The sequence below is a fragment of the Mesorhizobium sp. M0768 genome, assembly GCF_040320195.1.
Classification (GTDB): domain Bacteria; phylum Pseudomonadota; class Alphaproteobacteria; order Rhizobiales; family Rhizobiaceae; genus Mesorhizobium.
This window is the reverse complement of record NZ_JAMYPD010000003.1, coordinates 283442-338312: the sequence shown is the minus strand read 5'-3', so window position 1 is coordinate 338312 and position 54871 is coordinate 283442. Positions and strand designations below refer to the sequence as shown.

Genomic DNA, 54871 nt, shown 5'->3' with positions numbered 1-54871 from the left:
AAGGAACAGGAATATGAACAGCGGCAAGGTCAGCGTCAGCGCCGGGTTGCCCGGATTGAACGGGTCGAGCGTGAAGGCGACCGGTTCGCGGTTGGCAACGGCCAGCGCGATCAGGATGATGGCCAGCGGCACGAAGACCACGATGAGGATTAAGCGATTGAACATGTTTTTCCGTAGGCACTGCTGTCGGAGCGGGACGGCGGGCGCCGCGCCTATTTGCCTCCGTTCAGCCTTTCACGCAATTCCTTGCCGGTCTTGAAGAACGGTACCCATTTCTCCTCGACCTCTACGGATTCGCCAGTGCGCGGGTTGCGGCCGGTGCGGGCAGGGCGATTTTTCACCGAAAACGCGCCGAAGCCGCGCAACTCGACCCGGTTGCCCTCGGCAAGCGCGTCGGTGATTTCATCGAAGATGGCGCTGACAATGTTTTCGACGTCGCGCAGGAAAAGATGCGGATTACGCGTGGCGATGATCTGCACAAGTTCGGATTTGATCATGAAAAGGCTCCCCGTAAAAGCAGTGCCGCCGAAATTATCAGAATGATTTTATTTGGTTTTTCACTCGTCCCAAGCGGTTCCTCAAGGGTGCCAGACGGAAACGAGACCGTCAAGAAACAAGCGGTCCGCTCCAATTTCGTGAAGGACGTCGCCGTCATGGCCGGCCAGGCCAAGCGCAGCACCGACGGTCTGCGCCATCGCTTTGGAGAACAGGAAACCGCCGCGTTTTTCCGTGTCCTTCCATTCCACCACCTTGAGCTTGGCATCGACACCCTTGCCTGCAAGCCAGTCGATTGCTTCGGCCTCGCCGCCGACCGCGTCGATCAATCTGTTGGTGACCGCCTGCCGGCCGGTGAAGATCGACCCGTCTGCGAGCGCCAGCACCTCCGGCTTGGTCATGTTGCGGCGCTCGGCGACGATGCCGACGAACCAGTCGTAGCTGTCGAGGATGAGCTTGCGGACCATGGCGCGCTCATCGTCATTGGTCGGCTTGAAGGGAGAAGGCGAGGCCTTCAAGGGCGAGGATTTCACCTCCTCCAGCTTGACGCCGAGCTTGTCCATGAGGCCGCTGACGTCCGGGTACTGAATCAGCACGCCGATCGAGCCGACGATCGAGGATTTGCGTGCGACAATATGGTCGGCCGCGGTGGCGATCATATAGCCCGCCGAAGCCGCGAGCGTGCCGACCTCGGCCACCACCGGCTTTTCGGCGGCAAGCTTGCGCACTGCCTCATAGATCGATTCGCCACCGACGGTGGTGCCGCCGGGTGAATCGATCGACAGGATCACAGCCTTGACGCGCGGCGACTGACGGATTGCCTCCAGCCGCTTGATCAGTTCTTCGTCTTCGGTGATGGTACCTTCGATCTTGACCTTGGCGATGTGGTCGACAGCCGCGCCGGTGAAGTCGTCACCATAGATCCATGCCGAGAAGGCGATCAGTCCGGCTGCCGCGACGATAATCGCCGCAACACGCCAGAATGTCAGCTTGCGGCGCAAGCGGCGGCGGTCGATCAGGTCGTCGGCTCTCAATACCATGGTCAGCCTCGTAGTCGGTGGGAGCAGATGCTTTTAAAGCAACCATTCGCGCCCGGCTACCGTTTCCTGACGGCCTTGCGCCAAAGGCCGTTAGGCATTCGCGGCAAGCCTCAACCTGTCTCGTTCCACAGGCCCTAACACTGTGCGCCCATATCTGGTATGAGGTACAGGCTGCGCTGGGGCCGTTTTCATTGTACAGGGGCGGCTGTCACATTTTTGCGGTTTTCCTCGGCTTGTGCTTGCTTGAGGGCGCCGGCACCCCACCTATAGGGCGGCCTGGCGGGCAGGGGTTTAGAAGAAGCAGTCATGTTAGCGGGACCAATCGAACCGACCAACACCGAGACGGAGTTGGCTCCCAAGGCCGCAGGCCGGGCGCGGGTCGACGCGTTTGACGTTGCGCAGCGTCATTCGCGCCGGGTCCGTATCCTCAAGCTGGCCGTGCCGCTGGTCGCTGCCGTGATTGCGGTCGCGTTTCCCGTCTATTCCTATCTCATGGCTCCCGCTGCAATCGAGGTGCAGGCCGACGGCGGCGCCTTTGCCGATGGCAAGCTGGTGATGGCCAACCCCAAGCTCAACGGCTTCACCAAACAGAACCTGCCCTATTCGATGACAGCCCTGCGCGCCATACAGGATGTCAGCAAACAAGGCATCATCGATCTGGAAGGCATCAAGGCCAAGCTGCCGATTGCGGCCGACAACACGGCCGCCATCGATGCCACGCACGGCACCTATGATCGCGACGGCAACACGCTCAGCCTGACCAGCGATGTGACCGTGTCGACCACGGATGGTGTGGTGGCAAAATTCAAATCAGTCTATCTCGACATGGGCGAAGGCACTATGAAGACAAGCGAGCCCGTCGATGTCAGCCGCGGCGGGTCGCGGATCAGGGCGGATTCGATGTCGGTCCAGGACAATGGCAAGGTCCTGGTTTTCGAGAACAAGGTGCGCGTCGACATCGATCCCGCCAGTTTGAAGGCGGCAGAGGCAAAGAGCGGAGAGACCAATGCGGTTCAGTAGTTCGGCACGGCGCCTCGCCGCGATTTCGGCGTTGACGCTCGGGTTGCCCTTGGGGCTGACCTTCGGGACGGCGCCGTCGCTGGCGCAATCCAGTGCCACCAGCCAAATGTCCGGCCTCAGGCTGTCGGGCGACAAGCCTATCCAGATCGAAAGCGACAAGCTCGAGGTGCGCCAGGCGGAAAGCGTCGCCATCTTCACCGGCAACGTCAACGTCGTCCAGGGTCCAACCGTGCTCAAGGCCGGCAAAATGACGGTCTATTACGTCAGGGATGCAGGCGCCGCTAAAGGCGCCCAGCCCGCGGGTGCCGCGGCAATGACCGGATCCGCCAACATCGACCATCTCGAGGTCGACGATAAGGTCTACATCAAATCGGACAATCAGGTTGCCACCGGCGACCGCGGCACCTTCGACATGAAGACCGAAGTGCTGGTGCTTTCGGGCAGCAAGGTCGTGCTCTCGCAAGGCGATAACGTGCTTGTCGGCTGCAAGCTTACCGTGCAGATGAAGAGCGGCCTTGCCCAGGTCGACGCTTGCGGCGGCCGCGTCATGATGTCGATCACGCCGCCGGCGAAGTCTGGAGCAGCGAAACCCTGATGACCGGCATATCGTCGCTGCTGGCGCGTCTTCCAGGGCGCGCCGCCAGCAAACTTGCGGCACCGGCCAGGGTCACCGTCGAAGCGGCAAAGTTCAAGGGAACCTTGATCGCCAAGGGGCTGACCAAAAGCTACAAGGGCCGCAAAGTCGTCAGCGGCGTGACGCTGGGCGTGCGCGCCGGCGAGGCGGTTGGGCTGCTCGGCCCCAACGGCGCCGGCAAGACGACCTGTTTCTACATGGTAACCGGCCTGGTGCCGGTCGATGAAGGCACGATCGAAATCGACGGTTTCGACGTCACGTCGATGCCGATGTATCGCCGCGCCCGTCTCGGCATCGGCTATCTGCCGCAGGAAGCGTCGATTTTTCGCGGCCTGAATGTCGAGCAAAACATCCGGGCCGTGCTCGAGGTCGTCGAAAAGAGCCGCAAGGAGCGTGAGCGCCTGCTCGACGAATTGCTCGAGGAATTTCACATCAGCCATCTGCGCAAGGCTCCGTCGCTGTCGCTCTCCGGCGGTGAGCGGCGACGCCTCGAAATTGCCCGCGCCTTGGCAACCCGCCCCGCCTATATGCTGCTCGACGAACCTTTCGCCGGCATCGATCCGATCGCCGTCGCCGACATCCAGCAACTCGTGCGCCACTTGACGGCACGTGGCATCGGCGTTCTGATCACCGACCACAATGTCCGCGAGACACTTGGCCTGATCGACCGCGCCTACATCATCCATGCCGGCCAGGTGCTGACCCATGGTCGAGCCGACGAAGTGGTCGCAAATGCCGACGTGCGGCGGCTTTATCTCGGCGAGGGATTTACACTCTAAATGCGAAATTCCGGTTCGAACGGGATTTCCGGCGTAGTCCAACAGCTTTTTCTTCAATTTTCTGCCTGAAAACGCGTCGGCAGGCGAGTTTTACCGCTCCTCGCCTTGACAAGCAAAAGCCGGGCCAGTTTCTATGCTGGCCTGGAAAATTCCTTCCAGCAGTGCGGGTGCGTAGACGGGGCGTTTGAAACCGAACCATGGCGTTGGCGGCAAAACTACAGCTACGACAGTCGCAGTCGCTGGTGATGACGCCGCAGCTGATGCAGTCGATCCGCCTGCTGCAGTTCACCCATCTCGAGTTGGAACGCTTCATCGACGACGAGATCGAACGCAATCCCTTGCTGGAACGCGCCGAACCGCAGGAGGACGCCGCCAGCGACCAGGCGCAGAAGGGCGACGCCGCATCGGAACCGGCTGCCGACGGCGACTGGTTCGAGGCGGAAACGGCATGGAGCGCCGAGGCGATCTCGGAAAAGCTCGATACGTCGCTGGAAAACCTGTTTCCTGACGATCCTGGTACGAGCGAGCGGCTCGGGCCCGACCTGACGGCACAATGGAAATCGGCGTCCGGCAATGGTTCCACCTCTTCCTCCGACGGCTTCGACGTCGCGGATATGGCGGCGGCGGCCATCACGCTGCGCGACCATGTCGGCGAGCAGGTGGCGCTCGCCTTTGCCGATCCGGCGGCGCGCCTGATCGCCGGCGAGCTTGCCGACGGCCTCGACGAGGCCGGCTACATGCGTGCCGATATGGCCGAGATCGCCGCCCGCCTCGGCGCGGACGCCACGGCGATGGCAACGGTCCTGGCGGTCTGCCAGACATTCGAGCCCGCCGGCATATTCGCCCGCGACCTCGCCGAATGCCTGTTGCTGCAGCTGGCCGTGCGCGACCGGCTCGATCCGGCGATGAAGGCGCTGATCGCCAATCTCGAACTCCTGGCACGGCGCGATTTCCAGACGCTGAAGCGGATTTGCGGCGTCGACGAAGAGGATCTGCTCGACATGCTGGCCGAGATCCGGGCGCTCGACCCACGGCCGGGAATGGCGTTTTCGCGCGGTGCCAGCGATGCGATCGTGGCCGACATCGAGGTGCGTGCAGCCAATGACGGCAGCTGGACGGTCGAGCTCAATGCCGAGACGCTGCCGCGCGTGCTGGTCGATCACATCTATTTCGCCCAGGTCACGCCACATGCGAAAAACCAGGCGGAAAAGGATTTCCTTGCCGAATGCCTGCAGAACGCCAACTGGCTCACGCGCAGCCTCGACCAGCGGGCGAAGACCATTCTCAAGGTGGCCTCTGAGATCGTGCGCCAGCAGGACGCTTTTCTCGTCCACGGCGTGCGGCACCTGAAGCCGCTCAACCTGCGCACGGTGGCGGACGCCATCGGCATGCACGAATCAACGGTCAGCCGGGTCACGGCAAACAAATACATGCTGACGCCGCGCGGCGTGTTCGAGCTGCGCTATTTCTTCACCGCCTCGATCGCTTCGTCAGGTGGCGGCGATGCGCATTCGTCGGAAGCGGTGCGCGACCGCATAAAGCAGCTGATCGACGAGGAGAAAGCCATCGATGTGCTTTCCGACGATGCCATCGTGGACATGCTGCGGGAAAGCGGCGTCGACATCGCCAGGCGCACGGTGGCCAAATACCGGGAAGGCATGAACATACCCTCTTCGGTGCAGCGGCGGCGTGAAAAACGCGCTTTGGCCAGCGCCGGCCGTTGATCTCCGGCGGAATTTCCACAGCTTTCGCCCTTCATTGACAAGCGGCGACGAAGTGGCTAGAAGCCCGCCCGCATGGGACGGGCTGGCGAGTGGATTTGAGTTCGCCGATGCCCGCACGAGAGATGGTCCGTCACGATGTAGGCCACGGGACGGCCAAGAAGGCGGCTTGTGATCAACCGGAAAGTTCGGATCTAAAATCGGCGCAAGTGACGCCGCAAAAGCTTGTGCGCGCGGACCACGAGTATAAACTCGGGACAGTTTGAAGCCTGAGCAAGGAAGGTCAGTTTTCAGATGACACTGCGCATATCGGGAAAACACATGGATATCGGCGATGCGTTCCGTACGCGCATCAACGACCGTGTCGGGGAAGTGATCGGGAAATATTTCGATCGGGGCTTTTCAGGGCAAATCGTAGTCGTCAAATCGGGGTCGCGCTACACGGCCGATTGCATGATCCGGCTGGACTCCGGTGCTTCGCTGCAGGCGACCGGCGATGCCCAGGATCCAACGCTTGCCTTCGATACCGCGGCGGACCGTCTGGAAACACGCCTCAGGCGCTACAAGCGCCGGCTGAAGTCGCACAATTCAGGCAATAGCAACGGCGAGCTCACCGACGTCGCCTATACGGTGATGGCGCCGCTTGCCGACGACGAGGAGGACATACCGGAGAATTTCGCGCCGGCCATCGTCGCCGAATCGACCATGACGCTGCGGACCATGTCGGTGGCGTCAGCGGTGATCGAACTCGACACCAAGGACAGCCCGGTCCTGGTCTTCCGCAATGCCGGAAACGACCATCTCAACATCGTCTATCGCCGGCCGGACGGGAATATTGGCTGGATCGACCCGTCCACGGCCAAGGTCGCGCAGGGGTAAAAACCAGCCGCACGCGAGCGTGGGGACTGGCGACGGCAGGCGAACAAGGGATTTCAAGCATGGATCTGAGCGATCTCGTCAGCGTTCCGGCAATCATGCCGGCGTTGAAGGCGAACTCCAAAAAGCAGCTGCTGCAATTGCTGTCCGAAAGGGCGGCGGCGATTTCCGGCATTCCGGAGCGAGAGGTGTTCGACACCATCCTGCAGCGCGAGCGGCTCGGCTCCACCGGCGTCGGCAACGGCATCGCCATTCCGCACGGCAAGCTGGCCGGGGTGAAGCGGATCGCCGGCGTTTTTGCCCGGCTGGAGACACCGGTGGACTTCGAGGCCCTCGATGATCAGCCGGTCGACCTGGTGTTTCTGCTTTTGGCTCCCGAAGGCGCCGGCGCCGACCACCTCAAGGCGCTGTCGCGCATTGCGCGGGTGCTGCGCGACGCCGACACGGTTGCCAAGATCAGGGGCACGCGCGACGCCGTAGCCATCCACGCGCTGCTGTCGGACACACAGGCCTCGCACGCCGCCTGAGGTTTTGATTAAATCCGTTGAAGGGCCGCCGTGAGCGGCCCTGTCCGTTTCCAACCAGATCGCTGCGCCGTATTTGTCAGTGGATAACGACGTCAGTGGATAGCGACCGGGGTCAGATCGTTTTCCAGCGCGCCAGCCAGTGCCCGGTCGCGAGCGTCCGAAAGCAGGATCGGCTGGCCATTGGCGGCAAACAGGGCCCACAGTTCCAGCCCGGGCGCGATTTCGGCGAGGCCCGGGAAACGGCCGCGCAGATCGTCGCTCGACACTTTCCTGAGATAGGCGACAGAACCTTCGCCGAGATGGGCGAATTCGCCGCTGGTCATGATGATATTTTCGTTAGTTCTGGTCATTTCAAGCCTCCTTGCCGCGAGATGCCGCTCAAGGCCATCCCGCATGAGAGCTATCGGCAAAAATCAGTCTTTCACCGATATGTTTATTTTTCGTACCAGCCGTTCGGATTCCGGCCGATCGAGATCGATCGACAGAAGGCCGTTCTTCAATTCCGCCGCAATCACCCGCATGCCGTCGGCCAGCACGAAACAGCGCTGAAACTGGCGCGCGGCGATGCCGCGGTGGAGGAATTCGCGCTCGGTGTCGTCGTTCTGACGGCCGCGCACGACCAACTGGTTCTCCTCCGTTGTGACATCGAGATCGCTTTCCGCGAAACCGGCGACGGCGAGCGTGATACGCAGCCTTTCGGTTTTGCCGTCGGCACCGCTGAGGCGCTCGATGTTGTAGGGAGGATAGCTGTCACCGGACTTTGCCAAGCGCTCCAGCGTCTTTTCCATGGAATCGAAACCGAGGAGAAGCGGGCTGGAAAAAGGCGTCATTCGGCTCATGTTACAGTGTCCTCTCAAGAGCGACATAAAGTGGAAAAACCCGGATGGCATTTTTCCCGATGGTCTTGATATGGTCCGCCGCCCGGCAGACTTCAAGCCGTCACACGTCCCGCCCAAAAAGACTTGCCAAAACAAGGAATTGAAATGCCCCAATCCCGCAGGATCATCATCGACACTGACCCCGGCCAGGACGATGCCGTCGCCATATTGCTGGCGCTGGGCAGCGCCGAGCTGGAGATCGTCGGCATCACCGCGGTGGCCGGCAACGTGCCGCTGAAACTTACCGAAAAAAACGCCCGCAAGATCTGCGAGCTGGCCGGCCGGCCGGACGTCAAGGTCTATGCAGGCGCCATCCGGCCGCTGGCGCGCGAACTCGTCACCGCCGAGGAAGTGCATGGCAAGACCGGCCTCAACGGGCCGCAACTGCCCGAACCAAAGATGAAACTGCAGGACGAGTATGCGGTTGATTTCATCGTTGAGACGCTGATGAACGAGGAGAGCGGCACGATCACGCTGTGCGCGCTCGGGCCGCTCACCAACGTTGCGCTGGCGCTGATCCGCGAGCCGAAAATCGCGCCGCGCATCAAGGAAATCGTGCTGATGGGCGGCGGCTTCTTCGAGGGCGGCAACGTCACGCCGACCGCCGAGTTCAACATCTATGTCGATCCGCATGCTGCCGATGTCGTGTTCAAATCCGGCATTCCGATCGTGATGATGCCGCTCGACGTCACCCACAAGGCGCTGACCACCGCCAAGCGTACGAAGGCCTTCCGCAAGCTCGGCACCAGGGTCGGCACGGCCACCGCGGACATGCTGGAATTCTTCGAACGTTTCGACGAGGAGAAATACGGTACCGACGGCGGCCCGCTGCACGATCCTTGCGTGATCGCGTATCTGCTGAAGCCGAAGCTGTTCAAGGGGCGCAACTGCAATGTCAGCGTGGAAACCGCCTCGGAGCTCACCATGGGCATGACGGTGATCGACTGGTGGGGGGTGACCAAGCGGCCGAAGAACGCCATGGTGATGCGCGACATCGACCATGATGCGTTTTTCGCGCTGTTGCTGGAACGGCTGGGGCGGCTTTAGGGCTGCTCAGTAGTTGAGCAGGCGGTAGGTGGTGGTACCGTCCTGGCGTTGTTGTTCTTCGATCGAGACTTCCGATCCAATCATGTGGGGTGTTTCCACCTCACCATCGACAAATATCCGAGCGTTGCCCTCATAGAGGCGGACTTCATATCTATAATAAAGTCCATGTCCGACGGAACCCCTCGGATTTAGAGGCATCGTCGCAACATCTTCGACGGTGCCTCCTACGAGTTGTGTGCCAGTGATCGGACTGTTCTGCCTGGTTACAATCGGCACAGCGATCGCGAGAGCGAGCGCACACAAGATTGTGATGCCAACAACTCTGTCGCGAAACTCTTCCCGAAGCAAAAGAATGCGGGTTCTAAGAGAAAGATTTGCCGGCCCCATACCTTAGAGTTGAGTAGCACAGGGGCTTTGTTCAAGAGCGATTCCCCGAAAAGCCATGTCACTCGCGTCACCTTTGAAAACAGCTTATCGATCGATCGTCGTTCAATTTGCAAACCGGTAAAAGACGAAGCCATTGTCGCGCGTGACGCGCTCGATGCCTACGCGCGAGCCGATCAGATGCGGGAGGTCGTCGTAAACGAGGACCGTCGAACCGTTCTCAAGGACCAGCAGATATTGGATATTGCGCCCTTTACCCTGTCCACTTTTGATCGTCGCATCGACCGGGTCGACCGATCGGATCGGACTTGCGTCATTCGCCCATTTGTTCAGAGCCGACGGAACCATCGCCGCGAACAAAGCGATGAACAGGATCACGCCAAACGCGTTCCTTTTCAAATCCGCGTAAGTCCACGGCATAGACATGAATCCCCAACTGTTGATCCATGTGGTGGCCTGAAGGCCGACTTTCAATCGGCTTTCCTATTCCAGGATGTTGCTGTTGGCGTCGCCGGGCTCGCGGCCGTTACTTCGCCTTGGAAAAGGCCAGCCACAGGCCGCCGCCGACCAGGAAGCTGCCGCTGATCCTCGACAAGAGCTTGACGCGGCCGGCCGACAGCAGGCGTCCGGCGCGGCCGGCGGCCAGCGCGTAGGTCGAATCCGAGACTGCGGCGAAGATCATCGCGGTGAGACCCATGACGCCGATCTGTAGTGCGTAATTGCCTTCGGGAGCGATGAACTGCGGAAAGAAGGCGCCGAAGAACACTAGCGTCTTTGGATTGCTGATCGCCACCAGCAGGCCCTGCAGGAAGAAGCCGCCACGTGGCCTTTTTGCCGTTCCGTCGGCGTTCAGCTTGCCTTTCGAGCGGAACATCTGCACGCCCATCCAGATCAGGTAGGCGGCGCCGATCAGCCGGACCCAATCGAACCAGTGGCCCATGCCCGCGATCAGCGAAGTCAATCCGATGCCGACGATGGCGATCATGATGGCTAGCCCGGCCTGGGTGCCGGCGACATTGGCGAGCCCTGCGCGCGAGCCGTGGCGGATGCTGTTGGCAATGATCAGCGTCACCGTCGGCCCCGGCACCAGGATGATGACGATGCAGGCGACGACATAGGTGGCGTAGAGTTCCAACGACATTTTTTCCCTCCACAGATGCCGCCCGTGCGGCGCGCTGTCGCGATCAATGCATGGCGATGAGTTGCGTGCAAGCCGGCGAGGCGCCGACAATGCGGAGTTGATTTCAGCAGGCGCCGGCCTGCCATGGCAGCGTTGTCTCATAGGCGGCAGCCGCCCTCAGCACGGAGAGGTCACCGCGCGGCCGCCCGATCAATTGCATGCCCATTGGCCTGCCCCTGGCGTCGAAGCCCGCCGGCACATTGATCGCCGGGCAGCCGCCCAGCGTGGCGAACGCTGAAACCTGCATCCAGCGATGATAGCTGTCCATGGCACGCCCGGCCACTTGCCTTGGCCAGTGGGTGACGACATCGAAGGGAAAGACCTGTGCGGCTGGCAGCGCAATCAGGTCGAAACGCTCGAAGAGCGATAGCAGCATTCGGTGCCAGGACGAGCGCCTCACCGTGGCGGCGTGGATCTGCGGCGCGGTGAGGCGCAGTGCATGTTCCACCTCCCACACGGCCTCCGGCTTCAGCAGGCTGCGTTTCGAGGGATCGTCGTAATGCGCCTTGAGCGCACAACCGCTGCTCGCCTGGCGAAGCGTTACAAAGGCTTGCCACAGCGCTTCGAAGTCGAATTTCGGCATCAGCGGCTCGGCCTCGAAGGATACATCCGCGAACCGGCCGAGTGCTGCCTCGCAAAGCTGTAGAATGCCTGCTTCAACCGGCAGATGGCCTTCGAGATCGCCGAGCCAGGCGATGCGCCCGCCGGCCGCCGGTGCGTCCAGCCCTTCGAGGAACGAGCCTGGCTTATCATGCGACAGCGGCGCGCGAGGATGATAGCCGGCCTGAACGTCGAGCAGCAACGCCATGTCACGCACGTTACGCCCCATCGGCCCTTCGACGCCCATTTGCGCAAGAAACACATCAAGGTCTGGGCCGGCCGGCACCAATCCCTGCGATGGACGGAAGCCATAGACATTGTTGTAGGCAGCGGGATTGCGCAGGGAACCGCCAAAATCGCTGCCATCGGCAACGGGAACCATGTCGAGCGCCAGCGCGACCGCCGCACCGCCGCTCGAGCCGCCGGCGGTCAGCGCCGGGTCAAATGCGTTGAGCGTCTGTCCGAACACGGTGTTGTAGGTGTTGGAGCCGAGCCCGAATTCGGGAACATTGGTCTTGCCGATGATGATCGCGCCGGCCTTGCGGACGCGCTCGACGAAGAAGTCGTCTTCCTCAGGCACAAAATCGGCGAAGATCGGCGAGCCGAAGGCGGTTCTCAGGCCTTTTGTCAGCGCAAGATCCTTGATCGCGATCGGCAGGCCGAACAGCGATCCGGTATCTCCACCTCGCGCCAGATGAGCGTCAGCGCTGTCGGCCTCGCGCAGGATGTCGGCACGCTCACGCAATGAAACGATAGCGTTGACCAGCGGGTTCACCGCCTCGATCCTGTCGAGGAATGCCGCGACCACTTCGCGCACCGAAAGCTGCCGGCGCCTGATCTTCCCGGCAAGCGCCACGGCAGACAGGCGGCAGATGTCGCCGGCGGGCGGCACCGCGTGCTTCGTCGTCGGGCGCATGGCTGTCATCCCGCTTTAGCCTGCAGATTTCTGCAGGGCGGCATCGACGTCCCTGGCCAGCGGGATGGCCGGCTGTGCACCGGCTTTCAGGCAGGCCAGCGAACCGGCTGCGGCAGCGCGGGCTAGCGCCTGGTCGAGCGGCAGGCCGGCTGCCAGCCCGGCTGCAAAATAGCCGCAGAACGTGTCGCCGGCACCGACCGTGTCGAGCGGGGTGATCTTCAGCGCCGGAACCATCAGGAGATCGTCCGGCGTTGCCGCCAGAACGCCGTCCGAGCCAAGCGTGACGACGATGGTGCGGCCGGTTCTCGCGGCATAGTCGCGCATCCGTGCCGGGCGGTCGCGGCCATTCAACGACAGCGCCTCGCCATAGAGGTCGAACTCGGTTTCGTTGGCGACGAGATAGTCGGCCTTGCCGAGGAAGCCGGCCGCGTCGCCATGGAAAGGTGCGGTGTTGAGCACGGTGATCGCGGCGGCCGTGCTTGCCGCGTCGAGTGCTGCCTCGACGGTCTGCAGCGGGATCTCCAGTTGCAGCAGCACGACGTCGCCGTTTTTTACGAAAGCCTTGGAAAGGTCACCCGGCACGACCGAATCATTGGCGCCCGGCACAACGGCGATCACGTTCTCGCCGTCGGCGCCGACCATGATCAACGCGGTACCGGTCGAGGCAAAGGTCTCGCCGACGCCGGACAGGTCGATCTTGCCGTCGCGCAGCAGCGCCAGAGCGTCGCTGGCGAAGCTGTCCTTGCCGACCGCGCCGACCATGCGCACCTTGGCGCCGGCGCGGGCGGCGGCCAGCGCCTGGTTGGCGCCCTTGCCGCCGGGGGCAGTAGCGAAACCGGAGCCGCGCACGGTCTCGCCGGGACCGGGCAAGCGGTCGACACTGGCGATGAGATCGAGATTGATGGAGCCGATGACGACGATCAAGTAGTGCCTCCCGCTAGCGCATACCACTCTAATTGCGCGGGAAGCTACTCCGTAAGATCGCTGCTTGTCACCCTAGCGGTCCTTGCATCGCTCCAATCGTTCCATTCGTTGGCTATTCAAGAAGAGACCTGTCCCGCCTCCCAGCCGAGGATGGCGCGTTTGCGGGTCAGACCCCAATGGTAGCCGGTGAGTGCGCCGGACTTGCCGAGAGCCCGGTGGCACGGCACGACGAAGGACATCGGATTGGCACCGACCGCGGCACCGACAGCCCGGCTGGCACTCGGTGCGCCGATGCGCGCGGCGATCGAGGAATAGGTGCAGGCCTGGCCCATCGGAATGCGCAGCAAGGCCTCCCAGACACGGACCTGGAAGTCTGTGCCGATCATGACAACGCGCAGCGGCTGGTCGGCGCGCCACAGCGACGGATCGAAGATGCGCGCGGCATAGGGTGCCGTCGCCGCCATGTCCTCGACATAGGTCGCATTCGGCCAGCGGCTGGACATGTCGGCAAAGGCCGCACGCTCGCCGCCGGGGTCGTTGAAGGCGAGGCCGGCAAGGCCGCGGTCCGTCACCATGATCAGCGCGATGCCGAAAGGCGAGATATGATAGCCGTAGCGGATGGTGAGCCCTGCGCCGCGGGTCTTGTAATCGCCCGGCGACATCGCTTCGTGGGTGACGAACAGATCGTGCAGCCGGCCTGGGCCGGACATGCCGAGTTCGAACGAGGTTTCAAGCAGCGGCATGCCGGCATCGAGCAGCTTGCGCGCATGATCGAGGGTGACGGCCTGCAGAAAAGCCTTGGGCGACAGGCCGGCCCAGCGGGTGAACAGCTTCTGCAGCCCGGTCGGCGTCTCGCCGACCTCCTCGGCCAACACTTCCAACGAAGGCTGGTCGCGATAGTCGAGGCTGATCTTTTCGATGGCACGACGGACGATTTCGTAGTCTCCACCTTCAGGCGTGATGTCTTTCTGAAGGATTGCTGTCGTTTTGAGAGGCATTTGGGCGTTCATGGCAGTATCTCCTTGAGTGCGAATATCGTCCTTCGCGGCGCCGATCACCACCCGAAACTTGCTTTCCCGCGGCATGTACCCAGATAGAGCTGGGCTTTGAATGGGGAGGACGGTCGTGGCTGGTGAAAAAGTAAACCTGACCGGGGCAAAGGAGACTTTGCTTTTGACACTTTACGGCAAGGCGCTGGAGAGCCGGCTGCCCAATTCGCTGCTCAGGGACTACTTTGCCGACGAGGCGGTGCGCAACATCGACTATGATTTTTCACGGCTCAAGGTCGACAACAATCTCGGCATCGGTCTAGCAATCAGGGCAAAGACGCTGGACGTCTGCGTTCAGGACTTTCTCGCCCGAAATCCTGACGCCATCGTACTGCATCTCGGGTGTGGGCTCGATACGCGCATATTCCGTATCGACCCGCCAGCCGGCGTGGACTGGTTCGACGTCGACTATCCCGAAGTCATCGACCTCAGGCGCAAGCTCTATCCAGTGCGGGATCACTACCACCTGATCGCTTCGTCGGTTATCGAACCGGGATGGCTGAACGAAGTACCTCGGAATCGCCCGGCCATAGTCGTGGCGGAAGGCCTGACTCCCTACCTGGGCGCCGAAGAGGGGCAGCAACTGTTTTCTCGTTTGGTGGGACATCTTTCGAGCGGCGAACTGGTGTTCGATGCCTATAGTCGCCTGGGCCTGAAGATCATTCGCCTCAATTCCTCCTTCCGCGCCACCGGTGCCGAGGTCCATTGGAGCATCGAGAACCCGCATGAATTGGAGCGAGCCGTTCCGAAGCTGCGGTTCGTCGAGGACATCCCTGCCTATAAGCCGGAACATGCCGCTCGCATGCGCTGGTTCGCGAAACTGTTTGTTCGCCTTTGGAAACACATTCCAGCATTGCGCAAGATCGGCAGGCTGTTGCGCTATCGGTTCTGAAACACTGGCTCAGCGCGCCTTGGCGGCTGCCAGAGCGCGCGAAAATGCGGTGGCAAAACTCTCGCGGTCGGCGGGGTTGAGGAAGCCGCCGATCGAGACGGTTTTTCCTTGCGCCTCGACCGCCATTCTGGTGATGCCGATCTCGGCGTGGCGGGCGATCGAAAAGCGCGCCCAGAACGGATTGAAGCGGTGTGCTTCCGATTTGCCTGACGGGGCAGTCTTGCGGATGTCGAGGCTGGTGCGCGACACCGAAACCTCCTCGCGAGCCCGGGCGGCACGATAATTGGCGCGGAAGGCGATGTAGACGGCGATCACGTCGAGGCCGAAGAAGCCGAACACCGGCCAGGCGCCGCGCGACAGAAAAAAAGCTCCGGTCACCAGCCAGCCTAACAGCAGGGCGCCCATCAGTATGGCAAAGCCGGTCTTGCCCAGCGACCGGTGCGGTGTCAGCAGCGCCTGGAAAAATGGCTCGTCGGCCTGAAATGAGGCGTTTGTGTCGCTCATTGGGGAATATTATAGGAAGGCAATGACAAGCCCCAAGCCCAAAAACTCTTCTGCGCTAAAAAAAGACCTGTTGCCCGGCCGCCGCGAGGGCTCGAACGTCAAGCCGCGTCCGCGGCCGGCGAGATCGCGGGCGCTTTACAGCGCGGCCGAGGTGCATGAGATTTTCCGGCGCTTTTCCGTTCAGCGGCCGGAACCGAGGGGCGAGCTCGAACATATCAACGCCTTCACGCTGTTGGTGGCGGTGTTGCTTTCGGCTCAGGCGACGGACGCCGGCGTCAACAAGGCGACGCGGGGGCTGTTCAAAATTGCCGACACGCCGCAAAAGATGCTGGCGCTGGGCGAGGCCAAGCTCGGCGACCATATCCGCACCATCGGGCTGTGGCGCAACAAGGCCAAGAACGTCATCGCGCTGTCGGAGGCGCTGATCCGCGACCATGGCGGCGAGGTGCCTGAGGATCGCGATCAACTGGTCGAGCTGCCGGGTGTCGGCCGCAAGACCGCCAACGTCGTGCTCAACGTGGCATTCGGCCAGCATACGATGGCGGTCGACACGCACATCTTCCGCATCGGTAACAGGCTCGGCCTGGCGCCGGGCAAGACGCCGGAACAGGTCGAGCAAGGTTTCCTGAAGATCATTCCGGATGAATATATGCGGCACGCGCATCATTGGCTGATCCTGCACGGCCGCTATGTCTGCAAGGCGCGCAAGCCGGATTGCCCGGCCTGCGTCATCGCCGATATCTGCAAGGCCAAGGAAAAGACGACCAGCGTGCCTGCACCGCTGGTCGAGATCGCGCCGCTCGGGCCAGTAGAAGCGGCTACTGAGTCAGTGCCCGCCAAGTGACTGTGAAGTTCCTCCTATGTGGCGCCGTCCACATTCAGGAACTCTCCTCGACGAACACCTCCTCGCGCCTCTTCCTGACCGCGGGGAGAAACACGATGACGAGCACGGCAAGCGCGATGAGGAGCAGGCTGGCGCTGATCGGCCGCGTCACGAAGGTACTCGGATCGCCGCGCGAGAGGATCATGGCGCGGCGTAGGTTTTCCTCGAGCAGCGGGCCGAGCACGAAGCCGAGCAGCAGCGGCGCAGGTTCGCAGCGCAGCTTGGTCAGGAGGTAGCCAAGCAAGCCAAAGAAGGCGACGGCATAGAGGTCGTAGACGTTGGTGTTGACGCTGTAAACGCCGATCGAGCAGAACGCCATGATGATCGGGAAGAGCACGTAATACGGGATCGTAAGCAGTTTCACCCAAAGCCCGATCAGCGGCAGGTTCAAGATGATCAGCATCAGATTGCCGATCCACATCGAGGTGATGATACCCCAAAACAGTGCAGGCTGTTCGATGGCGACATTGGGGCCGGGCACGATGCCCTGGATGATCATCGCGCCGATCATCAGCGCCATTACCGGGTTGGCCGGAATGCCGAGCGTCAGCATCGGGATGAAGGAGGTTTGGGCGCCGGCATTGTTGGCCGATTCCGGTCCGGCGACGCCTTCGATGGCGCCCTTGCCGAATTCCCCGGGATTTTTCGAGACACGTTTTTCGACGGTGTAGGAGGCAAAGGCGGCAAGGATCGCGCCGCCTCCCGGCAGGATGCCGAGCGCCGAACCGATGATCGTTCCGCGCACGATGGGAGCCGCCATGCGCCGAAAATCTTCGCGGGTCGGCATAAGGCCGGAGATCTTTCGGATCAGCACGGAACGCTCATGCTCGTTTTCGAGGTTGCGCAGTATCTCGGCGACGCCGAAGACACCGACCGCCACTGCGACGAAATTCAGCCCGTCGGCATATTCGCGGATGCCGAGCGTGAAACGGGGTGTACCGGTGTAGATATCGGTGCCGACAAGGCCGAGCAGCAGGCCGAGCACGACCATGGCCAGCGCCTTGACGATCGAGCCGTGGGCGAGCGCGACGGACGAGACCAGACCGACAATCATCAGCGAAAAATACTCGGCAGCACCGAATTTCAACGCTATCGCCGTCAGCGGCGGGGCAAAGATGGCGACGAGGAAGGTCGACACCGTGCCGGCAAAGAACGAGCCTATCGCCGCGGTCGCCAGTGCCGCCCCGGCGCGGCCGTTCCTGGCCATCTGGTAGCCGTCGATGGCGGTGACGGCCGACGAGGATTCGCCAGGCATGTTGATGAGAATAGCGGTAGTCGAGCCGCCATACTGCGCGCCGTAATAGATGCCGGCGAGCATGATCAGGGAGGAAACCGGATCGCCGATCTGGAAGGTGATCGGCAACAGCATGGCAATGGTTGCGGTGGCGCCGATACCGGGCAGGACACCAATCAGCGTGCCGAGAAGGACACCGATCAGGCAGAAACCGAGGTTTGCCAAAGATGTGGCCGTCGAAAAGCCGAGTGCGAGATTGTTGAGGAGTTCCATTTCATCTCCTCACAACGACAGTGGCAACCACGGGCCGAAACGCCGGAACGGCAGGCCGAGTGCGTAGCTGAAGATGGCGAACGCGAACAGCGTCAGGCCGGCCGACAGCACGAGCGCGGTCAGCGGCTTCATGCGGCCGCTGGCAAACGATGCGATCAGCGCCGCCAGGAAGATCGATGGGATGAAGCCGAGGCCGCGCACCGTCAGGCCGAAGAAGATCGGAGCAGGCAGGATGAACAGCATGCCGCGCCACGCAATGTAACCGATCGGCTCGCTCTCGAAGCGCACTGCCTCGACTAGGATGACGGCGCCGAGCAGAATGAGCACGATCGCCAGAACCAGGGGGAAATAGCCCGGCCCCATGCGAAAGGCGGTGCCGATTTCGAGGCCCAGCGACTGCAGCGCGAAAAAGACGCCAATAAAGATCAACAGCGCGGCGCATATGCCGTTGGCTCTGTCGATTGCGAAAGGTTCCATGACGTCCTCCCGGCCCGCCTCACGGGCGTGCCGATGCCGGTGTAAAAACGGGGCGCCGGCGGCGCCCCGTTAAAAACCTTTAGTCGGCGTACTGGCCGGCCGCTTCGATGATCGGCTTCCAGCGCGCAATCTCACTTTCCAGCTTGGCCTTGAGCGCGGCCGGCGTGGCATCGGCCTCGGGCGACGGCTTGGTGCCGAGTTCGGCAAATCGGGCGACGACGTTCTGGTCCTTCAGCGCCACCTGCAGAGATTTCGACAGGCGTTCGGTGATCTCGGCCGGCGTGCCCTTGGGTGCATAGATGCCGTGCCAGATGCCGACCTGCACCTGGGGAAGACCGGCCTCTATCGTCGTCGGCACGTCCGGCAGCACGTCTAGCCGTTGCGGCGAGGTTACGGCATAAGCCTTGATCGTGCCGCCCTGGATCTGCTTGGTGGTATTGGTCGTCTGGTCGCACATGATGTCGACCTGGCCGCCGAGAAGATCGGTCATGGCCGGGCCGGTGCCCTTATATGGTACGGTGACCAGCGGCGTGCCGATGGCGCTCATAAACAGCATGCCGCACAGATGCGAGGCGGCACCGATCCCGGCATTGGCAACGGTGATGCTGTCCTTGTTAGCCTTGGCGTAGTCGACCAGCCCCTTCAGATCGGTCGGCTCGAGGTCCTTGCGGCCGACGATGGTCATCGGCACCTCGGTGACGAGGCCGACATATTCGAATGCGTTCAGCGTGTCGTAGGCGAGCTTTCTGTAGAGCGTAGCACTTGTCGCCATGCCGATGTGATGGAGGAGCAGCGTGTAGCCGTCAGGCTCGGCATTTGCGACGCGGCCCGCGCCCAGTGTGCCGCCGGCGCCGCCGACATTCTCGACGATGACCTGCTGGCCGAGGTCCTTCGACATGGCTTCCGCGACAAGACGCGTGACGGTGTCAGTAGGGCCGCCGGCCGAAAACGGCACGACAATGGTGATGGTGCGTTCGGGGTAGGTCTGCGCGCCAGCGGCCGGTGGGTAAAGCATGGCGGCCGCAACGGCAGCCAGCGCGGCGACGAATTTTCTCATCGTGATTTCCTCCCAGGATACGAATTACCAACCGCTGCGCGGAGTTCCTCTCAAAACCGAATGTAGATGGAGCAATAACTAGCGCAACCCGACAAATGACAATCAGCCTCGAACGGCAAACTGCACGTTTGTCCGCGCAAATGAGTGGAAAGGTTGGGCCGCGCGATGCCCTTCCTCCGACCTATCTTAATAACCGTAGCCGCGCGCCATCGCCGCCGCGAACACCGGGATCAAGAGGAAGATGAAGGCCTCGGTGCGGACATAGCTGCGAACGGACGCTAGCTCCGCCGCAGGCACCTGGAAGCCGGGACTGGCGCTCGCCTGCCTATTCCAGGACAGGAATTGGACGGTCGGGATAATCGACAACAGGCCGACAATTGCGAAGGCGGCCATCTTTGCCCAGAACATCCAGTTGTAGACGTAGAATTCCCAGCCCTTGAGACCATAGATGACGCGGCCGATGCCGGCGACGATGATCAGCATGGCGATGATGCCGTAGTGGCGATCGATGCCGACAAGCCGCTTCAGCGTCGCGGCGGACAAGTCGCTGCGGATCAGGACGAACTCGGCGCCGATGATGCCTGCCAGCGAAAACACCAGCAGATGATGGAAGATGGCAAGCACAAGGTCGGTCGTGTCCATGCTGTTTTCCCTCTGTCGGACGGCAGCGCCGAAACCCAACGCGCCTGAACCAGTACTGGAGAAAAACTAACACCGCCTGGCAGGATTCACATCAGCCTGGAAGATGATCTACACAGCCTTGGCTCTTGTTTTTCGCAACGGATTTGGATTTCCCGTCTCGGGCGTGTCGCTGTCCCCACTTTTGGAAGACCTGCACGGGCAACAACCGAGACATGACCATGGCCAGTCCGCATACAATTGTCGCCCCAGTAATTGAGACCTCGCGCACGGTCCTGCGGCCGCACCGGCTTGACGATTTCGACGCCTATGTCGCGATGTGGGCCGATCCCGCCGTCACCCGCTTTATCGGCGGCAAGCCGCGCACGCGGGAGGAAAGCTGGATGCGCTTCCTGCGCCACGCCGGCCTGTGGTCGCTTCTGGGCTACGGCTTCTGGGCGATCGAGGAAAAAGCGACCGGCCGCTTCATCGGCGAGGCCGGCTTTCACGATCTGAAACGCGACATGACGCCGTCGATCGAGGGCATTCCGGAGGCCGGCTGGGCTCTGGTTTTGGGCGCGCATGGCCACGGGTTGGCCAGCGAAGTCGTCGCACGGGTGCTTGCCTGGGGCGACGAGACGTTCGGCGCCGCGAAGACCGTCTGCATCATCGATCCGGAAAACACCGGATCGCTGAACGTCGCGGCAAAATGTGGTTATGGCGAAGTGCTGCGAACCGTCTACCAAGGCAAGCCGACCATCCTGCTGGAGCGGCAACCCTGACGGATGTTGTTTGGCACTGCCTGCCACGTCGTCTTCGGGCGTCCGGTTCGCCAGCCTGAAAATCGCGCAGGCCGATTGTGCCGCATGCGGCGTGTTCTGTCTTTGACAGGAAGACGCAAACTCTGCATGAATTTTATCGAGCGGGTCTGAAGTCAGGCCACGTTTCTGGCAGGCACCGGAGGAGGTGTCGCGATTTGGAGGAATCCCATGCTGAACAGACGCCGATTCTTGATGAGCACCGCGGCAGCAGGTGCTGCCGGACTCGCGGCATCGCATTTTATTCCCGCCTTCGCGCAGGACGCGCCGCAGCTGCAGATTTTCGTGCCAGCGGCGCCGGGCGGCGGCTGGGACCAGACGGCGCGCGCCATGGACCAGGTGCTGCGCAGCGAAAAACTGATCTCCGGCTCGCAGATCACCAATGTCGGCGGCGCCGGCGGTACTGTCGGCCTGCCGCAATTCGTCAACCAGTGGAAGGGCAAGGCCAATGCGCTGATGGTGGCTGGCATGGTCATGGTCGGCGCGATCATCGCCAACAAGGCGGCTAACAACCTTACCGAGGTCACGCCAATCGCCCGCCTTACTGGCGAGTTCGAGGCGCTTGTGGTGCCGGCCGCCTCGCCATTCAAGACTGCGGCCGACTTTGTTGCCGCCCTCAAAGCCGACCCGACGCAGGTTCCGGTCGCCGGCGGTTCGGCTGGCGGCTCGGACCACATCTTGTTCGGCCTCATCGCCAAGACCGTCGGTGTTCCGGCCACCAATCTCTCCTATGTGCCGTTTGCCGGCGGCGGCGAGGCGCTGTCGGCGCTGCTCGGCAACCAGGTCGCGGCCGGCATCTCCGGCTATGGCGAGTTCGCCGAACAGGTCAAGGCGGGTGCGCTGCGGCTGCTGGCCATCTCCGCGGATAAACGCCAGGAGGGAATTGATGCGCCGACGATGAAGGAAGCCGGCATCGATGTCGAGCTGTTCAACTGGCGCGGCGTCTTCGCACCGCCCGGCGTCTCGGACGCCGACAAGGCAGCAATGATCAAGCTGATCGAGACCATGGCCAAGAGCGACGCCTGGGCCACCGAATGCAAGAACCGTAACTGGACGCAGATCCTGCTCACCGGTGACGATTATGCGAAATTCGTCGCCGAAGACACGGCCCGCATCGGGACGATCCTCAAGGACCTCGGCCTGGCGTGATGCTCTCGGCAAGGGGCGGCCTGCGCCAACCCTTGCCGACTTTCGCCAGCCGTATGGACATACGCGGCGCCGGAGGTGAAACTAGGCCGAGATCGGCCGAGTGAGACCGGTCCAGGGAGAACCGGCCCTCGGGGCTGGCATTGGGAGGACGATGATGAGCACCAGCGACCAGCAGGCGCCGCCGCGCCTTGCAGTGCCCGAACTGCTGATCGGCGTTGGGCTCCTCGCCTGTGCGGGTGCGGTTGCCTGGCAGACGCTGGCAATCCCGGTCTCGCCGCTCTATTCCAAGGTCGGTCCGACCGTCTTTCCCTACATCACCATGACCGGGATGATGATCCTGTCGCTGCTGCTCATCATTGCCGCCTTGCGGGGCGGATGGCAGCCGGAGGACGAAAAGGAGACGCCGACCGACTGGAAGGCGATGGGCATCGTCGCCCTCGGACTGATCGCCAATCTGGTGCTGATCCAGCCGCTCGGCTTTACCGCGGCATCTGTCATCATGTTCGTTCTCATCTGCCACGGTTTCGGCAGCCGGCGTCCGCTGCGTGACGTGCTGCTCGGGCTGATCCTGGCGCTGGCCGCCTATTTCGGCTTTGCCAGGGCGCTTGGCGTCAATATCGGTGCCGGCTTCATCGAAAACCAGCTGAATGCGACCGTCGATTCGATCGTTGCCATGCTGAGGGGCTGACGCCATGGAAACGCTTGGCCATCTCGCGCACGGATTTTCGGTCGCCTTCTCGCCGATCAATCTCATATGGTGCCTGGTCGGCACCACGCTGGGGACTGCCATCGGCGTGCTGCCCGGCCTCGGGCCGGCACTGACCATCGCGCTGCTGTTGCCGATCACCTATCAGGTGGCGCCGGAGGCATCCTTCATCCTGTTTGCCGGCATCTACTACGGCGCCATGTATGGCGGCTCGACGACATCGATCCTGCTCAACACGCCTGGCGAAAGCGCCACCATCGTCACCGCGCTGGAAGGCAACCGGATGGCCCGCTCCGGCCGTGGCGGTGCGGCCCTGGCGACCTCGGCGATCGGCTCCTTCGTCGCCGGCACGCTGGGCACGATCGGCGTTGCCTTCCTGGCGCCGATCGTCGTCAAATTCGCGCTGGCCTTCGGCCCGGCCGAATATTTCTCGCTGATGGTGCTGGCCTTCATCACGGTTTCGGCGGTGCTCGGCTCGTCTTCGGTGCGCGGCCTGACCAGTCTGTTCGTCGGCTTCGTCGTCGGCATGATTGGCGTCGACCTGCAGACGGGGCAGCCGCGCTTCACCTTCGGCATGAGCGAATTGTTGGACGGCGTCGACGTCATCGTCGTCGCCGTTGGCCTGTTCGCCGTTGGCGAGACGCTTTACATGGCCTCGCGCCGCTATGCCGGCAAGGACGATATCGTGCCGTTGAAGGGCTCGCTCTACATGACCGCGGCCGAATGGGCGCGCTCGTGGAAGCCATGGCTGCGCGGTGCCCTGATCGGCTTCCCGATCGGTGCCATGCCGGCCGGCGGCGCCGAAATCCCGACCTTCCTCTCCTATGCGATCGAGAAGAAACTCTCCAGACACAAGGAGGAGTTCGGCACCGTCGGCGCCATCGAGGGCGTTGCCGGGCCGGAGGCCGCCAACAATGCATCCGCGGCCGGCGTGCTGGTGCCGATGCTGACGCTCGGCCTGCCGACCTCGGCGACGGCCGCGATCATGCTGTCGGCGTTCCAGAGCTACGGTATCAATCCGGGGCCGCTGCTGCTGACGACGCAGGCCGACCTGGTGTGGGGGCTGATCGCCAGCCTGTTCATCGCCAATGTCATCCTCGTCGTCCTCAACCTGCCGCTGATCGGGCTCTGGGTGCGATTGCTGAAGATCCCGGCGCCGCAGCTCTATGCCGGCATCCTCGTGTTCGCCACGGTCGGCACCTACGGTATCTCGCAATCGCCGATCGACCTCGTCATCCTCTATCTGCTCGGTGCCGCCGGCTTCCTGATGAGGCGTTTCGATTTCCCGACCGCGCCGGTCATCATCGGCATGATTCTCGGGCCGCTTGCGGAAACGCAGTTCCGCCGCGCGATGACCATCTCGAACGGCGATTGGACGGTGTTCTACAAGCATCCGCTGTCGCTGACGCTGCTGACGCTGGCCTTCATCGGCCTGGTTGGACCGCATATCTGGGCCTACATCGAGCACAGGCGCTTGCGCGGGCCGGAGCACGTGCCGGGCGATGCCTGAGCTGTTCGTGACGTCATGACCGACCTGCTTTCCGGCATCCGCGTTCTCGACCTGACCAATGTGCTGGCCGGCCCCTATTGCACCTATCAGCTGGCGTTGCTCGGGGCCGACGTCATCAAGGTCGAGACGCCGCAAGGCGGCGATCTGGCGCGCCAGCTCGGCGCCTCTCCGGAGCTCAACCGGGCGGGCATGGGCGCTTCGTTCCTGGCGCAGAATGCCGGCAAACGCTCGGTGGCGCTCGATCTCAAGCAGGAGGCTGACCGCGAACGCTTCCTCGATCTGGTCGCTTCGGCCGACGCGCTGGTCGAGAATTTCCGCCCCGGCGTAATGGACCGGCTGGGGCTTGGCCACGCCAGGCTGAAAGAGGTCCGGCCAAGTCTTGTCTATTGTGCGATATCGGGCTTCGGCCAGACCGGGCCGATGCGCGACAATCCAGCCTACGACCAGATCATCCAGGGTCTTTCCGGCATTATGAGCATCACCGGTACACCGGAAACGGCGCCGCTGCGTGTCGGCTATCCCGTCGCCGATACGCTTGGCGGGCTGGTAGGGGCGTTCGCCATTACCGCCGCACTGGTCAAGCAGAAGACGACAGGCGAGGGCGCGTTCCTCGACGTGTCGATGCTCGAATGCACGCTTTCTGCGCTCGGCTGGCCGGTGTCGAACTATCTGACGGCGGATATCGAGCCGCAGCCGATGGGCAATGAAAACATGACGGCCGCACCGTCTGGCGCGTTTCGCACCGGCGACGGCTTGCTCAACATCGCCGCCAACAAGCAAGAGCAGTTCGTCACACTGTGCCGGTTGATCGGTCGGCCGGAGTTGGCGTCGGATGTCCGCTTTGCCGAGCGCGAAACGCGCAAGCAGAACCGCATTGCATTGAAAGCGCTGATCGAGGATGCCTTGGCGAGCGGCTCGGCCGCCGCCTGGGAGGAGACGTTCAATCGCGCCGGCGTGCCGGCAGGCCGGGTGCTGACAATCCCGCAGGTACTGCAAGAGAGACAAGTGATCGAGCGCGGCATGACGGTACGCTTCCAGGCCGTGTCCGGGATGGCTAGGCCGCTGACCGTGGTGCGCGGCGGCTTCATGGTCGATGGCGAGGCACCTTTGCCGAGCAGGCCGCCGCCGGAGCTGGGCGAGCATATGGACGAAGTTTTTGCCAACCTGCCGCCACGCGCCAAGAAAAGAGCGAAGGCATGAGCGGCACGGAAAAGAAGCCATGAGCGACACGGAAAACAAGGCTGGCCGCGCGCGCGGCGAGGAATGGTGGCAGACCGGCATCATCGAGATGCGCCCCGGCGTCATCCGGCTGCGCGGCTATGAAATCCAGGATCTGATCGGTCGCGTCAGCTTTCCGGCAATGATCTGGCTCATGCTGCGCGGCGAACTGCCGAGCGAGGAGCAGGCGGCGCTGCTCGGCATCGCGCTGGGTGCTGCCGTCGACCATGGGCCGCAGGCGCCGTCGATCGCCATCGCCCGCATGGCGATCACGTGCGGCGTCGGCATCAACAGCGCCATGGCATCTGCCATCAACGTGCTTGGCGATGTGCATGGCGGCGCCGGCGAACAGGCGCTTTCCTTCTACGGCGACATCGCCGCTGAGGTGGACGCCGGCGTGCCGCTTGCGGACGCCGTGTCGGCGCGGCTCGATCGTTTCCTTGCCGGGGAAAACGGCTATGTGCCCGGGCTCGGCCATCGTTTCCATCCGGTCGACCCGCGGGCGCCCCGCCTCATCGAGCTGACCCGTGACTTTGCCGCGCGCGGCGTCGTCAGCGGGCGCTTCGCCGATGTCGCCGAGGCGATCGAGGCCGAGGTGGCGCGGCGCAAGGGCAAAAAAATCCCCCTCAATATCGACGGCGCCACGGCCGTCATCTACGGCGAGCTCGGCTTTCCGCCGCCGCTGACGCGCGGCCTTTTCGTGCTGTCGCGCTCGGTCGGCATCCTCGCACATGCGTGGGAACAGTCGCAGGAAAGCGACCGCAACAAGGGGCCGCTGCCGCGCGAATGGCTGTGGGCCTATACCGGCACGCCGGCGCGGCCTCTGCCCGAGGAAGACGATGGCAGTCAGTGAGGCATCGGTTCAAGAGACGGCGGCGGCGGGCGCTGGAACCAATTCCATCCCGACACAGTCGGGGCAGGCCTCCATCTTCTATTGAGCGGGATCTTTTCCGAACGCCGGACTCTGCTTTTTGGGATTATGCTCCAGTTCGGCAATCCTGATGTTTCTCACCAGCGTCGAAAGATCCGGCTCGTCGATGAGCAACGCCGCGTCAGCTGGTGCCAGCCATGCCCGCTGCCGCCTCCTGGCTTCCTGCCAGTCGGCAAGTTCCTCGGTTACTTCCAGCAAATAGACGACGACGTCGACACGGACGAAGCGGTTTGCCAGCCGCTTCCAGTAGGAATAGGTGCCGGCCGGTTGTTTCAGTGTCTTGCCGAGAACGCCGGCTTCTTCCTGTGCTTCGATAGTGGCCGCCTTGCGGCCGCTCTTGCCCTTCATCGGCCAGCCCTTCGGCACGATGAAGCGCCTCGTCGTTCGCGATGTGACCAGCATCACCTCGACATCGCCATGCTCGTTCAGCCGAAAGGGAATCGCCGCGACCTGGCGAACCCCGTCGCCCTTCCTTGCCTTGCGTACAACCTTCTTCTTGCTGGCTGCCATTCGATAATCCAGTCGAATCGGTGCCCAGACGGCAAGGGCAGCGTTGCAAACTCGCCCGCTTTCAATGGGGCGCAGGCGGAGCGGTTTCCCCAGTGTATAAGTCGGCTAAATAAATGAAAGGGACCGGTCGTCAGCGGCAAGTGCTGACAAAGCCGCTCCCGGACGGCAGCAACTGACAAGTCGGCCTCATCTGCGGCACCTCCTGCCGTTGCGGTATTGGGATTTGGCGATCCTGGGCACGGTACTGCTGTTGCTGCTGCTGATATTGCTGCCGCCGCAGCCTGTTCTCCAACATCTGCAACTGGTCCTGCTGGATCAACACGTTGCGATCGGCGGGACTGCCGACCTGTGCCGATGCAGCAGGATTTACGCCCGACAGCATCGCCGCAGTCAGCATGGCCGACCCTAAAAACGTCAATAGACGAAGCCGTGGCATTCGTTCATTCCCGCACAAAACCAATCTTCCGTTAATATAGGGCTAATATAGGGCTTTTGTCCGGCGACGCCATGGCCGCCGCTGATTTGAAGCGGATTGGAAGAGGCATTTCGGCTTCGGATGCTCGTCCCGTCAATCGACTTCGCGCAGCCGGTATCCGACGCCGGTCTCGGTCGTGATATAGCGGGGCTGGTCGGGCGTCTTCTCAATCTTTAGCCTGAGTTGCCGGACATAGACTCTGAGATATTGAACGTCGGTGGAATCGCCCCAGACCTGCTTCAGCAGGAACTGGTGGGTGAGAACCTTGCCGGCGTGCTGCACCAAGGTGCGAAGAATGTCGTATTCCTTCGGCGAGAGCTTTATCTCCTTGTCCTCGATCTTGACGACGCGCTTCACCAGATCGACGGAGAGGTCGCCGGTCTGGAACACCGGTCTCTCACCCTGCTGCTGGAACTTGTGGCGAAGCGCGACGCGGATGCGTGCGACAAGCTCGTTCATACCGAATGGCTTGGTGACATAATCGTCGGCGCCGAGTTCGAGGGCCGAGACGATGCCGGCCTCGTCGGTGCGGCTGGAAAGAATAACCACGGGAATGTCCAGGCCATCATCCCGCCATTTGCGGAGCAGCTCATGCCCGCTCATGCCGGGCAGGCCGAGATCGAGCAGCACAAGGTCCGGCTTTTCCGTCGCGATGTGTTCAATCGCCGCCCTGGCGTTCGGCGCCTGGCTGATCGCATAGCCTTGGCTGCCAAGCCCGACGCGAAGCAGTTTCCGGATCGGCGGTTCGTCGTCGACCACCAATATCCTGACGTCCAGGCTCGTCATGCCAGATCGTCCATATTTTGATGGCCCGTCTCGGGTTCGCCGAGATTGGGCAGTTCCGCCGGCACCAGTTGCATCCTGATGGTGAAAACCGCCCCCGAGCGGTCGGACCTGTTTGCCGCCAAGAGCGTCCCGCCCATCGCTTCGATGAAGCCGCGGCAAATCGACAGGCCGAGCCCCGTGCCGGCACGCACCTGGTCACCCTTGCGCACACGGTAGAAAGTGTCGAAAACGCGCTCTAGATCCGCTGGCGGAATGCCTGGTCCCTCATCCATGATCTGCAGGATGACGAAGCCGTTGTCGGCCCAGGCTTGCAGGCGGATCGTCGAACCTGGCGGCGCGTATTTTGCAGCATTGTCGAGGAGGTTGAACAGCACCTGTTCGAACAGAACGGGGTCGACCCGCAACATCGGCAGATCCGATGGAATGTCGATCTCGGTCTTATGCTCGCCGACGATTTTGCGGGCCCGATACAGAGCTGAACCGACAATGTCGCCGAGATAGTGAAACGCATAGTTCGGCTCCATCGTGCCGGATTCGATCTTGGTCATATCGAGCAGATTGGCGATGAAGCGGTTAAGCCTCTCCGCTTCATCGAGCACGGTCGACAGCAGTTCCGCCCGGTCCTGCTCGGGAAGCGCGGCCTCGAAGTCCCTGAGTGTTCCGGCCGCGCCCATGATGGCGGCAAGCGGCGTTTTCAAATCGTGGGAAATGGAGGTGAGCAAGGCCGAGCGCAGACGGTCTGCCTCGGCCGCAAGCTTGGCCCGGTCAACATCGGCGACGAGCTGGATGCGCTCGATGGCGACCGCCGCCTGGTCGGCGAGCGCATCGAGCAGACGCTGCTGCTCGGGTGTCAGCAGCGGACCTTGCTTGTCGTTGTCGAGGCCGACAACGCCTACCGCCGTGCGTCCGGTCCGCAAGGGCAGATAGAGGCGCTTTGCTCCGGGCAGCGTGTCGGCGCCGCGCCCGGCGGCGCGGTTATGCTCCCAGGCCCAGCGGGCTGCTGCGATGTCGGCCTCGGCCAGCGTGTCGTCGGGTGGGTAGCCGGCTTTGACCGCAATCGTGCCGTTCTCCGGCAGAAGCAGCACCACGCGCAGCTTCAGCATCGAGGCGATCTGGAAGGCAGTCGCCCAGAGAACGTCATCAAGCGTCCCAGCGCCGGCGAGCTTCTTTGAGAAGAGATAAATATCTTCTGTGGCGCGTGCCCGCGAGCGCGCGGCGACCGCCTGACGCTGCACGCGCGCTGTTAGATTGCTGCCAATGACCGCAACAACCAGGAAGACAGCCAGCGCAACGATGCTCTCCGGATCCTCGATCGTCAGCGTGTAGCGTGGTTCTAGGAAGAAATAGTTGAAGGCAATGGCGCTGATGAGGCAGGCATACAAAGCCGGCCAGAGACCGCCGGTCACCGCCGACGTCAGGACCCCAATGAGAAAGATGATCGCCAGATTGCGGACGTCGAGAAACTGGTCGAGAAGGACGGCGAAGGCGAGCGAGCCAACAACATAGGCCGTGGCCCTGAGATAGGGCCAGATCTCGAACTGCCACTGCTCGTCCGCCGCCTTGACGGTCCTCGAAGTCGCCTCGGCGTTGCGTTCGTTTCCCGAAATGACATGGACGCTGATGTCGCCGGCATTGCGGATGAGATCGTAAGTGAGCGAGCCTTCGATCAATTCCCGCCAACGCGATCGGGTCGGCCTGCCGATCACGATATGGGTGAAGTTGTTCGCCGTCGCATGCCGAACGATGTCTTGCGCGACGTTCTGACCCGGAATGGTCGTCACCTCGGCACCGAGCTGCTCGGCAAGGCGCAGCTGCGTCGCCAGCCGATCCTTGTCCTCCTCGGGCATGGCCGCTGAATGAGGGGTATCGACATGAAGCGCCGTCCAAGGGGCGCGGAGCCGGTCGGCCAACCTCCGCGCATAGCGTACACGGGCCGCCCCGCCCGGACGCGCATCGACGCAGACGAGAACCCTTTCCCCCGCCGCCCAAGGCCCGGGTATCGCGTGGGCCCGCATGTGGGTCAGCAACTGCTCGTCGACCCGCTGGGCAGTGCGGCGGAGCGCCAATTCCCGGAGCGCCGTCAGATTGCCCGGCGAGAAATAGTTCTCGATGGCGCGCTGGGCGGTGCTGGGGATGTAGACCTTGCCTTCCTCAAGCCGTTTGATCAGATCGTCGGGGGTGAGGTCGATGATCTCGATGTCGTCGGCCTGGTCGATTATGGAGTCGGGGACAGTTTCCCGCACCCTGACGCGGGTGATCTGCGCCACGACATCGTTCAGGCTCTCGACGTGCTGGATATTCAGCGTCGTGTAGACATCGATGCCGTGCGTCAGGATTTCCTGGACGTCGAGATAGCGCTTGGGGTGACGGCTGCCGGCGACGTTGGTGTGGGCGAGTTCGTCGACCAGAACTAGCGCCGGGTGCCGGGCGAGGATGGCGTCGAGATTCATCTCCTCAAGGATCCGCCCCTTGTAATCGATCTCAAGGCGAGGAATGACCTCGTAGCCTTCGACCAGCGTCTGGGTTTCCTTGCGGCCGTGCGTCTCGACGATGCCGATCACCACGTCGACCCCGTCGGCCAGCCTGGCGCGGCCCGACATCAGCATCTCGTAGGTCTTGCCGACACCGGGGGCGGCGCCGAGAAATATCCTCAGGCGGCCGCGCTCCTCCCGCTCGGCATGCTCGAGCAGCGCGTCGGGAGAGGGCCTGGTTTCGGCGGTGCGTCTGTCGTCTGGCATACGGGTCAATCATGAACGGCGCCGGCTTCGGTGTCGATCCCGGCGCCGGTCCTTCACTGTTTCATGGCATCGTCCAGCGCAAGGTTGAGGGCCAGCACATTGACTACCGCCTCGCCGATGAATCCCAATTCGCGATCTTCGACATGGCTGTCGACAAGCGATTTGATCCTGGATTCATCGACGCCCCTGGCCTTGGCCACCCTGGCAACCTGAAAATAGGCCGCATCGGGGCTGATATGCGGATCGAGGCCGCTGCCGGACGTGGTGACCAGATTCATCGGTACCGGCTGGCTCGGGTTTTCGGCTCTCAGCTTTTCGGCGTCGCTCTTGATCCTGTCGATGAGCTTCGGGTTGGTCGGGCCGAGATTCGAGCCGCCCGAGGCGGCGGCATTGTAGCCGTCGCCGGCAGCCGACGGGCGGCCATGGAAGTAGCGGTCGCTTTCGAAAGCCTGGCCGATCAGTTCGGAACCGACGAGCTTGCCGTCCTTCTCGATCAGGCTGCCATTGGCCTGGCGCGAAAACAGCGCCTGGGCAATGCCGGTCATGCCGATCGGATAGACCAAACCCGTCAGAATGGTGAAGAAGACGATCATGACGATCGCGGGCCTGATTTGATTGAGCATCGACGTGGTTCCTTAGGCGAGACCGAGAGCGGTGATGGCCATGTCGATCATCTTGATGCCAACGAAGGGCACTACGACGCCGCCAAGGCCATAGACAATGAGATTGCGGCTGAGCAGCGCACCGGCGCCGACCGCGCGGTATTTGACGCCCCTCAGCGACAGCGGGATCAGCGCAATGATGATCAGCGCGTTGAAGATGATGGCCGAGAGGATAGCGCTCTGCGGCGTCGCCAGATGCATGACATTTAGCGCTTGCAGCGGCCCGGCGGTCTGGCCCGGGGCGATGTAGAAGACGGCGAATATTGCCGGGATGATGGCAAAATACTTGGCCACGTCATTGGCGATGGAGAAGGTGGTCAGCGAGCCACGCGTCATCAGCAGCGCCTTGCCGATTTCGACGATCTCGATCAGCTTGGTCGGATCGCTGTCGAGATCGACCATGTTGCCGGCCTCGCGCGCCGCGACCGTGCCGGTGTTCATGGCAACGCCGACATCGGCCTGCGCAAGGGCCGGCGCATCGTTGGTGCCATCGCCGCACATCGCGACCAGTTTGCCTTTGGCCTGCTCGTCGCGGATCAGCTTCAACTTGTCCTCGGGCGTCGCCTGGGCAAGGAAGTCGTCGACGCCGGCTTCCGCCGCGATCGCCGCCGCGGTCATCGGATTATCGCCGGTGATCATCACCGTGCGGATGCCCATGCGGCGCAATTCGGCAAAGCGTTCTGCGATGCCGCCCTTGACGATGTCCTTCAGATGGACGACGCCGAGCAGGCGCCCGTCGCGCTCGACCGCGAGTGGAGTGCCACCCGATTTGGCGATCTCGTCGGCGATCGCCTGAAGGTCGCGGACGGTGTCGCTGCCGGGGCGCATACTGCCTGTGGCAACGGTCGAGAGGTTGACGTGGGCAAGTACCGCATCGACTGCGCCCTTGCGGACCGAGGAGCCTTCCAGATCGACACCGCTCATGCGGGTTTGCGCGGTGAAGGGCACGAAAGTCGCGTGCAGGCTTGCCATGTCGCGGGCGCGGATAGCGTATTTTTCCTTCGCCAGGACGACGATCGAGCGGCCTTCCGGCGTTTCGTCGGCAAGCGAGGCAAGCTGAGCCGCGTCGGCCAGTTCCTGTTCGGTGACGCCCTTGATCGGACGAAATGCCGTCGCCTGACGGTTGCCCAGCGTGATGGTTCCGGTCTTGTCGAGCAGCAGCGTGTCGACATCGCCGGCCGCCTCGACGGCGCGGCCCGACATGGCGAGCACGTTGAAGCGCACCAAGCGGTCCATGCCGGCAATGCCGATAGCCGACAGCAGGGCGCCAATTGTGGTCGGGATCAGGGTAACGAACAGGGCGACCAGCACGGTCACCGAGATATAGCCGCCCGAATACGAGGCGAAGCTCGGGATCGTCGCCGTCGCCAGCACGAAGATCAGCGTCATGCCGACGAGCAGGATGTTGAGCGCGATCTCGTTGGGTGTCTTCTGGCGCTCGGCGCCCTCGACCAGCGAGATCATGCGGTCGAGGAACGTATGACCGGCAGCCGCAGTGATGCGCACGCGGATCCAGTCGGACAAGACCTGCGTGCCGCCGGTCACCGCCGAACGATCGCCTCCGGATTCGCGGATGACCGGTGCGGATTCGCCGGTGATGGCCGCCTCGTTGACCGACGCCACGCCTTCGACCACCTCGCCGTCCGAGGGGATGATGTCGCCGGCTTCGACAAGCACGATGTCGCCGACCTTCAGGCTGGTGCCGGGCACCAGTTTGAACTTGCTGCGGTCGCCACCGTTCAACAGCTTGGCCTGCGTCTCGGTTCGCGCCCGACGCAGCGAGTCAGCTTGCGCCTTGCCGCGGCCTTCGGCCACCGCTTCGGCGAAATTGGCGAAGAGCACGGTGAACCACAGCCAGATGATGATCTGCAGCATGAAGCCAAGATCGCCGCCGCTGGTAACGAGATCCTTGACGAACAGCACGGTGGTGAGCGCCGAGACGACGGCGACGACAAACATCACCGGGTTTCGCATCAAGGTGCGCGGGTTCAGTTTTCTGAAGGAACCGCCGATAGCGGGCCACAGAATGCGGGTATCCATGATGCTCACGGATTTCGACGGGCTCATTTGGTAGCTCCAGTGTCGATGTTGTTGACCGGTCGATCGTGTGCCGAACGAAGGTGCGGCGGCCCGTAAGCCAGCAGCCAGATCATGATCAAGGCTGCCGCAATAGCGAGGAATGTGGACAGCGTCGGGAAAGGAGGGGGCGTTTTCTCCCCCTCCGGCTCGGGGCGATGCCGGACCTTTCGAGGTATGATCTTGAACCAGGGCATCGCCGTTTCAGAATGTCTGACCGTGAATCATCGCCAGGTGCTCGACGATCGGTCCGACCGCCAGGGCCGGGAAGAAGGTCAGGCCGCCGACGATCAGGATGACACCGGCCAGCAGCCCGACGAACAGCGGACCGTCGGTCGGGAAGGTGCCGGCGGAGGCAGGGACGGTCTTCTTCGCAACCAGCGAGCCAGCAATCGCCAACGCCGGAATAATGACCAGGAACCGGCCCATCAGCATGCCGATGCCGAGCGTTACGTTGTACCAGGGCGTGTTGCCGCTGAGGCCGCCAAAGGCGGAGCCATTGTTCGCCGCGGCCGAGGTGTAGGCATAGAGAACCTCGGAGAAGCCGTGCGGGCCGGCATTGGCGATGGAAGCAACGCCGGTCGGCAGCACCACCGCGATAGCGGTGAAGATCAGCATTGCAAGCGGCAGGCAGAGCACGGCCAGCATAGCCATCTTGACCTCCTTGGCCTCGATCTTCTTGCCGAGATATTCGGGCGTGCGTCCGACCATCAGCCCGGCGACGAAAACGGCAATGACGATGAACATCAGGATACCGTAGAAGCCGGCGCCGACGCCGCCGACAATGACCTCGCCGAGTTGCATGTTGATGATGGGGATCATGCCGCCGAGTGCGGTGAAGCTGTCATGCATGGCGTTGACCGCGCCGCAGGATGCGGCCGTGGTGATGACGGCAAACAGTGCCGACAGGGCGATGCCGAAGCGGCTCTCCTTGCCCTCCATGTTGCCGCCGTCGACGCCCAGCGCATGGACGAGCGGATTGCCGGCGGCTTCTGCCCAGTAGCAGACGGCAACGCCGGCGATGAACAGCACGCCCATCGCCGACAGAATTGCCCAGCCCTGGCGCTGGTTGCCTACCATGCGGCCGAAGACATTGGTCAGCGCCGCGCCGAGGGCAAAGATCGTCACCATCTGGATCAGGTTGGAGATTGCATCGGGATTTTCGAACGGGTGCGCGGCATTGGCGTTGAAGAAACCGCCGCCGTTGGTGCCGAGCATCTTGATGGCAACCTGGGAAGCGACCGGCCCGACCGCGATAGTCTGTTGCGCGCCTTCGAGCGTCGTCGCGTTGACGTAGGCAGCGAACGTTTGCGGCATGCCGAGATAGACATAGACAAGAGTCAACACGATGCAAAAGGGCAAAAGCAGGTAGAGCGTGCCGCGGGTCATATCGACCCAGAAATTGCCGATCGATTTGCCTGAGGCTCTAGCAAAGCCGCGGATCAATGCGACCGCAATGGCGACGCCAGTCGCCGCCGACAGAAAATTCTGTACGGTCAAGCCGGCCATCTGCACGAGATAGGTCATCGTGCTTTCGCCGCCGTAGTTCTGCCAGTTGGTGTTGGTCATGAAGCTGGCGGCGGTGTTGAAGGCCAGCCCAGGTTCGACGGCGGTCATGCCGGCCGGATTGTAGGGCAGGCCGCCTTGCAGCCGTTGCAGCAAATAGAGCACCAGGAAGCCGGCCAGGTTAAAGAACAGCAGGGCCGCCGCATAGGAGGTCCAGTGCTGCTCCTCGCGCTCGCTGGTCCCTGATATGCGGTAGAGCCCGCGCTCGAGCGGGGCCAGAATTGACGACAGGAATGTGCGCTCGCCGCTGAAAACGCGATGCATGTAGCCGCCGAGCGGCTTGGCCAGCAAAACGACGATCCCGCAATAGACGAGGATCTGCAGCCATCCGTTGATTGTCATGGGGTTGGCTCCTTGCCAGTGGAGATCAGAAGCGTTCCGGGCGAAAGAGGGCGTATGTCAGGTAGGCGAGAAGAAACAAGGTCACGGCGCCGCCGAGGATATAGTCGAATAGCATGTTACGATCCCCTAAACTTACAGCTTGTCGCAGGCTTTGATGTAGCCGAAGCATAGAGCAAAGAACGCGATTCCAATCGCGACAACAACTATGTCCATCATGAAATTTTCCTATATTGTGTTTGTTATTTGGAAAAAACTGTCCAAGCCCGTTCACCGCATCATGTCGGCGGCTGGATACATCGCTGCGGCGAATATGGATCAAAGTGCCATAAAGGTTCGAGACGGGACGCGGAGCAAAGAAATCAAAATCCCATAAGGATTTCGCCGCCTCGGCGCTGGCCACAGCTTCAGGAGGGAGGTGCGCACCGGCGCGCGAAGCTGCCGGGGCTCAGTCCGCGCGGGTGTAGATCACCGCGTAATCGTCCGCATAGGCCCGCTTCCAGCCCAGTTCGTCGAAGAACGGAATGCGGCTGTCGTCGGCGGTCAACAACGCCCAGCCTATCGTATATTTGTCGAGTTGGGCTTTCAGGATCGGCTTGCCCCGGCTGTGCCCAGTCCGCTCATCCGTTTCCGTAAAGCCGTTCAGGAAGAGCTGATCCGCGCGGCCGTCGATAAACGTCTTGACGCCGTGGAAAATCAGCGTGCCACCGAAATCGTAGGAGTTCAGCAGATTGCCCGACAGATTATGGGTTTGGGCAAAGGCCAGTGCGTCCCTCGCCGAGGTCTTCTGGCTCGGCGCGACCGGATAGGTCGTGAAGGCGGCAGCCGCCAAAACCAGCAAAACGGCAAGTCCAGCACAAATCCTGGAAAATTGCCGTGCGAAAAATTGTTCAAGTCCGTCACGCTTTTCCGCCGCCCATTTCTCGGCTGAAAGCGCTGGATATTGTTGCGCGACCTCGACGGCAAGGACCACCGGCACGAGAAGAAAGAATAGGTACATGAACCGTATGTGGGTGAGATAGACGTGCAACGTGAAGACAAGGAACAGCGCCTTGGCCCAGCCAATGCGCAATCTCGACACGAGCAGCCCGAAAAACGCCACCAGCAGGGCCACCTCCTGGAGGGTGTGCCGCGCGGCGTCGAAGGGCTGCCACTCCGCAATGTAAGGCACCGCCTCATTGCCATAGGCCACGGTGAATGTGGCGAGTATGGCCTTGACGCCATAGGGATTGAGCAGGCTGACCAGTGGGCAAAGCAGCCCGAAAAGGATCCACTTGGCCAGCAGCCGGGGGTTCGACAAGCGTGTGCGCATGACGAGATCGAGGCCGGCGAAGGCGGCGATGACGAAACCGAAGGTGAAGGTGGCATGGAGATTGGCCCACAGGCAAAGCAGCGCCAGCAGCCATAAGGGCGGCGCTTTCTCGTTGCGTGCGGCCTGGAAAAGACCGGCGGTCCAGACGACGATGATGGGCAAGGTAAAGATGTGCGGCCGGGCGACATAGATTGGCCCGATCAAGAGCGCGAGAACCAGCGTCAGTCCTATCGCCAGCGTCGGCTTCAACCACGCGCTGAGATACCACGACGTCAAGAAGACCGTCAGCGCGATTACTGCAGTCGCCAGCAGCACCACGCCGTTCCAGCCGCCGGCTTCAAAGGCAATTGCAAGGAGAACCTGGCTAAGCCATTCCTTGGCGATCCATGGCTGGCCGGCAAAAGTGTAGGAATAGATGTCGACGGTGGGGAATGTGCGGCTTGCCAGCATATCCATGCCGACCTTGATGTGCCACCAGCTATCGGGATCCTGCAGGAGGGAGGTGGCAAAGGCGAGGAGCGCCGCCGCCATCACGACCGCCGCCACCAGGCAAAACATCAGCCTCACATGCCGTATGTCGTCTATCGACGGCCTCGCCTCACCAGATATCCCGCGCATATGGCATCCCTGAGCCGCGATAGCGGAAGGGATAGGCCGAACTTGTTAGAAAACCGATAAGCCGCAGGATAGCGGCCTCTATGCCGCGCGTCCAACCGGCTGGGCGGCTCAGCCCTCGGCCTTGAAGTTCTTGGCTTCCTTCTCGACCTTCGGGCTGTCCTTGCCGTGCTTGCGCATCAGATCCTTCGCCTGCTTCGGCGAAACGTCGGTGGTTTCGGCCAGGCGCAGAGCCTCCTTTTCGTCCAGATCGCGCGTCTTGCGGTCGGCCATTGCGGTTTTCTTGTCAGCCATTACGACGCTCTTATGCTCTCGGCGATTTCGTTCAGCACCTTGCGGTCGGTGCCGTGGCGCTTGATCAGCGTGCGTGCCTGCTCAGGGGTAATGCCCGCTTCCTCGGCGAAGTGACGTACCTCGTAGTCTTCGCCGCCCGCCATTCGTGAGCGGTCGCGACTGTCGGTCTTGGTTTTGTCGTCGGCCATGGCAGCTCTCCTCATCTCAACGAGAGCATAACGGGCAAGATTTCAGCGAGTTCCTTCGAGCGTGTCGCCCAACTACCGGCTTCGGGCATGACCCGGCATGAGCAGCGGTTTTGCTCAAAGCAAGGGCTTGGTGCCAGGCCGACCTTCACGCACAAACAGGCCGGCCTCTTTGGCGGCGCTGCCACCGCCCGCCACTGCTCCTGGGCGCAGCCTGATGTTCGTTCCAGATTGTTTTAATGGGAGCGATGGTCGAACACGACGCCCATGGTCCTACCAACCGCCGTCATGACGATAAGCTCGACCAGATCGTCGTCACTGTTGCCGCAGGCCGGAGCCGTCCTGCGAACGATGTCCAGCATCGCCCTCGTCGATATGGTGTCGCCGGCACCAAACCGTGAAAGCGCAGATGAAACAAGCTCTTGGGCTGTCAAGTCGGCGACCGTCACCCGCTTCACCACGTTCATTGGCTTCCTCCCACCATGAACCCTCTCCCGGGAGAATGATACGCCGAACGTCGCGTTTCGCCAGCAAAATGGTGGTCCTACCAGCGCGTGGGCAGCGACCGAAATCGTCGGTTTTGCGGGAGGCAATCCGGGCGCGAGGCGGCAGCGCTTTGTGCCATGCGACTTCCCATGGACCCAATCCCGGCGGCCGGGATCGGTCTCAGTTTTATCTAATGGCAGTCTGATGCTTGGCAGTGTGGTCTGCTCGGTTGCGGCCGAAGCCGGCGCAGCAAGAACCACGGTGCGGGCAGAACCGGTCTGTCTTTTTCGTTTGACGCAATTCCGCACGGAAAACCGTTCACACGTTTTCCTGGAATTGCTTGTCTTGTGACTCTAGGCGGCCAGGTCGCTCGGAAGCTTGCCGCCGTTCTCGGCCAGCTTTTTCATCAGTGCGTCGTGCAGCCACAGATTCATCGTTACAGTGTCGTTCATATCGCCGGTGTAGTTCAGCTCGTGGGCAAGCTCCTTGCGGGCGCCGAGGCTGCTGTCGATATTCAGAGCCTTCATCAGGTCGACGATCGAATTCTTCCAGTTGAGTTTCTGCCCCCTCGCGGCCACCGCCTTGTCGAGAATGGCAGCGATGTCCGGGGCAGAGGACGGCGCGGCCGGCGCGGCCGGAGCCGGGGTTGCAGCCGGGGCGGATCGGGTAGGCGCCGTCGGCTGGGGGGCCGTGCTCGAAGCAGGCGCGGGAGACGGTTGCGCCGGCGGCGCTTCGCCCGCAACCGCGTTTCCGAAAATCGCACCTTTGATACTGTCGAAAATGCCCATTGCTATCTCCTGTATTGGCTCGACGGTGTGTTGCCCTGACGGTCGGTGAGGCGACCGTTGCCGAATGCCGCATTGAGCGCCCTGGTTGTACCGGACCACGAACGCAACGCAGGGGCAACTCAAAACTGACTAAAAGGTAAAGGCTTGGTTGCATTGGGGTATCGGCTCAGTGATCCGGCCCGAGAGTAGAATAGGTCGGATCGCGGCCCGACAAATCGTCACGCGCAATGCACGAGGGAACGGTCAGCAGCCAGTTTTGCTGACGCAGACCAGAAAAATCATCTAGATTCGTGTTCGCAATTCGCTGAGAGGAACGAAGCCATGACAGCAGTCGTCGCATCCGACAGGCTCGAACGTTCGCTGGTTTGGGCAGAGGACGATCCGTCGGTCAAATGGGCCGGCGCTTTCGCGGTTTACGGCGGGCACGGCACCACCCAGTCCTCGGTCATTGTCTACGAGATCGAGCCCGGCAAGCGGCTCGGCTGGCACAGCGACGCCACCGAAGAGACGCAATACATCATCGCCGGCACCGGCGAGCTACACATTGAGGGCGGCACCACCCACCCGGTCGGGCCGGGCAGCGTCCTGGTACTTCCGACGCCGGTCAGGCACGACCTCGTCAACACCGGCACCGAAACCCTGCGCGCCGTCGCTTTCTTTGCGGCGGCGATGTTCACGCAGACATTCGACAACGTCATGCTGCCGCCGAAATCCCATGTCCTCGGAACGCCCAATCGTGCGGGCTGAATGCGTGCCGGCGAGAATCACCAGGCCTGCGGATTGCGGACTCGGAGCTGAGGTGAGCGCGCGCGCGGCCGGCAAGCGGTTTGGCGTCGTTACGCGCTCGCGTCATGGGCGGACCGGCTGATGGCGCCCGTCAAGGTCGACCCCGCCAAGGTGCGCGAGTTCAGGGATGCCGAAAGCTTCCATGCCTGGCTTGGCGAGCATCACGACAGCGAGGACGAAGTCTGGATCAAGATCCATAAGCTCGATTCGGGACTGCCGTCGATCACGCCGAAGCAAGCCATCGACGCGGCGTTGTGCTGGGGCTGGATCGATGCAGTGCGCAAGGCCTTGGACGGCAAAAGCTACCTGCAGCGCTACACCCCGCGCGGCAGGAAGAGCACCTGGAGCCAGATCAATGTCGACAATGTCGCCCGGCTGATCGAGGAGGGCCGGATGACCGAGCACGGGCTGAGGCAGGTCGATGCGGCCAAGGCCGACGGCCGCTGGGCGCGCGCCTACAAGAGCGGCAAGGAGATGAAGATCCCCGACGACCTCCAGGCGGCAATAGACGCCGAGCCCACGGCGAAAGAGATGCTGGCAAAGCTCAGCGGGCAAAACCGCTTCGCACTCGCCTTCCGCATCCACAACATGAAAACCGAAGCCGGACGCAAGAAGAAGATCGCGGCGTTCGTGGAGATGCTGAAGCGCGCGAGACGATCTATCCGCAGGGCAGAAAGTAACATCTGACGAGGCCTGCCGGCGCTGCGTCTTGTGCTTGTCCCTGTCGGCGAGCCCCGAATGCGGCCGGATCACTGCTCAGGCCCACCTTCGATCCGGGCGATGTCGCCGACGATTTGTTTTCGACGAGCGTCGCCCGGCACTTCGACACCAGCTCTCATTCGTTTAGTTGATGCAGGAAAAAGTCTCGTCCTCACAGTCGGCATAGTATATTAGCAGGCGCTGTTATGAGGTTTTTGCCCGTTCAGGAGCCGACTGGCACGTGGGCCGTGTTTGATGCGGCCGTGGATGTGCCTGCGGATTTCGCTGGCAGTTGCCTTATCGGCTTGCCGCGGGAGCGGGCGGAGTGGCTCGCAGCAAGAGCCAATCGAGATGCTGCAAAAGGCACTTCGATTTGCCGGTTGTCAGCTGCCGGACCGGCACAAGCCGCGGTTCCTAGACTTAGACCGATAGGAGAGATTTCGATGATGCAAGAAAGGGTAATGGCGGCTGCGTTGGCAGCCAGGAATCAGGAAGCGGATATTCGTGGTGTCTTCGATATCACCAACAAAACCGATGCGCCAATTGGCCCCCGCCGATTGGGCGAGGCTATCCACTTTGTCGCCAATGCACCTATCGTTGGCTATGATGTTCACGCCGCCGTCATCAGATATGGCCCAGTCGGAACCCCCAGCCTCAGAGCAACAGATTGCGCACAGCTGTGGGAGAAGTTCGGCGAGGCCTTGCTGCAACACTGACGGGCAGATCTTTGGCGCGTATGGCACCACCATCGTGCAGGACACTTCCCTGGCGAGAACGACATGCAAGCCTGGCCGGTAATGTTGCAATTAAATTAGCGTGAGTGCATATTTTTTGCTGGCTGGACTCGCAACCGGCCAGGCCCGGCGGCCGGCCGCCAACGGGCTGTCAGGCCGGCGACAAATGGCTCCGCAGGCCCGACGGTCCCTTGGCAAGATCGCCGGAACCACAGCATGATGCGGCGGCAAAACGGGTTTGGGAGAATGATATGCCTAAGGTTTCGGAACTCTTTTTCAAGACAGCCATCATCTTTCTTATTCTGGGAATTGCAGCTGGCCTGCAGATGGCAATTTCAGGCGATCACGGCGCGTTTCCGGCTCACGCGCACATCAACCTGCTGGGGTGGGTCACCAGTGCAATATTCGGCGGCTATTATGCGCTGAACCCGGCGAAGGCTGCCCGCAGGAGCGCGATGATCCACTACGGAGTCTACAATCTCGGCCTGGTCGTGATGCTGCCGGCCCTTTACCTGATGCTGCAGGGAAATCCGGCGCTCGAGCCGATCGTCGCCACCGGCTCAATGATTGTCGCTGCCGCCGTGCTGATCTTTGCCTTCGTGGTTTTCTCCGCCGAAACAGAGCGCTCAGTCTCGGAAATACAAGCGGTCCCGCGCTAGACGGGGCGGCGACAGTGCCGTGTCGACTAAGCCCGTGCTTCTGGTGAAGCGCGGGCCGATCGGTTGTGGGCTGATCTGAGGTAAGGGTGCGGCGAAGCTGAAAGCCGCTCAGTAGCCTTCGCGCCCCCTCGCCTGCCTCAAGATACTGCATCGCAGCGGCAGTCGCCGTCCAGTGTCCCTTCAGACTCGGCGAGCCGGTGAGATTTAACTGGCGGAGAGAGCGGGATTCGAACCCGCGTTACGGTTTCCCGTAAACACACTTTCCAGGCGTGCGCCTTCAACCACTCGGCCACCTCTCCGTCTCTTTAGCATTTTCGACGCGGCCGGTTTCGCCGCGCGGGTTGGGGAGATGCATCTCCTTTGGGATTCCGGTGCCGGAATTCCGGCCGTGGGCGCCGTCAACCAGCGGATACCCTTTCCCCGCACCTGAGCCGTCAAAGCAACAGGCGCGGGGCTCATCTAGTCGATCCGGTGCCGAATGCCAAGACATAACGGCAGTCTATTCGCTTTGCCGGATACGGATGCTCAGCCCATGCCGCTGGGGCACCCGTTGGGAGCCTATCGAAAGGAGCGGCGGAGGTGTGCTTGCCGTCCCCGGCGCGCCACCGGTCCCGGCGAACCGGCGGCCGCAGGTTCAACTTCGCGTGTCGCGATTGCGGATAAAGCACGCAGATCCTATTTAACAGTCCACACGACATTCTGATAAACTCCTGGGGAGGAAGGGTCCGGATGTTCCGCTTTATCTTCCGTCTTGCCGCAATGATCGCGCTTTCGGTTTCGGTCATCATGGCCGTGCTCGATGCGACCCGCTCGGTGGCGGCTTCGGCGCTGGTGATGACTCCGCTCAACACCAGCTGGCTCGCGGTTTCGCCGGATACGCGCAGCGCCTTCGAAAGCTTCGTCCGCGACAAGGTCAACCCGCTGCTGTGGGACGGTGCCATCGCCTGGGTGCTCAGCCAGCCCGGCTTTGCCGTGTTCGCGGTGCTGGCGTTCATTCTTTATGCCATCGGTTACAGGCGGCAGCGCCCCAGCGGGCGGTTCGCCGCAACCTGACATTTCCAGCCTGACCCGGTGATCCCGTACCAGGAAGGCTCAACCAAGAAGAAAAGGAAGCCACACATGTTTCTCAGCGACATGCTGAACAAGAAGCTCAACCTGCCGAAACCCTCCGAGGCGTTGCCCGGCCGCGACCGGCCGATCCCGACGGCATCGAAGCACTTTGTCTCGAACAGGCCGCTCAAGGGTCCTTATCCCGAAGGGATGGAAATGGCGATGTTCGGGCTGGGCTGCTTCTGGGGCGCCGAGCGCCTGTTCTGGCAAGTCGAGGGCGTATGGGTCACGGCGGCCGGCTATGCCGGCGGCGTCACGCCCAACCCGACCTATCAGGAAACCTGCACGGGCCTGACAGGCCATGCCGAAGTCGTGCTCGTCATCTACGATCCCAAGATCGTGTCCTATGCCGAGCTCTTGAAGCTGTTCTGGGAAAGCCACGACCCGACGCAAGGCATGCGCCAGGGCAATGATGTCGGCACCACCTACCGTTCGGCGATCTATACGTTCAACGACGCGCAGTACCAGGCGGCGCTCGCCTCGCGCGATGCCTACGAGGCTTCGCTGCGCGGTGCCGGACGCGGCAAGATCACCACCGAGATCGCGCCGGCGCCGGAATTCTACTTCGCCGAGGAAGACCACCAGCAATATCTGGCGAAGAACCCTTACGGCTATTGCGGCCTGCAGGGAACCGGCGTCACCTGCGCCATTCCGGCCGCCGTCTCCGCCTGATTTTATGCCCCTGACGCAAGGAATATGCTGTGGCGCCGCGATGCGGCGCCATGCTTTTCCAAAGGGTCAAAATTCCACGTGAATTTTGTTTCGGGCCGTGCCAGATTGACCCGAAGCGGGAGGAAGACACTCCTGCCCGACACCGTATGCCTGCCGGAGAACCGGGCCGGCATGCGGTGCATAATGGACAAATAACCGACAGGGGTGTGGATCACATGAAACGTATCGTTCTCGGCCTCATGGCCGCAGCTGCAATGGTTCTTCCGGCCTTCGCCGCGGACATTCAACCCGCGATCCTCTATGATCTCGGCGGCAAGTTTGACAAGTCGTTCAACGAGGCGTCCTTCCACGGCGCTGAAAAGTTCAAGACCGAGACCGGCATCCCCTATGTGGAATTCGAGGTCAGCAACGCCACCCAGCGCGAGCAGGCGCTGCGCCGTTTCGCCGAGGACGGCCGCAACCCGATCGTCATGGCGGGCTTCTCGTGGGCTGACGCGCTTGACAAGATCGCCACCGAGTTCCCCGACACCAAATTCGCCATCATCGACATGGTCGTCGACAAGCCCAATGTCCGCTCCCTGGTCTATAAGGAGCAGGAAGGCTCGTACCTCGTCGGCGTGATGGCGGCGATGGCTTCCAAGACCAAGAAGGTCGGCTTCGTCGGCGGCATGGATATTCCGCTGATCCGCAGGTTCGGCTGCGGCTATGTCGGCGGCGCCAAGGCGGCCGGGGCCACCGACGTCATCCAGAACATGACCGGCGATACGCCGGCAGCCTGGAACGATCCGGCCAAGGGCGGCGAGATCGCCAAGACGCAAATCGACCAGGGCGCCGACGTAATCTACGCAGCGGCGGGCGGCACCGGTGTCGGTGTGCTGCAGGCAGCGGCCGACGCCGGCAAGCTCGGCATCGGCGTTGATTCCAACCAGAACGGCCTGCAGCCCGGCAAGGTGCTGACCTCGATGGTCAAGCGCGTCGACGTTGCCGTCTACAACACCTTCATGGATGCCAAGAACGACAAGTTCACGGCGGGCGTCAACGATCTCGGCCTCAAGGAAGGCGGGGTCGACTACGCCATGGACGACAACAACAAGGCGCTTGTCGACGATGCGATGAAAGCGGCGGTCGAAAAAGCCAAGGCCGACATCATCGCCGGCACCATCAAGGTGCACGACTACATGTCGGACAATGCCTGCCCGTATTGATCCGCCGGCACTGATTGCGAACCGCCGGGCGTGGTCCCGGCGGTTTTGTTTTGGCAAACGCCGGTGAACCATCAACCCCCCCGGGGACGCAGATGCAGCCGACAGTCGAACCGATGCGCGAGCGCGATGTTGAGGCAGTCGCGCAATTGCGCCTTGCCGCCTTTTTTGATGGCACCGCAAGGACGCTCGAAGATGACATCGCCGGCCTTCGCAAGCTGCTGGCTGGTGACGGATTCGAGACTTCCCTGGTTGCCCGGATCGGTGATATCCCAGTCGGTACGTGTTTGCTGGTCCGCCGTGAACTGGAGCTGGCGCATGAACTGACGCCATGGCTAGCCGGGCTGGCTGTCGCTCCGAAGCACCAGCACCAAGGGATCGGCACGGCACTGGTTAGGGCGACCGAAGCGCGCGCAGCATCGGCCGGCGTTGTCGAATTCTATCTTTATACCTGGCAGGCGCGCGATTTCTATGCGGCGCTCGGCTGGATGACGGTCGAAACGTTCGAACAAGATTGCGCACCCATGTTGCTGATGTCGCGAAGGCCCAGCCTATAACCGTTGCTCGCCTCACCAGTGCGGCGGCTTGGTCACCGGCACGTCGGGCGCGGCCTGTTCCTCCAGCGCCAGGAAGCGCTCGGCCAGCGCGTCCAGCTTGCGCTGCATGCGCTCGATCACCTTCCACTGCTCGGCGATCTGGCCGGACAGTTCCTCGATGATCTTCTCCTGCTCGGCGGCGCGGATTTCCAGCGTCGTCAGCCGGTCCTCGGGCATGGTCATTTGAAATCCTCGATCAGGCGATTGTGCAGGGTGCGGCCACGTTGGAAATTGACAAGCATGGCGGGATTTGTCGAGAGTGAACCCTGCTCCGGCCAATTGGTAGGGACCCAATTGGCACAGACTGGGCGTCATGCTAGGCGTTTGACCAAGCGGTAAAAAAATAACAGTGGGAACAGGCTGCATGGCGCAAGCCGCAATCGAGCTGATCGGCATCGACAAGAGCTTTGGCGCCGTGCGCGCCAACCGCGACATCAATCTGGAGATTATGCGCGGCACTATCCATGGCATCGTCGGCGAAAACGGCGCCGGCAAGTCGACGCTGATGTCGATCCTCTATGGTTTCTACCAGGCCGATTCCGGCGAGATCCGTGTCGGCGGCCAGCCGGCATCGATCAAGACGCCGAACGATGCGATCGCGCTCGGCATCGGCATGGTGCATCAGCATTTCATGCTGGTCGACAATTTCTCGGTGCTGGAAAACGTCATTCTCGGCGCCGAAAGCGATGCGCTGCTGAAGAAGAGCATTGCCAAGGCGCGTTCCGAGCTGGAGCGGCTCGAGCGCGAATACGGGCTCGAAGTCGATCCCGACGCCATCATCGAGGAGTTGCCGGTCGGCCTGCAGCAACGCGTCGAAATCCTCAAGGCGCTCTATCGCGGCGCCGAGATCCTGATCCTCGATGAGCCGACAGGCGTGCTGACGCCGGCCGAGGCCGACCATCTGTTCCGCATCCTCAGGCAGCTGAAGGAGCAGGGCAAGACGATCGTGCTGATCACCCACAAGCTGCGCGAGATCATGGCGATCACCGACACGGTGTCGGTGATGCGCCAGGGCACGATGGTGGCGACACGCGAAACCAGGAAGACCACGGTCGAGGAGCTGGCCGAGCTGATGGTCGGCCGGCGCGTGCTGCTGCGCGTCGAAAAGGGCGAGGCGAAGGCCGGCGGCGTCAAGCTTGCGGTCAAGAACCTGACGGTCAAGGATGCCCGCGGCGTCACCATGGTCGACGACGTCTCCTTCGACGTCCATGCCGGCGAGATCGTCGGCATTGCCGGCGTCGCCGGCAACGGGCAGTCCGAATTGCTCGAGGCGATTTCCGGCATCAGGCATGCCGTTTCGGGCTCGGTCATGCTCGACGGCAAGCCGATCGACCTCACCGGCGCCGCCGACCCTGGCGAGTTGCGCGAGCGCGGCCTTGCCCATGTGCCGGAGGACCGCCATCATGTCGGGCTCGTGCTGGCCTTCGAGGAGAACGAGAATTCGATCCTCGGTTATCAGGACGACGCGCGCTATCTGAAGGGGCCGTTCCTCGACATCGATGCCATCCGTAACGATGCCAGGGACAAGATCGTCAAATATGACATCCGCCCGGCGGACTGCCGCCTCAAGACCGCCAATTTCTCCGGCGGCAACCAGCAGAAGATCGTGCTGGCGCGGGAAATGGAACAAGATCCCGGCGTGTTGATCGTCGGCCAGCCGACACGCGGCGTCGATGTCGGCGCCATCGAATTCATCCACAAGCGCCTCATAGCCATGCGCGACCAGGGCAAGGCGGTGCTGGTGGTTTCGGTCGAGCTCGACGAGATCCGCTCGCTGTCCGACCGCATCCTGGTGATGTTTGCCGGCCGCGTCGTCGGCGAACGCGGCCCCGACGCGACCGAGGGCGAGCTCGGCCTGCTGATGGCCGGCGTCGAGCACCGGGAGGCCGCCGAGTGAGCACCCCCTATGCCAAGCTGCCGGCCTGGGCCGATTACGTGCTGATCCCGCTGATCAATCTGTTCGTCGCATTCGTCGTCGCCGGCTTCGTCGTCATATTGGTCGGCGAGAACCCGCTGCGTGCAGCCGTCATCCTGGTCGAGGGTGCCTTCGGCCGCGGCCAAGGCATCGCGTTCACGCTTTTCTATGCCACCACCTTCATCTTCAGTGGGCTTTCGGTGGCGGTTGCGGCGCATTGCGGCCTGTTCAACATCGGTGGCGAGGGCCAGGGCTACATCGCCGGTCTCGGCATAGGCATCGTTTGCCTGGCCTTCGACAGCCTGCTCCCTTGGTGGCTGACCTTCCCGATCGCCATTATCGCCGCCGCGGCGATGGGCGCGCTGTGGGCGCTGATCCCGGCCTATCTGCAGGCCAAGCGCGGCTCGCATATCGTCATCACCACCATCATGTTCAACTTCATCGCCGCCAGCGTCATGGTCTATGCGCTGGTGGGGATGCTGAAGCCGCCCGGCTCGATGGCGCCGCAGACGCGCACCTTCCTCGAAGGCGCGCAATTGCCGAAGCTCAACTGGGTCATCGAATTGTTCGGCGCCAAAATCCGTTCGGCGCCATTCAACGTCAGTTCCCTGCTGGCGCTAGCCATGGCCTTTCTGGTGTGGGTGCTGATCTGGCGCACGAAGCTCGGCTACGAGATGCGCACCTATGGCCACAGCCCGAAAGCGGCGCGTTATGCCGGCATTTCGGAGATCCGCATCATCATCATTGCGATGATGATCTCGGGCGCGCTGGCCGGCATGATGGCGCTCAACCCGACGATGGGCGACCAGCACAATGTCGCGCTCGAATTCGTTTCGGGCGCCGGTTTCGTCGGCATCGCGGTGGCCCTGATGGGACGCCTGCACCCGATCGGCATCGTGCTGGCGGCGGTCCTGTTCGGCATGCTCTACCAGGGCGGCGCCGAGCTCGCCTTCGAGATGCCGGCGATCAGCCGCGACATGATCGTCATCATCCAGGGCCTCGTGATCCTGTTCGCCGGCGCGCTCGAGCATATGTTCCGGCCCTACGTCCAGGCGTTGTTCGCCTCGCTCAGCCCGAAATCGGTCGGCATGGAAGCGGTCAAGGGGAAGGGCGCCTGAGATGGATTTCTTCAACGCCATCGTACAGGTCCTGGACTCGACCATCCGCCTGTCTGTGCCCTTGCTGCTCGCCTGTCTCGCCGGCCTCTATTCGGAGCGGGCCGGCGTCTTCGACATCGGGCTCGAGGGCAAGATGCTTGTCGGCGCCTTCGCCGGTGCGGCCGCCGCCTCGGTCTTCCACTCGGCCTATCTCGGCCTCGGCATGGCCATCCTCATCTCGGTTGCCTTCGCGCTGATCCACGGCTTTGCCTCGATCACCCATCGCGGCAACCAGATCGTTTCCGGCGTCGCGATCAATTTCATTGCCGCCGGATCGACGATCATGCTCGGCCAGGCCTGGTTCCAGCAAGGCGGGCGCACGCCGGCGCTGGCCGCCGGCGAGCGCTTCGAGGCAATCATCTGGCCGGGCGCAGAGGCGCTCAGGAGCGTGCCGATCCTCGGGCCGATCTATTCGGAACTCATCTCCGGCCACTCCGTGCTGGTCTATCTCGCCTTCCTGGCCGTGCCGTTCACCTGGTGGGTGCTGTTCCGCACCCGCTTCGGCTTGCGCCTGCGCGCCGTCGGCGAGAACCCAGCCGCGGTCGACACCGCCGGCATATCAGTCGCCTGGCTGCGCTACCGGGCGCTGATCTGCACCGGCGTGCTCACCGGCATTGCCGGCGCCTATCTGTCGATGGTGCAGAATGGCGGCTTCGTGAAGGACATGACCGCCGGCAAGGGCTATATCGCGCTGGCCGCGCTGATCTTCGCCAAATGGAAACCGGTCAACGCCATGTTCGCCTGCCTGCTGTTCGGCTTCCTCGACGCCGCCTCGATCCGCCTGCAAGGCACGCCGCTGCCGCTGATCGGCAAGGTGCCGGTGCAATTCATGCAGGCGCTGCCCTATGTGCTGACCGTCATCCTGCTCGCCGGCTTCATCGGCAAGGCAATCCCGCCGCGCGCCGGCGGCGTGCCTTATGTCAAGGAACGCTGATCTATCATGGCTCATGATCTGTTCGAAGCGGCGAAAGCCGCCATGGCCAAGGCCTATGCGCCCTATTCGAAATTTCCGGTCGGCGCGGCGTTGCGCACCGAGGACGGCCGTGTCTTCACCGGCGCCAATGTCGAGATCGCGTCCTATCCGGAGGGCTGGTGCGCCGAAACCACCGCGCTCGGCCACTACGTCATGGGCGGCGGCGGCAAAATCACGGAAATCGCCGTGATCGCCGAACGCGTGGCAAAATGCTCGCCCTGCGGCGGCTGCCGGCAGCGGCTGGCGGAATTCTGCCGGCCGGAGACGAAGTTCTATCTCTGCGATGATAGCGGCGTGGTTGAGACCGTGACCATGGGCGAGTTGCTGCCATACGGGTTTGAAGGCGATGTGCTGAAATGAAGGAAGCGCTCGATCACCTCGTCGAAAGGCTGGACGGGCTGGCGCCGACCACCGCCTTGGTGCTGGGGTCAGGGCTTGGCGGGCTTGTCGACCAGGTCGAGGATGCGGTGCGCATCTCCTACGCCGACTTGCCGGGGTTTCCCCGAAGCGGCGTCAGCGGCCATGCCGGCGAGGTGGTGGCGGGGCTCTTTGCCGGCACGCCGGTGCTGATGCTGTCCGGCCGGGCGCATTATTACGAGCACGGCAACGCGGCGGCGATGCGGCCGGCACTCGAGGTGCTCGCCGGCCTCGGCATCTCCAGGCTGATCCTCACCAACGCCGCCGGTTCGGTCGATCCCGGGATGGGCCCGGGCTCGGTGATGCTGATCACCGATCACATCAATTTCTCGGGCTCCAACCCGCTGATCGGCGAACCGAGCGACCGCCGTTTCGTCGGCCTGACCGAAGCCTACGACGCCGGTCTCCGCTCCGCCATCGAGCAGGCGGCGAAGGCCACCGGTACCACGCTGCACAAGGGCGTCTATATGTGGTTCTCCGGCCCATGCTTCGAGACGCCCGCCGAGATCCGCATGGCGCGCGTCATGGGCGCCAACGCGGTCGGCATGTCGACGGTGCCGGAGGTCATTCTCGCCCGCTTCCTTGGGCTGCGCGTCGCCGCGTGTTCGGTCGTGACCAACCTTGCCGCCGGCATGACCGGAGCCGAGCTGTCGCACCAGGAGACCAAGGACATGGCGCCGGTCGGCGGCGCGCGGCTGGCGACCATTCTGCAGCGTGTTTTTCAGGACGGGCTTCCGGAGCACAGGGTCGACGCCTGATGCTTCCACAGGAAATCATCCGCCGCAAGCGCGATGGCCAGAAGCTCTCGGCTGAGGAGACAGCGTTCTTCATCGAGGGTCTGACCGCCGGCACAGTCACCGACGCGCAGGTCGGCGCCTTTGCCATGGCGGTGTTCTTCAACGGCATGAGCCGCGACGAGGCGGTGGCGCTGACTATGGCGATGCGCGATTCCGGCGATGTGCTCGACTGGTCGGATCTGCCCGGCCCGGTCACCGACAAGCATTCGACGGGCGGCGTCGGCGACAACGTCTCCTTGATGCTGGCGCCGATCGTCGCTGCCTGCGGCGCCTATGTGCCGATGATTTCCGGCAGGGGTCTCGGCCATACCGGCGGCACGCTGGACAAGATGGATGCCATCCCCGGCTATATCAGCCAGCCGGATGTTGCGCGCTTCCGCAAGACCGTGCTCGAAACCGGCTGCGCCATCATCGGCCAGACCGCCGATCTGGCACCCGCCGACGCCAGGCTCTACGCGATCCGCGATGTGACGGGAACGGTGGAATCGGTGCCGCTGATCACCGCCTCGATCCTGTCGAAGAAGCTGGCGGCCGGCCTTGGTTCGCTGGTGCTCGATGTCAAGGTCGGCAACGGCGCCTTCATGGAGAAATCGCGCGACGCAACCGCACTGGCCAACAGCCTGGTCGACGTCGCCAATGGCGCCGGCCTTAAGGCCTCGGCGCTGGTCACCGGCATGAACGAGCCGCTGGCGTCCGCCGCCGGCAACGCGGTCGAGGTGCGCAACGCCGTCGATTTTCTCACCGGCCGCTTTCGCGACCGGCGGCTGGAGGACGTGACGCTGGCGCTGGCCGCCGAGATGCTGCAATCGGCAGGCCTGGTGTCGTCCAACCAGGACGGCCTGCGCCGCGCCGCCGAAACGCTGGCCGGCGGCCGCGCCGCTGCCGTCTTCGCGCGCATGGTGGCGGCACTGGGTGGTCCCGTCGACTTTGTCGACAATCCGGAAAAATATTTGCCGAAAGCGGCAACGGAATTCGCGGTCAAGGCGAGCGCGAACGGCTTTGTCACCGGCATCGCGACCCGCGAGATCGGGCTTGCCGTGGTCGGGCTTGGCGGCGGGCGGACGCGGCCCGACGACAGGATCGATCACGCCGTTGGCATCACCAGGCTGTTGCCGGTCGGTGCTGAAGTGCGGGCCGGCGAAGCGCTGGCGCTGGTCCATGCCCGTAATACCGGGGATGCCGAAGCGGCCGCGGCCGCCGTGCTTTCGGCCTATATGATCGGCACTTCCAGACCGGCCACGGAGAAAACCGTCATCCGGCGGATCCTGCCGCGCGGGTAATCACTGAACCAGCAGCAGCTTGCCGTCTTCGACCTGGTATTTTTCGAGCCGCTGCAGAAAGCTCATGCCGATCAGGTTGGTGTGCAGCGCCCTGTCGTCGAGCAGGACGGCCTCGACGCCCTCGACGGTGATCTTGCCGATCTGCAGGCGATCAATCGTCACCACGGCGGCCTTGATCGCACCATTGGCGGTGTTGACCTGATGGCTGAAGTCCGTCGAATTGAGCGAGATGCCGATCCTGCGCGCAGTCGAGGTGTTGATGGCGACGAGCGTGGCGCCGGTATCGATCATGCCGTCGATCTGGTGGCCGTTCAACTTGAAGGCCGACATGAAATGCCCGCGCGCGTCCGCGGTGACGACGACCTTGCGGCCGAGCGGCTGCGGCGTCGCCGGCCTGTCCCGAACGGCGGCGAGATTCAGGTCGGTTTGTGTGTCGGCCGGCCTGGCTCCGATGGCGGATTTCAACAGCCGCTCGATTACCTGTGAATTGGACTGATATACGATCGGCAGCGATGCCGACGTTCCGGCAAACACGCCAAGGATGAGAAGCTTGCGCAGCATGGACCGGCCTTCCTGGTTGCCGATCCTTAGCCCGACAAGGTGATTGCCGCTTTAACGAGTGCGGAAACCAGCCGTTTGCGTAAACAATCGGTAAACGGGTCTATTTGGTGCCGTACATGCGGTCGCCGGCATCGCCGAGACCCGGCATGATGTAGCCCTTTTCGTTGAGCTGGCGGTCGATGGAAGCGGTGAAGACCGGAACATCGGGATGCGCCTGGGTAAACCGCTCGAGGCCCTCTGGTGCCGCCAGCAGGCAGAGGAAGCGGATGTTGGTGGCACCGCGGCCTTTCAGCTTGTCGATCGCCGCGATCGCCGAATTGGCGGTCGCCAGCATCGGATCGACGACGATCACCAGCCGGTCGGCGAGGTCGCCTGGCGCCTTGAAGAAATACTCGACCGCTTCCAGCGTCTCATGGTCGCGATAGAGGCCGATATGGGCGACACGCGCCGCCGGCACCAGATCGAGCAGGCCTTCGAGCAAGCCGTTGCCGGCGCGCAGCACCGAGGCGAAGACCAGTTTTTTGCCCTCCAGCGTCGGCGCCTCCATCGTTTCGATCGGCGTCTCGATGGTCGTCGTCGTCAGTTCCAGGTTGCGGGTGACCTCGTAGCCGAGCAGCAGCGAGATCTCGCGCAGCAGCCGCCGGAAGCCGGCCGTCGAGGTTTCCTTCTTGCGCATGATGGTCAGCTTGTGCTGGACAAGCGGATGGTCGACGACGGTGACGCCCTTCATGGTGTTCTCCAACTGCGCAAATGAATGGTGAATGGTGAATAGTGAATAGTGAACTGGTTTGCGAGTCCTTGGTTGCGCGGAAAAACTCGCGGTTGACGGACCAAAGCGCCGGGTGAACCATTCACCATTCACCTGCCCTTGGCGCCGAGCCTGCCCAGCAGCGCCGCCCTGGTCTTCCTGTCGACGAAGGCTGCCTCGATGGCCGTCCTGGTGACGGCGGTGAGCGCCTTGTCGTCCATCGCAAAATGCTCGGCAGCGATGTCGTATTCGCGTTTCAGCGAGGTCCAGAAATAGGGTGGGTCATCGGAGTTGAGCGTCACCTTGCAGCCCGCTGCCCGCAAGGCGGGGAAGGGATGGTCGGCGAAGCTGTCGAAGATTTTCAGGGCGATGTTGGAGCCAGGGCAGCATTCGAGCACGACGCCTTCGTCGGCGATGCGCCGCACAAGCTCGGGGTTCTCGATGGCGCGCACGCCATGGCCGATGCGAGACGGGCGGATGTGGTCGAGTGCCGCCTCGACGCTCTCCCAGCCCATCAATTCGCCGGCATGGACGGTGATGCCGAGGCCGGCCTCGCGGGCGATCTCGAAGGCCCTGACATAATCTTCCAGGTCGCCTATCCGCTCGTCGCCGGCGACGCCGAAACCGGTGACCAGCGGATGCCCGCAGCGCGCGGCGAAACGCGCCGCTCGCTCGATCGATTCGACACCGAAATTGCGCACGCCGGTGACGATCATGCGGCCTTCGATGCCGGTCTTCGCCTTGGCGCGGGCCATGCCTTCGCCGAGCGCGTCGGTATAGGCCTTCGGCGACAGCCCGGCCTTGCTGGCATGGTCGGGCGAGGTGAAAACCTCGGAATAGATGGCGCCGTCGCGGGCGAGGCTGGTCAGGTAATGATCGGCCAGCCGCGCATAGTCTTCTTCGGTGCGGAACAGGTCCGACGAGAAGTCGTAGGCGGCGAGGAAAGAGGTGAAGTCGTGCCAGACGAAGGAGCCGTCCTGGATGTAGGGCGAGGCATCCTTGCCGTATTTCTCAGCCTGGCGGAGGACGAGTTCAGGCGCCGCTGCCCCTTCGATGTGGCAGTGCAGTTCTGCTTTCAAAGGCATTCAATTATCCCGTCAGGCTTTTTCTTATGACGCAAGTTCCTGTCGGAAAACCGTGTGACACTTTTCCGGAACCTGCTTCGAAGCGCGGCCGAACACCGCGCCTTAAACAATAGCGCCCGCACCATCGATCGGCTATGGTCCCGCCGATTTTATGGCGGATCAAAACGATGTCGGTTGAAAGAACCACTGCTGCGGGCGGCATGGAAACCTCCTATGGTTTCAAGCGGGTAGGGCCAGGCGACAAGCAGTCCCTGGTCAATGATGTTTTCCACAAGGTGGCGAACCGCTACGACCTGATGAACGACCTG

At 62.6% G+C, this 54871-nt stretch carries 61 protein-coding genes, 1 tRNA gene and 1 pseudogene (2 of these 63 cut by a window edge); 30 read left to right on the top strand and 33 right to left on the bottom strand.

The window, feature by feature from the left end; all coding sequences use genetic code 11:
* From NKI08_RS06090 to sppA, 3 genes are all read right to left on the bottom strand, one after another.
* A protein-coding gene (locus NKI08_RS06090; protein WP_352767039.1) for a DUF1049 domain-containing protein crosses the window boundary here: on the bottom strand, window positions 1-165 show its start. 168 nt of this gene lie to the left of the window's left edge; 165 of the gene's 333 nt are visible here — the first part of the coding sequence; it begins with the start codon at window positions 163-165; the stop codon falls past the left edge of the window.
* Window positions 166-212: 47 nt separating this feature from the next.
* Window positions 213-497, bottom strand: a complete 285-nt coding sequence (locus NKI08_RS06085) for an integration host factor subunit beta (RefSeq protein ID WP_023675261.1) — start codon at window positions 495-497, stop codon at window positions 213-215.
* 81 nt (window positions 498-578) lie between these two features.
* Window positions 579-1535 carry a signal peptide peptidase SppA gene (sppA, locus tag NKI08_RS06080; protein ID WP_352502648.1) on the bottom strand — a complete coding sequence of 319 codons (957 nt, stop codon included), beginning with the start codon at window positions 1533-1535 and terminating at the stop codon, window positions 579-581.
* Window positions 1536-1841: 306 nt separating this feature from the next.
* Between sppA and lptC the strand changes: the two genes are divergently transcribed.
* The 6 genes from lptC to ptsN all read left to right on the top strand — a co-directional run bounded on the left by lptC (window position 1842) and on the right by ptsN (window position 7092).
* On the top strand, window positions 1842-2555 hold the full coding sequence (lptC, locus tag NKI08_RS06075; RefSeq protein WP_023675263.1) for an LPS export ABC transporter periplasmic protein LptC: 714 nt from the start codon (window positions 1842-1844) through the stop codon (window positions 2553-2555).
* On the top strand, window positions 2542-3150 hold the full coding sequence (locus NKI08_RS06070; RefSeq protein ID WP_352767791.1) for an LptA/OstA family protein: 609 nt from the start codon (window positions 2542-2544) through the stop codon (window positions 3148-3150). The genes lptC and NKI08_RS06070 overlap by 14 nt, the downstream gene beginning before the upstream one ends.
* A complete protein-coding gene (lptB, locus tag NKI08_RS06065) occupies window positions 3150-3968 on the top strand; it encodes an LPS export ABC transporter ATP-binding protein (protein WP_292664962.1) in 819 nt (272 codons plus the stop codon). Before NKI08_RS06070 ends, lptB begins: the two co-directional genes overlap by 1 nt.
* Before the next feature lie 197 nt (window positions 3969-4165).
* Entirely contained in the window at window positions 4166-5692 is a 1527-nt protein-coding gene (gene rpoN, locus NKI08_RS06060) for an RNA polymerase factor sigma-54 (RefSeq protein ID WP_352469431.1), read from the top strand.
* Window positions 5693-5983: 291 nt separating this feature from the next.
* Complete coding sequence (gene hpf, locus NKI08_RS06055) at window positions 5984-6568, top strand: ribosome hibernation-promoting factor, HPF/YfiA family (protein WP_023675267.1); 585 nt, start codon at window positions 5984-5986, stop codon at window positions 6566-6568.
* Between the two features lie 59 nt (window positions 6569-6627).
* Window positions 6628-7092: a PTS IIA-like nitrogen regulatory protein PtsN gene (gene ptsN, locus NKI08_RS06050; RefSeq protein ID WP_023675268.1), complete on the top strand. Its 465-nt coding sequence runs from the start codon at window positions 6628-6630 to the stop codon at window positions 7090-7092.
* 92 nt (window positions 7093-7184) lie between these two features.
* Here the strand turns inward: ptsN and NKI08_RS06045 are convergent, their stop codons facing one another.
* Together NKI08_RS06045 and NKI08_RS06040 are read right to left on the bottom strand one after the other, a co-directional pair.
* Window positions 7185-7442 carry a BQ00720 family protein gene (locus NKI08_RS06045; RefSeq protein ID WP_352767788.1) on the bottom strand — a complete coding sequence of 86 codons (258 nt, stop codon included), beginning with the start codon at window positions 7440-7442 and terminating at the stop codon, window positions 7185-7187.
* Between the two features lie 63 nt (window positions 7443-7505).
* On the bottom strand, window positions 7506-7931 hold the full coding sequence (locus NKI08_RS06040; protein ID WP_023675270.1) for an Hsp20 family protein: 426 nt from the start codon (window positions 7929-7931) through the stop codon (window positions 7506-7508).
* 144 nt (window positions 7932-8075) lie between these two features.
* Here NKI08_RS06040 and NKI08_RS06035 point away from each other — a divergent pair, with 144 nt between their 5' ends.
* The gene (locus NKI08_RS06035) at window positions 8076-9017 is read left to right on the top strand and encodes a nucleoside hydrolase (protein WP_352469434.1); all 942 of its coding nucleotides are present in this window, start codon (window positions 8076-8078) and stop codon (window positions 9015-9017) included.
* Window positions 9018-9506: 489 nt separating this feature from the next.
* Here the strand turns inward: NKI08_RS06035 and NKI08_RS06030 are convergent, their stop codons facing one another.
* The 5 genes from NKI08_RS06030 to NKI08_RS06010 form a co-directional block, all read right to left on the bottom strand.
* Complete coding sequence (locus NKI08_RS06030) at window positions 9507-9875, bottom strand: hypothetical protein (RefSeq protein WP_352767786.1); 369 nt, start codon at window positions 9873-9875, stop codon at window positions 9507-9509.
* Between the two features lie 52 nt (window positions 9876-9927).
* Window positions 9928-10542, bottom strand: coding sequence for a LysE family translocator (locus NKI08_RS06025; protein WP_352767784.1), 615 nt, complete (start codon window positions 10540-10542; stop codon window positions 9928-9930).
* A gap of 103 nt (window positions 10543-10645) precedes the next feature.
* The gene (locus tag NKI08_RS06020; RefSeq protein WP_352767782.1) at window positions 10646-12106 is read right to left on the bottom strand and encodes an amidase; all 1461 of its coding nucleotides are present in this window, start codon (window positions 12104-12106) and stop codon (window positions 10646-10648) included.
* Between the two features lie 6 nt (window positions 12107-12112).
* Window positions 12113-13021 (bottom strand): ribokinase, encoded by a 909-nt coding sequence (locus tag NKI08_RS06015; protein WP_352502653.1) that lies wholly within the window; start codon window positions 13019-13021, stop codon window positions 12113-12115.
* 116 nt (window positions 13022-13137) lie between these two features.
* Window positions 13138-14031: a methylated-DNA--[protein]-cysteine S-methyltransferase gene (locus NKI08_RS06010; RefSeq protein WP_352453988.1), complete on the bottom strand. Its 894-nt coding sequence runs from the start codon at window positions 14029-14031 to the stop codon at window positions 13138-13140.
* A gap of 115 nt (window positions 14032-14146) precedes the next feature.
* On the opposite strand from NKI08_RS06010, the gene NKI08_RS06005 reads away from it, so the two are divergent.
* Window positions 14147-14962: a class I SAM-dependent methyltransferase gene (locus tag NKI08_RS06005; RefSeq protein WP_352767779.1), complete on the top strand. Its 816-nt coding sequence runs from the start codon at window positions 14147-14149 to the stop codon at window positions 14960-14962.
* A gap of 9 nt (window positions 14963-14971) precedes the next feature.
* On the opposite strand, the gene NKI08_RS06000 is transcribed toward NKI08_RS06005, so the two are convergent.
* Window positions 14972-15466 carry a DUF2244 domain-containing protein gene (locus NKI08_RS06000; RefSeq protein WP_352767777.1) on the bottom strand — a complete coding sequence of 165 codons (495 nt, stop codon included), beginning with the start codon at window positions 15464-15466 and terminating at the stop codon, window positions 14972-14974.
* A gap of 22 nt (window positions 15467-15488) precedes the next feature.
* On the opposite strand from NKI08_RS06000, the gene nth reads away from it, so the two are divergent.
* Window positions 15489-16310, top strand: a complete 822-nt coding sequence (gene nth / locus NKI08_RS05995) for an endonuclease III (RefSeq protein WP_352767775.1) — start codon at window positions 15489-15491, stop codon at window positions 16308-16310.
* A gap of 34 nt (window positions 16311-16344) precedes the next feature.
* Here the strand turns inward: nth and NKI08_RS05990 are convergent, their stop codons facing one another.
* The 4 genes from NKI08_RS05990 to NKI08_RS05975 form a co-directional block, all read right to left on the bottom strand.
* Window positions 16345-17856 (bottom strand): tripartite tricarboxylate transporter permease, encoded by a 1512-nt coding sequence (locus NKI08_RS05990; RefSeq protein WP_352539408.1) that lies wholly within the window; start codon window positions 17854-17856, stop codon window positions 16345-16347.
* 9 nt (window positions 17857-17865) lie between these two features.
* Window positions 17866-18333 carry a tripartite tricarboxylate transporter TctB family protein gene (locus tag NKI08_RS05985; RefSeq protein ID WP_352767772.1) on the bottom strand — a complete coding sequence of 156 codons (468 nt, stop codon included), beginning with the start codon at window positions 18331-18333 and terminating at the stop codon, window positions 17866-17868.
* Between the two features lie 79 nt (window positions 18334-18412).
* Window positions 18413-19390, bottom strand: coding sequence for a tripartite tricarboxylate transporter substrate-binding protein (locus tag NKI08_RS05980; RefSeq protein ID WP_352767770.1), 978 nt, complete (start codon window positions 19388-19390; stop codon window positions 18413-18415).
* Window positions 19391-19576: 186 nt separating this feature from the next.
* Entirely contained in the window at window positions 19577-20032 is a 456-nt protein-coding gene (locus NKI08_RS05975) for a DUF2214 family protein (protein ID WP_352767768.1), read from the bottom strand.
* A 218-nt stretch (window positions 20033-20250) separates the two neighbouring features.
* Between NKI08_RS05975 and NKI08_RS05970 the strand changes: the two genes are divergently transcribed.
* The 6 genes from NKI08_RS05970 to NKI08_RS05945 all read left to right on the top strand — a co-directional run bounded on the left by NKI08_RS05970 (window position 20251) and on the right by NKI08_RS05945 (window position 26262).
* The gene (locus NKI08_RS05970; RefSeq protein WP_352469446.1) at window positions 20251-20790 is read left to right on the top strand and encodes a GNAT family N-acetyltransferase; all 540 of its coding nucleotides are present in this window, start codon (window positions 20251-20253) and stop codon (window positions 20788-20790) included.
* A 207-nt stretch (window positions 20791-20997) separates the two neighbouring features.
* On the top strand, window positions 20998-21975 hold the full coding sequence (locus NKI08_RS05965) for a Bug family tripartite tricarboxylate transporter substrate binding protein (RefSeq protein WP_352767766.1): 978 nt from the start codon (window positions 20998-21000) through the stop codon (window positions 21973-21975).
* 154 nt (window positions 21976-22129) lie between these two features.
* Entirely contained in the window at window positions 22130-22663 is a 534-nt protein-coding gene (locus tag NKI08_RS05960; protein WP_352469447.1) for a tripartite tricarboxylate transporter TctB family protein, read from the top strand.
* 4 nt (window positions 22664-22667) lie between these two features.
* Window positions 22668-24191 (top strand): tripartite tricarboxylate transporter permease, encoded by a 1524-nt coding sequence (locus tag NKI08_RS05955; protein ID WP_352767050.1) that lies wholly within the window; start codon window positions 22668-22670, stop codon window positions 24189-24191.
* Between the two features lie 15 nt (window positions 24192-24206).
* Entirely contained in the window at window positions 24207-25391 is a 1185-nt protein-coding gene (locus tag NKI08_RS05950; RefSeq protein WP_352767763.1) for a CaiB/BaiF CoA transferase family protein, read from the top strand.
* Window positions 25392-25410: 19 nt separating this feature from the next.
* Window positions 25411-26262 (top strand): citryl-CoA lyase, encoded by an 852-nt coding sequence (locus NKI08_RS05945; RefSeq protein WP_352767761.1) that lies wholly within the window; start codon window positions 25411-25413, stop codon window positions 26260-26262.
* 78 nt (window positions 26263-26340) lie between these two features.
* On the opposite strand, the gene NKI08_RS05940 is transcribed toward NKI08_RS05945, so the two are convergent.
* The 13 genes from NKI08_RS05940 to NKI08_RS05880 all read right to left on the bottom strand — a co-directional run bounded on the left by NKI08_RS05940 (window position 26341) and on the right by NKI08_RS05880 (window position 39172).
* Window positions 26341-26850, bottom strand: a complete 510-nt coding sequence (locus tag NKI08_RS05940) for an NUDIX hydrolase (RefSeq protein WP_352767759.1) — start codon at window positions 26848-26850, stop codon at window positions 26341-26343.
* 130 nt (window positions 26851-26980) lie between these two features.
* The gene (locus NKI08_RS05935) at window positions 26981-27286 is read right to left on the bottom strand and encodes a hypothetical protein (protein ID WP_352767757.1); all 306 of its coding nucleotides are present in this window, start codon (window positions 27284-27286) and stop codon (window positions 26981-26983) included.
* A gap of 132 nt (window positions 27287-27418) precedes the next feature.
* Window positions 27419-28111, bottom strand: coding sequence for a response regulator transcription factor (locus NKI08_RS05930; RefSeq protein ID WP_352767755.1), 693 nt, complete (start codon window positions 28109-28111; stop codon window positions 27419-27421).
* Entirely contained in the window at window positions 28108-30849 is a 2742-nt protein-coding gene (locus tag NKI08_RS05925) for a DUF4118 domain-containing protein (RefSeq protein ID WP_352767753.1), read from the bottom strand. The genes NKI08_RS05930 and NKI08_RS05925 overlap by 4 nt, the downstream gene beginning before the upstream one ends.
* A gap of 53 nt (window positions 30850-30902) precedes the next feature.
* Window positions 30903-31472 carry a potassium-transporting ATPase subunit KdpC gene (gene kdpC, locus NKI08_RS05920; protein ID WP_023675296.1) on the bottom strand — a complete coding sequence of 190 codons (570 nt, stop codon included), beginning with the start codon at window positions 31470-31472 and terminating at the stop codon, window positions 30903-30905.
* A gap of 12 nt (window positions 31473-31484) precedes the next feature.
* Window positions 31485-33578 (bottom strand): potassium-transporting ATPase subunit KdpB, encoded by a 2094-nt coding sequence (gene kdpB / locus NKI08_RS05915; RefSeq protein ID WP_352767751.1) that lies wholly within the window; start codon window positions 33576-33578, stop codon window positions 31485-31487.
* 213 nt (window positions 33579-33791) lie between these two features.
* Window positions 33792-35495: a potassium-transporting ATPase subunit KdpA gene (gene kdpA, locus NKI08_RS05910; RefSeq protein ID WP_352767749.1), complete on the bottom strand. Its 1704-nt coding sequence runs from the start codon at window positions 35493-35495 to the stop codon at window positions 33792-33794.
* 25 nt (window positions 35496-35520) lie between these two features.
* Window positions 35521-35895 carry a K(+)-transporting ATPase subunit F gene (kdpF, locus tag NKI08_RS05905; protein WP_352767747.1) on the bottom strand — a complete coding sequence of 125 codons (375 nt, stop codon included), beginning with the start codon at window positions 35893-35895 and terminating at the stop codon, window positions 35521-35523.
* Between the two features lie 45 nt (window positions 35896-35940).
* The gene (locus tag NKI08_RS05900) at window positions 35941-37422 is read right to left on the bottom strand and encodes a hypothetical protein (protein WP_352767745.1); all 1482 of its coding nucleotides are present in this window, start codon (window positions 37420-37422) and stop codon (window positions 35941-35943) included.
* 108 nt (window positions 37423-37530) lie between these two features.
* A complete protein-coding gene (locus NKI08_RS05895; RefSeq protein ID WP_352469832.1) occupies window positions 37531-37713 on the bottom strand; it encodes a hypothetical protein in 183 nt (60 codons plus the stop codon).
* Window positions 37713-37901: a DUF3606 domain-containing protein gene (locus tag NKI08_RS05890; protein ID WP_352469459.1), complete on the bottom strand. Its 189-nt coding sequence runs from the start codon at window positions 37899-37901 to the stop codon at window positions 37713-37715. The genes NKI08_RS05895 and NKI08_RS05890 overlap by 1 nt, the downstream gene beginning before the upstream one ends.
* Before the next feature lie 233 nt (window positions 37902-38134).
* Window positions 38135-38365 carry a hypothetical protein gene (locus tag NKI08_RS05885; RefSeq protein ID WP_352469460.1) on the bottom strand — a complete coding sequence of 77 codons (231 nt, stop codon included), beginning with the start codon at window positions 38363-38365 and terminating at the stop codon, window positions 38135-38137.
* A gap of 372 nt (window positions 38366-38737) precedes the next feature.
* Window positions 38738-39172, bottom strand: coding sequence for a DUF3597 domain-containing protein (locus tag NKI08_RS05880; RefSeq protein WP_352767743.1), 435 nt, complete (start codon window positions 39170-39172; stop codon window positions 38738-38740).
* A gap of 321 nt (window positions 39173-39493) precedes the next feature.
* On the opposite strand from NKI08_RS05880, the gene NKI08_RS05875 reads away from it, so the two are divergent.
* The 4 genes and pseudogenes from NKI08_RS05875 to NKI08_RS05860 all read left to right on the top strand — a co-directional run bounded on the left by NKI08_RS05875 (window position 39494) and on the right by NKI08_RS05860 (window position 42050).
* A complete protein-coding gene (locus NKI08_RS05875; protein WP_352465923.1) occupies window positions 39494-39919 on the top strand; it encodes a cupin domain-containing protein in 426 nt (141 codons plus the stop codon).
* Between the two features lie 120 nt (window positions 39920-40039).
* Window positions 40040-40638 (top strand): annotated as a pseudogene (locus NKI08_RS05870) (YdeI/OmpD-associated family protein).
* 462 nt (window positions 40639-41100) lie between these two features.
* Window positions 41101-41373, top strand: coding sequence for a hypothetical protein (locus NKI08_RS05865; protein ID WP_352469463.1), 273 nt, complete (start codon window positions 41101-41103; stop codon window positions 41371-41373).
* A gap of 269 nt (window positions 41374-41642) precedes the next feature.
* Window positions 41643-42050 carry a hypothetical protein gene (locus tag NKI08_RS05860; protein WP_352616411.1) on the top strand — a complete coding sequence of 136 codons (408 nt, stop codon included), beginning with the start codon at window positions 41643-41645 and terminating at the stop codon, window positions 42048-42050.
* 209 nt (window positions 42051-42259) lie between these two features.
* Here NKI08_RS05860 and NKI08_RS05855 read toward each other — a convergent pair.
* Window positions 42260-42349, bottom strand: a tRNA-Ser gene (locus NKI08_RS05855).
* Between the two features lie 430 nt (window positions 42350-42779).
* Here NKI08_RS05855 and NKI08_RS05850 point away from each other — a divergent pair.
* The 4 genes from NKI08_RS05850 to NKI08_RS05835 all read left to right on the top strand — a co-directional run bounded on the left by NKI08_RS05850 (window position 42780) and on the right by NKI08_RS05835 (window position 45591).
* The gene (locus NKI08_RS05850; RefSeq protein WP_352469464.1) at window positions 42780-43103 is read left to right on the top strand and encodes a hypothetical protein; all 324 of its coding nucleotides are present in this window, start codon (window positions 42780-42782) and stop codon (window positions 43101-43103) included.
* Between the two features lie 66 nt (window positions 43104-43169).
* Window positions 43170-43832 (top strand): peptide-methionine (S)-S-oxide reductase MsrA, encoded by a 663-nt coding sequence (gene msrA, locus NKI08_RS05845; RefSeq protein ID WP_352539398.1) that lies wholly within the window; start codon window positions 43170-43172, stop codon window positions 43830-43832.
* A gap of 215 nt (window positions 43833-44047) precedes the next feature.
* Window positions 44048-45037 (top strand): BMP family lipoprotein, encoded by a 990-nt coding sequence (locus NKI08_RS05840; RefSeq protein WP_352469466.1) that lies wholly within the window; start codon window positions 44048-44050, stop codon window positions 45035-45037.
* A 113-nt stretch (window positions 45038-45150) separates the two neighbouring features.
* Entirely contained in the window at window positions 45151-45591 is a 441-nt protein-coding gene (locus NKI08_RS05835; protein ID WP_352767739.1) for a GNAT family N-acetyltransferase, read from the top strand.
* A 12-nt stretch (window positions 45592-45603) separates the two neighbouring features.
* On the opposite strand, the gene NKI08_RS05830 is transcribed toward NKI08_RS05835, so the two are convergent.
* Complete coding sequence (locus NKI08_RS05830) at window positions 45604-45813, bottom strand: SlyX family protein (RefSeq protein ID WP_352469468.1); 210 nt, start codon at window positions 45811-45813, stop codon at window positions 45604-45606.
* Between the two features lie 181 nt (window positions 45814-45994).
* On the opposite strand from NKI08_RS05830, the gene NKI08_RS05825 reads away from it, so the two are divergent.
* The 6 genes from NKI08_RS05825 to deoA are packed head-to-tail and all read left to right on the top strand — an operon-like array spanning window position 45995 to window position 52169.
* On the top strand, window positions 45995-47527 hold the full coding sequence (locus tag NKI08_RS05825; RefSeq protein ID WP_352767737.1) for an ABC transporter ATP-binding protein: 1533 nt from the start codon (window positions 45995-45997) through the stop codon (window positions 47525-47527).
* Window positions 47524-48663: an ABC transporter permease gene (locus tag NKI08_RS05820; protein ID WP_352767735.1), complete on the top strand. Its 1140-nt coding sequence runs from the start codon at window positions 47524-47526 to the stop codon at window positions 48661-48663. Before NKI08_RS05825 ends, NKI08_RS05820 begins: the two co-directional genes overlap by 4 nt.
* A 1-nt stretch (window position 48664) precedes the next feature.
* Complete coding sequence (locus NKI08_RS05815; protein ID WP_352469471.1) at window positions 48665-49636, top strand: ABC transporter permease; 972 nt, start codon at window positions 48665-48667, stop codon at window positions 49634-49636.
* A gap of 6 nt (window positions 49637-49642) precedes the next feature.
* Window positions 49643-50035 (top strand): cytidine deaminase, encoded by a 393-nt coding sequence (cdd, locus tag NKI08_RS05810; protein WP_023675315.1) that lies wholly within the window; start codon window positions 49643-49645, stop codon window positions 50033-50035.
* Window positions 50032-50850: a purine-nucleoside phosphorylase gene (locus NKI08_RS05805; RefSeq protein WP_352448279.1), complete on the top strand. Its 819-nt coding sequence runs from the start codon at window positions 50032-50034 to the stop codon at window positions 50848-50850. Before cdd ends, NKI08_RS05805 begins: the two co-directional genes overlap by 4 nt.
* Window positions 50850-52169, top strand: a complete 1320-nt coding sequence (gene deoA / locus NKI08_RS05800; protein WP_352568188.1) for a thymidine phosphorylase — start codon at window positions 50850-50852, stop codon at window positions 52167-52169. Before NKI08_RS05805 ends, deoA begins: the two co-directional genes overlap by 1 nt.
* Here the strand turns inward: deoA and NKI08_RS05795 are convergent, their stop codons facing one another.
* From NKI08_RS05795 to NKI08_RS05785, 3 genes are all read right to left on the bottom strand, one after another.
* Window positions 52170-52730 (bottom strand): TIGR02281 family clan AA aspartic protease, encoded by a 561-nt coding sequence (locus tag NKI08_RS05795; protein ID WP_352767732.1) that lies wholly within the window; start codon window positions 52728-52730, stop codon window positions 52170-52172.
* Window positions 52731-52830: 100 nt separating this feature from the next.
* Complete coding sequence (gene upp / locus NKI08_RS05790) at window positions 52831-53460, bottom strand: uracil phosphoribosyltransferase (RefSeq protein ID WP_023675320.1); 630 nt, start codon at window positions 53458-53460, stop codon at window positions 52831-52833.
* A gap of 128 nt (window positions 53461-53588) precedes the next feature.
* On the bottom strand, window positions 53589-54563 hold the full coding sequence (locus NKI08_RS05785) for an adenosine deaminase (RefSeq protein ID WP_352698520.1): 975 nt from the start codon (window positions 54561-54563) through the stop codon (window positions 53589-53591).
* Between the two features lie 167 nt (window positions 54564-54730).
* Between NKI08_RS05785 and ubiE the strand changes: the two genes are divergently transcribed.
* A protein-coding gene (gene ubiE, locus NKI08_RS05780) for a bifunctional demethylmenaquinone methyltransferase/2-methoxy-6-polyprenyl-1,4-benzoquinol methylase UbiE (protein ID WP_352698522.1) crosses the window boundary here: on the top strand, window positions 54731-54871 show its beginning. Its footprint extends 636 nt past the window's final position; only the first 141 of its 777 coding nucleotides appear in the window; its start codon is at window positions 54731-54733; its stop codon lies off the right edge, out of view.

Coding starts and splice junctions, on each gene's coding strand:
- NKI08_RS06085 (WP_023675261.1), bottom strand. CDS start 497: ATGATCAAATCCGAACTTGTGCAGATCATCGCCACGCGTAATCCGCAT.
- sppA (WP_352502648.1), bottom strand. CDS start 1,535: ATGGTATTGAGAGCCGACGACCTGATCGACCGCCGCCGCTTGCGCCGC.
- lptC (WP_023675263.1), top strand. CDS start 1,842: ATGTTAGCGGGACCAATCGAACCGACCAACACCGAGACGGAGTTGGCT.
- NKI08_RS06070 (WP_352767791.1), top strand. CDS start 2,542: ATGCGGTTCAGTAGTTCGGCACGGCGCCTCGCCGCGATTTCGGCGTTG.
- lptB (WP_292664962.1), top strand. CDS start 3,150: ATGACCGGCATATCGTCGCTGCTGGCGCGTCTTCCAGGGCGCGCCGCC.
- rpoN (WP_352469431.1), top strand. CDS start 4,166: ATGGCGTTGGCGGCAAAACTACAGCTACGACAGTCGCAGTCGCTGGTG.
- hpf (WP_023675267.1), top strand. CDS start 5,984: ATGACACTGCGCATATCGGGAAAACACATGGATATCGGCGATGCGTTC.
- ptsN (WP_023675268.1), top strand. CDS start 6,628: ATGGATCTGAGCGATCTCGTCAGCGTTCCGGCAATCATGCCGGCGTTG.
- NKI08_RS06045 (WP_352767788.1), bottom strand. CDS start 7,442: ATGACCAGAACTAACGAAAATATCATCATGACCAGCGGCGAATTCGCC.
- NKI08_RS06040 (WP_023675270.1), bottom strand. CDS start 7,931: ATGAGCCGAATGACGCCTTTTTCCAGCCCGCTTCTCCTCGGTTTCGAT.
- NKI08_RS06035 (WP_352469434.1), top strand. CDS start 8,076: ATGCCCCAATCCCGCAGGATCATCATCGACACTGACCCCGGCCAGGAC.
- NKI08_RS06025 (WP_352767784.1), bottom strand. CDS start 10,542: ATGTCGTTGGAACTCTACGCCACCTATGTCGTCGCCTGCATCGTCATC.
- NKI08_RS06020 (WP_352767782.1), bottom strand. CDS start 12,106: ATGACAGCCATGCGCCCGACGACGAAGCACGCGGTGCCGCCCGCCGGC.
- NKI08_RS06010 (WP_352453988.1), bottom strand. CDS start 14,031: ATGAACGCCCAAATGCCTCTCAAAACGACAGCAATCCTTCAGAAAGAC.
- NKI08_RS06000 (WP_352767777.1), bottom strand. CDS start 15,466: ATGAGCGACACAAACGCCTCATTTCAGGCCGACGAGCCATTTTTCCAG.
- nth (WP_352767775.1), top strand. CDS start 15,489: ATGACAAGCCCCAAGCCCAAAAACTCTTCTGCGCTAAAAAAAGACCTG.
- NKI08_RS05990 (WP_352539408.1), bottom strand. CDS start 17,856: ATGGAACTCCTCAACAATCTCGCACTCGGCTTTTCGACGGCCACATCT.
- NKI08_RS05985 (WP_352767772.1), bottom strand. CDS start 18,333: ATGGAACCTTTCGCAATCGACAGAGCCAACGGCATATGCGCCGCGCTG.
- NKI08_RS05980 (WP_352767770.1), bottom strand. CDS start 19,390: ATGAGAAAATTCGTCGCCGCGCTGGCTGCCGTTGCGGCCGCCATGCTT.
- NKI08_RS05975 (WP_352767768.1), bottom strand. CDS start 20,032: ATGGACACGACCGACCTTGTGCTTGCCATCTTCCATCATCTGCTGGTG.
- NKI08_RS05970 (WP_352469446.1), top strand. CDS start 20,251: ATGGCCAGTCCGCATACAATTGTCGCCCCAGTAATTGAGACCTCGCGC.
- NKI08_RS05965 (WP_352767766.1), top strand. CDS start 20,998: ATGCTGAACAGACGCCGATTCTTGATGAGCACCGCGGCAGCAGGTGCT.
- NKI08_RS05960 (WP_352469447.1), top strand. CDS start 22,130: ATGAGCACCAGCGACCAGCAGGCGCCGCCGCGCCTTGCAGTGCCCGAA.
- NKI08_RS05955 (WP_352767050.1), top strand. CDS start 22,668: ATGGAAACGCTTGGCCATCTCGCGCACGGATTTTCGGTCGCCTTCTCG.
- NKI08_RS05950 (WP_352767763.1), top strand. CDS start 24,207: ATGACCGACCTGCTTTCCGGCATCCGCGTTCTCGACCTGACCAATGTG.
- NKI08_RS05945 (WP_352767761.1), top strand. CDS start 25,411: ATGAGCGACACGGAAAACAAGGCTGGCCGCGCGCGCGGCGAGGAATGG.
- NKI08_RS05940 (WP_352767759.1), bottom strand. CDS start 26,850: ATGGCAGCCAGCAAGAAGAAGGTTGTACGCAAGGCAAGGAAGGGCGAC.
- NKI08_RS05935 (WP_352767757.1), bottom strand. CDS start 27,286: ATGCCACGGCTTCGTCTATTGACGTTTTTAGGGTCGGCCATGCTGACT.
- NKI08_RS05930 (WP_352767755.1), bottom strand. CDS start 28,111: ATGACGAGCCTGGACGTCAGGATATTGGTGGTCGACGACGAACCGCCG.
- NKI08_RS05925 (WP_352767753.1), bottom strand. CDS start 30,849: ATGCCAGACGACAGACGCACCGCCGAAACCAGGCCCTCTCCCGACGCG.
- kdpC (WP_023675296.1), bottom strand. CDS start 31,472: ATGCTCAATCAAATCAGGCCCGCGATCGTCATGATCGTCTTCTTCACC.
- kdpB (WP_352767751.1), bottom strand. CDS start 33,578: ATGAGCCCGTCGAAATCCGTGAGCATCATGGATACCCGCATTCTGTGG.
- kdpA (WP_352767749.1), bottom strand. CDS start 35,495: ATGACAATCAACGGATGGCTGCAGATCCTCGTCTATTGCGGGATCGTC.
- NKI08_RS05900 (WP_352767745.1), bottom strand. CDS start 37,422: ATGCGCGGGATATCTGGTGAGGCGAGGCCGTCGATAGACGACATACGG.
- NKI08_RS05895 (WP_352469832.1), bottom strand. CDS start 37,713: ATGGCTGACAAGAAAACCGCAATGGCCGACCGCAAGACGCGCGATCTG.
- NKI08_RS05890 (WP_352469459.1), bottom strand. CDS start 37,901: ATGGCCGACGACAAAACCAAGACCGACAGTCGCGACCGCTCACGAATG.
- NKI08_RS05885 (WP_352469460.1), bottom strand. CDS start 38,365: ATGAACGTGGTGAAGCGGGTGACGGTCGCCGACTTGACAGCCCAAGAG.
- NKI08_RS05880 (WP_352767743.1), bottom strand. CDS start 39,172: ATGGGCATTTTCGACAGTATCAAAGGTGCGATTTTCGGAAACGCGGTT.
- NKI08_RS05875 (WP_352465923.1), top strand. CDS start 39,494: ATGACAGCAGTCGTCGCATCCGACAGGCTCGAACGTTCGCTGGTTTGG.
- NKI08_RS05865 (WP_352469463.1), top strand. CDS start 41,101: ATGATGCAAGAAAGGGTAATGGCGGCTGCGTTGGCAGCCAGGAATCAG.
- NKI08_RS05860 (WP_352616411.1), top strand. CDS start 41,643: ATGCCTAAGGTTTCGGAACTCTTTTTCAAGACAGCCATCATCTTTCTT.
- NKI08_RS05850 (WP_352469464.1), top strand. CDS start 42,780: ATGTTCCGCTTTATCTTCCGTCTTGCCGCAATGATCGCGCTTTCGGTT.
- msrA (WP_352539398.1), top strand. CDS start 43,170: ATGTTTCTCAGCGACATGCTGAACAAGAAGCTCAACCTGCCGAAACCC.
- NKI08_RS05840 (WP_352469466.1), top strand. CDS start 44,048: ATGAAACGTATCGTTCTCGGCCTCATGGCCGCAGCTGCAATGGTTCTT.
- NKI08_RS05835 (WP_352767739.1), top strand. CDS start 45,151: ATGCGCGAGCGCGATGTTGAGGCAGTCGCGCAATTGCGCCTTGCCGCC.
- NKI08_RS05830 (WP_352469468.1), bottom strand. CDS start 45,813: ATGACCATGCCCGAGGACCGGCTGACGACGCTGGAAATCCGCGCCGCC.
- NKI08_RS05825 (WP_352767737.1), top strand. CDS start 45,995: ATGGCGCAAGCCGCAATCGAGCTGATCGGCATCGACAAGAGCTTTGGC.
- NKI08_RS05815 (WP_352469471.1), top strand. CDS start 48,665: ATGGATTTCTTCAACGCCATCGTACAGGTCCTGGACTCGACCATCCGC.
- cdd (WP_023675315.1), top strand. CDS start 49,643: ATGGCTCATGATCTGTTCGAAGCGGCGAAAGCCGCCATGGCCAAGGCC.
- NKI08_RS05805 (WP_352448279.1), top strand. CDS start 50,032: ATGAAGGAAGCGCTCGATCACCTCGTCGAAAGGCTGGACGGGCTGGCG.
- deoA (WP_352568188.1), top strand. CDS start 50,850: ATGCTTCCACAGGAAATCATCCGCCGCAAGCGCGATGGCCAGAAGCTC.
- NKI08_RS05795 (WP_352767732.1), bottom strand. CDS start 52,730: ATGCTGCGCAAGCTTCTCATCCTTGGCGTGTTTGCCGGAACGTCGGCA.
- upp (WP_023675320.1), bottom strand. CDS start 53,460: ATGAAGGGCGTCACCGTCGTCGACCATCCGCTTGTCCAGCACAAGCTG.
- NKI08_RS05785 (WP_352698520.1), bottom strand. CDS start 54,563: ATGCCTTTGAAAGCAGAACTGCACTGCCACATCGAAGGGGCAGCGGCG.